The organism is Bacillus sp. 103mf (assembly GCF_900116295.1).
In the GTDB taxonomy this organism is placed as follows: Bacteria; Bacillota; Bacilli; order Bacillales; family Bacillaceae_G; genus Bacillus_A; species Bacillus_A bruguierae.
In genome coordinates this window covers 57,672-111,868 of sequence record NZ_FPAF01000012.1, presented here as the reverse complement: position 1 = coordinate 111,868, position 54,197 = coordinate 57,672, and the positions used below count along the sequence as shown (strand labels likewise).

Sequence of the window (54,197 nt, the reverse complement as noted above, 5' to 3'; positions counted from 1 at the left end):
GTAATGTCATAACCTTTTACTTCTGTTTGATATCCGTCTACTGGTTGTTCTTTCACTTCATACTTGTATGCTACTCCATTTGCGTCGTATGCTTGGAGATTTTCGAACGTGTACTTCCAATTTGTTGTCGCTGTTACTTCTTTCGTATCTACTACTTTACCGTTTTGTAGTAGGTCTACTTTAATTGTGCTTGGACGATCTTTCGCATTGTTGTCATTCCAAGTTTTTGTTCCTGTAACGGATGTAGTTTTTACTTTATTCGAAATCGGCAACTTAATTCCGTTTACATCACCTGATTTAACTTCAAAATCTACTTTTGCCTGAGGATCAAAATCAATATAGTTTGGAGCTGAAACTTCTTGCACATAATATTTTCCTGGTTGTAAATTAGTGATTTCAATCATACCTTGTCCATCTGTTGTATATACATCTCCAACTTGTTCACCCGACTCTTTATACAACTTAAACGAAACGTTTGGTATTACTTTTTCTTCATTTCCTTCAATATGTTTAACAATTCTTAGCGTTCCTTTTGGAACCTTGTTACCTTCTGCACCACCGCCAGCTGTCATATTTTCGACTTGGTAACTACCCGAATCAGAAACTGGGTCTTTGTATAGAATTTGGTAATCAATTTTATAGTCATTCTTAAAATATTCCTGCTTCTTTCCGCTTTCCGCTATAGTAGTTGTATAACCAATCGTAAATGCGGTAGCATGTGCTTTATCCTTATAAATCACAACTTTAAATGAGTTATCACTATTAAACGTAATAGTTCCATAACGTTTAGTTACAAATTCTTGAAGTGATAAGGATGAACGGCCTGTGTAATTATCAATAGTTATATAGAAACTATCTTTATTAAGTGTTTGACCTTCTTGTAAGCTATCAGTCACAACAATATCACGACTTAAATATTCTTTGTTTAAGTTTATATTCAAGAACCAACGCACTTCATTGTCCTTACCTGAGAGCATATCACCAGTTTTATAAAAAAACGGTTTCTCTCCAGGATCTGTACCACCACCACCGTTTGGACCGGTAATTATTACAGTTTGCTTATCTAAATTTGTACCAAAATTGGTTTCAACCTCTTTCTTTTGATCCTTTCCTACATTAGTAGCTTGCACTTTAAAGTTTAGATACCCTTTAATATTTTGATAGTTATTCACTTTATCATTAAATGTACATACCACAGTACCTGCAGTAACTGTACAAGTACCATAATCATCTAAATTAAACGTTGTATCTAATCCTTTTAATTCTGGAGGCAATGTTAATGTTAGTGTGTCTCCAGGTTTCAGCCTAACTCCATTTTTTTCACTGAAGTTTATAGTTACTTTAGTCACTTCTCCGCTCTGTAGATCTGTTTTACCTATCTTAAAACTATCCACAAGTCCTGCTGTATTTAACTCTTGTGCATTTGCTATTATAGGCATCAAACTCTGACCTATAGTAAATATAAAAATCATTATAATTGAGAAAATCGAAGTGATTCTTTTTAAATACATGCCCTATGCTAACCTCCTTATTAATTACAATATAGAAAAATTTTGGAATAAACAGACTGTAGCAAAGCCTCTATTATTCAATGTCATTGCGCTATTTTACTTACATATTTTCAATAGCCATTATCATCTTTTTCTCTTTCTTCACTCCTCCCATTGCTTAGAAACTTGAAATTTAACTTTTATATAAATTCATCTGATTTTTTCCAATACATCTAAACGGTGAAATTTCTGATCTGTACGATTTAACAAGGACAAATAAGCGAATGAACGAACAATAGAACAAATTCAAAGTAAGGAAAAGGAAATTTTAAAAGCCTTCATGACAATCATTCGTCTTATTATGCAAGGGTATTATGTCGTAGAGATTGCAAAACTTCTTCACATTCATCACAAAATGATTGCTAGGTACGTAAAAAAATTTAGCGTGGGCAATATGATTAGCTATTTCACAACAAATATGCATCTAGTCAACTTCCATACTTATTCCCCTGAAGATGAACAAGCACTGTAGCGTATGACACAAGCCGAAAAAAATCGTAGCTTTAAAACGTGCTAGTATACTAAAGAATGTCATTGAAGATACGTTTTCTGTGACCATGAATCGAGGTGAAATCAGTCATTTGTTAAAACGTCTTATGTTTAGATACACAACCGACCTACACACTGAAACAAACTGACAAGAAAAACAAGAAGTATTTCAACCTCAGCGTTATAATAAGTATTATTTGTCTATGTGGATGAAAGTCATATTCTCCAAATCTGAATATAGTAGAACAAATTTTGGGGTAATAAAAAAAGAGTGTAATTGCCAACCGAGTGCATACGCATCGTACAGAAATACGAAAGTCGGTCTTTTCATTTTTGGAGTATATAAATGAGTGTCGAGAAAATGTGCTTCGCCTAATTGGTTCCATGTCTATGTCGAGGAATTAAACTAAACTTATATATACGTTTCATCTACTTGATAAGAATCGTTAGTTTTTCTAAAAAGACAATAAATCCAAATGTTAAAATATTGACATATCTATATAATTGATGATAATATCGAATCTGAGAGATTTATATCCTTTCATTACTCTTATCAAATCACAAAAAATTAAATTGTACCGCATGTACTGTATAAATTCATTTTGATTTTTCAACACATAAGTCGCTGCTATGCAGAACAAAGCATGACCTGGACCCTGCGTTTTCTCGCTTTGTTTTCACCCTTGCATGTGGCAGAAAAAGGCCTTGATTGCCTCTATGCATGGCCAGATGCTCTCGCCTACCTAAAAAAGAGGGTTTTTATGTCGTTTTTTAATTTGTATTTATATATTTTAGACATGTAACCCCTAGTTTCTTGACTAGGTTGGAAGTTTTCAAGATTACTTACTAATAGTTTAGACTCTTGGTTAGATGAAGTGTTATTTTAAATATTTGGCGTAGCTGTAACAACATCATTTGCAACAATTAGACAATTTTCTAATCATATCCCCTCCCGAAAAAAGAAATCATTCCCACAACCTATTATTCTAAAACAATTACAAAAAAGCAATAATCAAGCACTATTTCCCATTTTTCCTTATCAATATAACACATTTTTGACAAATATATTTAGAATAGAAAACTGAAATCGATTTCTTAAAGATGGCTTTTTTATCGTTTTTCTGCTTAAGCTTTCCAAAGTTCTTATTTCTTTAATATCTGATCAGCCTATAGACTGATCAGATATTTTTATATCAACTTGTAATCACTTCTAAGTAAAAGGGGTATTTCCCCTTTTATCCCGCATTAACGAGCAGTAAGACCTCGATTGGGCGGGATAACCATCAGTGGGAGATAAAAAAGCTCTCCACTGATGGAAGTTTCACTTTATTCATTACATCTTCTCTGGTGCAGATACTCCAACTAATGCTAATGCATTTTGAAGTGTAATACGTACTGCACGCATTAAATCGTAACGAGCTTTACTTAATTCTAAATTATCTTGGTTTAATACTTTCTCTGCATTATAGAAGCTATGAAGTGCTGCTGCTAAATCAAATGCATAGCTTGTAATGCGGTGCGGCAGACGTTTTTGTGCTGCTTCTGCAACTGCTGCTGGGAATTCGCCTAGTTTCTTTAATAAGTCTACTTCTTTCTCAGAAGCAACAAGCTTATAATTCACATCGCCGCCTGCAGCTAAGCCGAGTTCTTCACCTTGACGAAGAATACTGCATACGCGTGCATGTGCGTATTGTGCATAATATACAGGGTTTTCATTTGATTTTGATACCGCTAAGTCCATATCAAAGTCTAAATGAGAGTCACCGCTGCGCATTGCAAAGAAGTAACGCATTGCGTCCACGCCTACCTCTTCCATAAGCTCACGAAGTGTAACAGCTTTACCTGTACGTTTACTCATTTTTACTTTTTCACCATTTTGATATAATTGTACCATTTGGATGATTTCTACTTCTAATGTATCTTTATCATATCCAAGCGCTTGAATTGCTGCTTTCATACGAGGAATGTAACCGTGGTGGTCAGCACCCCAAATGTTAATTAATTTATCAAAACCACGCCCTAATTTATCACGGTGATACGCAATATCTGGCGTTAAGTATGTGTAAGAACCATCATTTTTAATTAATACACGGTCTTTATCGTCGCCGTAAGTTGTAGAGCGGAACCATGTTGCGCCCTCTTCTTCAAACACTTCCCCGCGCTCTTTTAATACTGCAAGAGCTTCATCGATTTTACCGTTTTTGTATAATGATGTTTCAGAATACCAAACGTCAAAGTTAACGCGGAAGCTTGCTAAGTCCTTTTGAAGCTTTTCTAATTCATATTTTAAACCGTACTGACGATAGAATTCATAGCTTTCTTCTGCATCTGCATGCACGTAATGATCGCCGAATTCTTCTGCAAGTCGCTTACCAATACCAATAATATCAGCACCATGGTAACCATCTTCTGGCATTTCTTTTTCTAAACCTAACGCTTGCATGTAACGTGCTTCAACAGAAAGCGCTAAGTTATGAATTTGGTTACCCGCATCGTTAATGTAATACTCACGAGATACATCGTAACCTGCTTTTGCTAATACGTTACATAACGTATCACCAACTGCTGCGCCGCGTGCATGTCCTAAGTGAAGGTCACCTGTTGGGTTTGCAGATACGAACTCAACTTGTACTTTTTCACCTTTACCTGCGTTTGTTTCACCATAAGCTTCACCAGCTGTGATAATTGTTGGAATTAAATCTGTTAAATAGCTGTTATCCATGTAAAAGTTAATAAAACCAGGGCCAGCAATTTCGATCTTTTCAATAGAAGCTTTTGCTTTATCAAAGTTTGCAATTAATTCTTCTGCAATCATACGAGGTGCTTTTTTGGCTACACGTGCCAGTTGCATCGCCATGTTTGTCGAGAAATCACCGTGTGTTTTATCTTTTGGTGTTTCTAATACAACGTTTGTAATTTGTTCTTCTGTCGCTAATTCTGCTTTTACTACAGCAGCTTTAACTTCCTCTTTAATGAGTTCTTTTACTTGTTCTAAAGAGTTCATTATTTTGCCTCCTTAAGATTAATGGTAATTGTATATCGGCCTGCTTCTTGTTCACTTAGAAGCAATGCATACGTTAGAAAGAGTTGTCCCTTTTTCTTTTCTTCCGACCATTTAAAAAGGACGTTATCCGTTTTCGTTTGCAACGCAAACGTTCCAAGTTCACTCGTATACGTTCCTGTTGTCCACTCACCTTTTTTATGAGTTTGGCGCATCGAAACAGCACCCGAACGCATAATAAGAACTTGATCATCTTGGATTTTAATAATTGTCTTCACTTCGCCTTGTTCGTTCGGCTCTTGAAACGTTACATATGTACTTTGACCTTTTACATAGTATAGACCATTTGCATCAAAAGCAATAGTTTCCTTTCGAACTCCCTCACGAACTTCCGTTACAAATTGAACTTGTACTGGTAAGCCTGCAAGTTGCTTCTCCACGTCCTGCACACCTTTCAAAATGTTATAGATATTACATAAAACTTATAATAAATCACTTTTCCTATCATATCAAAAAAGTGCAGTTTCTGTCTGCTGAAATATTAGGAAACCTAACAAAAGCTGTATTTCAAAAAACAATTTATAACCATTATCCTTGTAAAACATTAAACCCCAAGTTCATTATAAACTTGGAGTTTTTATTATTTCTTCAGCTTTTCTAGCACTTTCACTGGTACTTCATTCTCCCGCGCTTCTGCCCAACCTTTTGCTTGGCTACCTTTTGCATAGATTTTCAAATATTCTCCACGTCGCAGTTCACGATTTATCATTTTTTTCACAACTTGCTTATTCCCTTCTCTATCATAAGCAGTAAAGGCATACAAATACTGATCCCCTTTTTTCTCACCTTGATTTATGACAGCATAACATTCCTTTACTTCCTTACTTGAAAAAAAGTTATCTACAAAGGCTTGCACACCTTCTGTTTTTGATTGTAAATAAAAGGCTCCTGCCCCGCATAAAATAACAAATACCGTTACAACTTTTAACATCATACGCATAAAGCTTTTCACCTCTTACATAATACTTCCTTATATTATCTTCAGTATAAAATGTACAAAAGATAGTCTCTATCGATTTTTCTTACACTTTCCTTACATCATTGTAAGGAAAGTTAACTATATAAATCGAAATTTTAAAAACGACATAAAACCATTCTTTTTCGGTAGGCAAGAGCATCTAGCCATGCATAGAAGCAGTCAGGTCCTTTTTCTGCCACATGCGAAGTTTAAACAAAGGGAGAAAGCAAGTGCAGGATCCTTTTTTTCTGCATAGCAGCAATCTATATGTCGAAAAATCAAAATGGATTTATATAAAAACAACACAAAAAAAGGCTATTTCGAATTCATTCGAAATAGCCTTTTTAGAAAGCTTACTTTTCATCTAATTTTAGTAACTAGAATACTCGGTAGCTTCGCTTTTATTTTTATCTAGCTGCGCCTCCTAGGCCCTCGCGTCTAAGAACCTTAGCCCCCAGGCCTAAACAGTCGGCTTCACTTTATTTTTGCACCCATCCAAGTAACATTTCGCGCACAAATTTACTTGCTGCGACCGGTGTTTGATCACTGTGATCATATACAGGAGCTACTTCTACTAAGTCTGCTCCAACTACGTTTATATTTGAATTTGCAATTGCAACAATGGAATCTAATAGTTCTTTTGATGTGATACCGCCAGCTTCTAACGTTCCTGTGCCAGGAGCATGAGCTGGGTCTAATACGTCAATGTCAATTGTGACATAGACTGGGCGTCCTGCAAGTGTTGGCAATACTTTCTTTAATGGTTCTAATACATCAAATTTGTATAAGTTCATACCAACTTCTTTTGCCCATTCGAATTCTTCTTTCATACCAGAACGAATACCGAAAGAATATACGTTTTCTGGGCCAATTAAATCACACACTTTACGAATTGGTGTAGAGTGAGATAAAGGCTCACCTTCATAAGACTCACGTAAATCTGTATGAGCATCCATGTGGATGATTGCTAAATCTGGATATTTTTTGGCCATCGCCTTAAAAATTGGCCAAGACACTAAGTGCTCACCGCCAAGACCTAGCGGAAACTTACCAGCATCTAATAGTTTTGTTACATATTCTTCGATCATGTCTAAGCTACGCTGTGCATTACCGAAAGGAAGCGGAATATCACCAGCATCAAAATATTTAACTTCCTCTAGTTCACGATCTAAATATGGACTATATTCTTCTAGTCCAATTGATACTTCACGAATACGTGCTGGGCCGAAACGAGAACCTGGACGATAACTTACTGTCCAATCCATTGGCATCCCGTAAATAACTGCCTCAGCATCTTCAAAACTTGGATGACTTTTAATAAATACTTTACCTGAATAAGCTTCATCAAAACGCATATTCTTTTCCTCCTATCTGGAACTTAAGGTATCCCAACCTTTCATTTTGTCTCAAATTTGGAGCCATTTGCTCCTCTTTATCGATTTACCACGTTCTTCTTACTGTCTAGCTTCAGTGGCTAGAATGCTCGGTGGCTTCGCGCCTTCCTCTGAGGCAAAAAACGCCTCTCTCTCAGGAGCTCCATCCCCCTCTCATTCTGAGCAAGCCACTTCCGCTTTTCTTACTTAATTAAATCGCCAACGAACTTCGGTAATGCAAATGCTGCTTTGTGAAGCTCTTTTGTATAATATTTCGTTTCGATTTCGTGGAAACGCTCTTCACTTACTTCTAATGGATCATGCTTCTTAGATCCAATTGTGAATGTCCAAAGTCCGCTTGGGTATGTTGGAATGTTTGCTGTGTATAAACGTGTAATTGGGAAAATTTCTTTTACGTCTTTAAACACGTTTGAAATTAATTCTGGTGTGAACCAAGGATTGTCCGTTTGCGCTACGAAAATACCATCTTCTTTTAACGCTTTAGAGATTCCAGCATAGAATCCTTTTGTAAATAAGTTTACAGCTGGACCTACTGGCTCTGTAGAATCAACCATAATTACGTCATACTCATTTTCACTTTCAGCAATGTGCATAAAGCCATCGCCTACTTTTACATCTACGCGCGGGTTTTCTAATTCACCAGCAATTTCTGGTAAGTACTTTTTAGAGTACTCGATTACTTTTCCATCGATTTCAACAAGTGTCGCTTTTTTCACGCTTGGGTGTTTTAATACTTCACGAATAACACCGCCATCACCGCCGCCAACAACTAGAACGTTTTCAGGGTTTGGATGTGTAAATAATGGTACGTGCGCTACCATTTCGTGATATACGAACTCATCCTTTTGTGTTGTCATAACCATGCCATCTAAAATAAGCATGTTACCGAATTCTTCCGTTTCAACCATATCAAGCTTTTGAAATTCTGTTTGCTCCGTATGTAAAGTGCGGTTAATACGCGCTGTAATTCCAAAATGCTTTGTTTGTTTTTCCGTGAACCATAGTTCCATTGTGCGATCACGCCTTTCATTGCAATTTATAATGTGGACACCATTAATGTCCCCTAACAAAAATAAAACAAAACATATAAAATGTATAGTTAAAAATTATAAAAATACCGTAAATATATTTGAAACAAGTTGTTTTTGTTCGTATATTTAGTTAATTATGTATAAAACAGTAAGAAAACCCTTTCCTAGGAAAGGGTTTTGCTTTCATTTTCACGAACTGGTATGCAAATCATCACACATCCAACTAGCGCCACAATTCCTCCTACTAAAAACGGACTTTGCGGTGAAATCACGTGACCGAGAATTCCAGATAAAATTGGTGCAATTGCTCCGCCTAACCAACGAACAAAGTTATATACACCAGATGTAATGGATCTTTCATAAGGAGAAATATCCATTACGTAACTTGTAAATAATGCATTATTAAGACCAGACGCTAATCCTGATAAAATTATCAGTGCAATTTGTAACCACATTACTTGTACGAAGAATAATAAAATTAAAAAGCCAGCAAATACAAGTAAGCTAAAACGTAGTAACATTTTTGGTTCGTATTTTCCTTCTAATTGGTGTGCAAGCACAGCAGAACCATACGCTAATGCAAGACCCCAGCCGCAAAAGACAAACCCAAGCTGAATAGCAGATAAATGTAAAATAAGCGGTGAATACGCTAAAACAACAAAGAAAGCATAGTAATATAACATCCCGGAAATGGCACCTTGTATGAAAGGTTTATATTTCACTAAGTTAAGTAATTCTTTCAATCCAGCTGATTGACGTTTCACTTTGCGCTCTGGTTCTTTTACAAAAAAGAAAACGAGAATAAATGCTAAACCAATTAAAACACTTGTCGCAAAAAACGGATAACGCCAAGAGTGTCCACCTAATAAACCACCTAACAACGGACCTCCCGCCATACCTAAACCAATCGCAGCCTCATACAATCCAACTGCTTCATGTACTTCTTTGCTCAGCGCAATTAATAATGTCATCGCTGTTGCAAAAAACATTGCATTCCCTAAACCCCAGCCAGCACGAAAAATGGATAACTGCGCAATTGTTTGTGATAACCCGCAAATACACGCAAATACTGTTACAATTGCAAGACCAATTGTCATCATACGCTTATCACCAAACCTTGCTGCAAGAAGGCCAGCAGGCAGCATCATAATAGCCATCGTTAAAATATAAGCTGTAAATAGCATTTCTACTTGCCAATGCGTTGCCCCAATCTTCTCTGCAATGATTGGCAAAATTGGATCGACTACTCCAATGCCCGAAAAGGCAAGAAACGTAGCGACTACTGTAATAAGTCTTCCAAGTCGTTGTTTACTCTCCATATGAATCATTCTCCTTTTTCTAAAAACTTCGTTGCTCTTTCCAAGCTATGTTCTAATTCTTCTTTCACACGCTTCATTTGTAACATTTTCTTATCTAGCGTCTCGATTTGATTGGCAAGCATGTTTGCGATTTCTTGAATAACTTCCCGGTCACGCGGATTATCGCTATTTTTTCTTTGCTCCATCCGTTCTTTAAGTGATAAGAAATACTGCATTTCTTGAAGCGTAATCCCTAATACTTCTTTCGCTTCTACAATTTTTTTAATTTGCTCCACATCTTCGTCCGTATATAAGCGAATATTTCCTTCGCTGCGCTCTGGTGGATGAATTAAACCAATTTCCTCATAATAACGAAGAGTCCGCTTTGTTAAACCCGTTTGTTTTGTAACTTCCTCAATTTTATACACGTCCATTCCCCCTTAATATTATTACATTTTACGTTAACGTTAACTTTTATGCAACTATTACACCTTTGTAAATTTTTCCTACAAAGGTTGTCTTTTGAATTACTCAGTTTCATAATTGAGTTAAAACAAATAAGAAGGAGAGCTCATTACATATGAAACAACCACTTATTTTTGCGCATCGCGGTGTGAGAAGTACACATCCCGAAAATACAATGATTGCTTTTCAAGAAGCAGAGCGCGTTGGTGCGCATGGCATTGAGCTTGATGTACATGTATCAAAAGATGGCGAACTTGTTGTGATTCACGATGAAACTGTGAACCGAACAACAAATGGAACAGGGCTTGTCTGTGAACAAACCGCCGAGCAATTACAAGCACTCGATGCCGGTAGGGATTCTTCCTTTCATGAGGCGAAAATTCCAACGCTCCGCGAAGTGCTTATTTGGCTTTCTACAACAACACTGCAATTAAATATTGAATTAAAAACAGATGTCATTCGTTATCCTGGCATAGAAGAGAAAGTCGTAGATCTTGTTCGTGAATTCCATCTTACTAATCGAATTGTATTTTCTTCGTTTAATCATGAATCGGTTGCTCTCCTTGCAGCTTTAGCACCAGAAATTCCCCGTGCGATTTTATACGATGAACCGCTTGCGGATCCAATTGCTGAAGCAAAGAAAAGACAGGCTAATGGCCTCCATCCAAACTTTGAATTACTTACAAAAGAGTTTGTACAAACAGCTCAAGAGCAAGGATTCATATTCCGCCCCTATACAATTAATGAATACGAAGATTTACAAAAGATAATAGATTACGGCGTCGATGTCATCATTACCGACTGGCCAACACGTGCCTTTGAGCTTCTTTCTTAATAAGAAGCTCTTTTTGATATAAATACATAATGAAAAAACGACGCAAGAGCATCCGGCCAGGCATAGGACCAATCAGGACCTTTTCCTGCCACTTACAAGGTTAAAATAAATAAAGAAAGTAGCGGACATGTTGCTTTGCATAGCAGCGGCTTATATTTTAAAAAATTAAAATGAATTTATCCTGCGATTCTGAACGAGCCGCTTCAGCTTTTCTAAAGAAGATAGGTGGAGGATGAAGAACCTCCCCACTAATAGAAGTTTCACTTTCTATAGTTTAAAAACAACCAAAAACCTCAATACTAGTAAAAGTATGCTATGAGGGGTGACAAAAGAAATGGAACTTACGGCAAATGAAAAACATGCGAAATATATGCGCTTTTTCCTTACTGCACTACTATCAGGTGTCCTTTTCTTTGTTTTCACTATTTTTATTTTGTTACTCGTTGCGAAAATTTTAGGACCACCACCTGTTGCGGTTCCACAAACAACTATCTTTTATGCAAATGACGACTCAGTTATGGGGCAAAGTCACGGGGCGCAGGAACGTTATAACGTATCACTCGATCATATTTCACCTTACGTAAGGGAGGCAACACTTTCTATTGAAGATCAGCGCTTTTATAAACATCATGGCTTTGATTTAAAGCGCATAGGCGGGGCAGTGATTGCCGACATTAAAGCGATGGGAAAAGTACAGGGCGCAAGTACAATTACGCAGCAATACGCACGTAATTTATATTTGGATCACGATAAAACATGGAAACGAAAGCTGTTAGAAGCAATGTACACCATTCGCCTAGAAGTGAATTACAATAAAAATGATATTTTACAAGGATATTTAAACACAATTTACTACGGGCACGGTGCCTACGGAATCGAGGCAGCGGCACGTCTCTATTTTAATAAAAATGCGAAAGATTTAAATTTAGCAGAAGCCAGTATGCTTGCAGGTATTCCAAAAGGACCAAGTTTGTATTCTCCCTATTTGCATAAAAGCCGGGCTCAAGAAAGACAAGCTCTTATTTTAAATGAAATGGTAGAACAAGGATATATCACCAAAAAAGAAGCTGCAGCGGCAAAACAAGAACAACTCAGCTTTGCTTCACTTGAAAAAGAAGAAGTAGCAGAAATAGCGCCTTACTTTCAAGATGCCGTGCAAGCTTCCCTCATCAATGCTGCTGGTCTTGATGAGCAAACGGTAGCACGCGGCGGCCTGCGTGTATACACAACACTAGATCCGAAACTTCAAACAATTGCTGAAAGTACAGTAAACAACACAATTCCAAGTACAACGGAGATAGAAACAGCTATTGTATCTATAAATCCTCAAACCGGCGAAGTAATGTCTCTTGTCGGCGGACGTGATTATAAAAAAAGCCAATTCAACCGGGCAACACAAGCATACCGGCAACCAGGTTCCACGTTTAAACCCTTTTTATATTACGCCGCTCTTGAACAAGGATTTACACCAGCAACTCGCTTAAAAAGTGAGTATACTGTGTTCACATTAGGCGATGGTGTTTCAAAATATAAGCCGACCAATTATAAAAACTACTACGCCGATAATTTCATTACAATGATGCAAGCAATTGCTGTTTCCGACAATGTATACGCTGTAAAAACACATCTTTTCTTAGGAGAAGAATCACTCGTAAAAACGGCGAAGCAATTTGGAATTACAAGTTCATTAAAAGATGTCCCATCACTTGCGCTCGGAACATCTCCTGTAAAGCCTCTTGAAATGGTAAACGCTTATAGCATGCTTGCTAACGGCGGCAAACAAGTGAAACCAACATTTATTCGGCGTGTTGTCGATCATGACGGCAACATTTTGTATGATTCTCATTTAGAAAATAAACAAATTCTTGATGAGAACAATGCCTTTGTAATGGAAGAAATGATGACGGGCATGTTTAATAAAAAGCTAAATAGCTACGCCTCCGTCACTGGACAAACCCTTATTCCAAAGTTATCCCGCACATACGCTGGAAAATCCGGTTCAACCGAGACAGATAGCTGGATGATTGGCTTTACACCAGATCTCGTAACAGGCGTTTGGGTCGGCTATGATAAACAAAAAACAATCTCTAACCCAGCTGAGCAAGTCTATGCAAAAAATATGTGGGCAGCGATTATGGAGCAAGGGTTAGAAGAAACTCCAAAACAAGACTTTAAAAAACCAGCCAATGTAGTCGCATTAAACATTAACCCTGAAAACGGGAAAATCGCCACGAAAGGGTGCCCTGTTTCTGTCAAAATGTATTTTGTAAAAGGGACTGAGCCAACGGAGTACTGTATGGATCATATTGATGAAAAAGATGAATTTGAGGCAGTGCTAAAAGAGAAAGAAAAAAATAAACCAAGCTGGTGGAAAAAGTATTTTCCTTGGTGATGAAAATGTATAAAGTGAAACCTTAATCGAAAAGGGAGCGTTATTTCTCACGTTCCCTTTTCTTTCTTACATGACGCTTCTATTCATCATTATCATTTACAATCGCTAATACTTGATGGTCTTCCCATCTTCCATTTATCTTTACATTTTTCCTTGCAATTCCCTCTTTATGAAACCCTGATTTCTCTAAAACTTTTATTGACCCTATATTATGCGGCATAACGCCCGCCTCAATCCGATGAAACTTTAGCTCATCGAATGCGTAAGACACGACTAGCTTAACAGCCTCTGTCATATATCCTTTCCCATTATGATGTTTATCTAAGGTATATCCAATAAAACACCTTTGCAAAGGGCCGCGTATTACTTCAAACAATGTAACAGATCCGATTAATTCTCCAGTTTCATTTAGATAAATGCCAAATGAATACTGCTCATCAAGTTCCTGCTTTTCATTCCCTTTCCTAATATGCTCCTTTTGACCCTCTAGCGTATAAAAATTATCCTCTCGTAATGCTGCATACAGTTGAAAAAAATCTCGGTTTTTCGATTCCAAATGCATCATAGCTTCTGCATCACATTCTTCTAAACTTTTTACAAAAATAGAATCTCCACTCATTCTCATATTTCCACCTCTACCGCTTAATTTTCTATTTAAATATATATTTTCTGACAAATATCAGCATTTCCTGCACTATTCAATTAAAAGGATGTTTTCAAACAAACAAAAAACCCCTTTCAATAAGAAAGGGGTGCCTATTATTCTCCTAACAATTCACTACGTAATTTCTCACTAGAAAGATTCCATAGCTCCTCATTATGCTCTTTTAAGAATGTTCCAAGCACTTTTTTAGAAGGTTCATCCATATGATCAACCATAATGTGACGCTTTAATGATTTATCCATTTTATTTACATGCTCAGGAAGTGATTTATAACCGCGGCGAATTTCACGGTCTACTGTCATCTCACATGCAGTTACACCTGCATAATACGCACCTTTTTCCGTGCGCTCAATTGTTACCCAAACGAGCCAGTACGGTTTTGCATTTGGTACTTCTTCTTTATTGATTAAAAATTTAATTCCTTTTTCAACAGCACTGCGTGCATGCATTGCTCCGATATCTACAACTGCTGTTCCTTCTGTTACATCAATAATAACAGGAGAAATATTTTCAAGACTTAATGCGCCGACTCCAAAGCCGCCGTGTCCATCTGTAGAATCATTTTTAATAATATTAAAACCGATTTGTTTCTTTTTCTCTGCCATAGAAAAGCCTCCTCTTCTAATACAATCCGAATAATGGTCCAATTATATTATGCAATATACCTAAAATGTGCGGAATGACAACTTGAAATATTGGTTGAATCGTATATCGATCTAACGGTGTAATGACAAGAATTAATAAAAGGATCGAACCGTATTTTTCATATTGCGTCATTTTCGCGCGTATGCTGGTCGGCGCTAAATCTTCCACAACACGGTAACCATCTAGCGGCGGGATTGGTAACAAGTTAAAAACAAACAGAACTATATTAATCCCAATAAAAATTTGAAAGAACTGAAATAGTGTCTCTCCTACTGCTACCGGAACCGCCTCAATAATTCCAAATTTCAGCAAGCTATACCAGGCAGTAAGTCCGAAAGCACCTAGTAATAAGTTACTAATTGGCCCCGCAATCGAAACGCAAATTCCCGCAAGACGCGGACGCTTAAAGTTATATGGATTTACCGGTACAGGGCGTGCCCACCCAAAACCGATAAACAAGAATGCAATTGCGCCAATCGGATCGATATGAGAAAGGGGCGATATTGTTAAACGCCCTTGATTTTTCGCTGTTAAATCTCCAAATTTATAAGCAACATATGCATGTGCAAACTCATGTACAGAGAGTGCTATTGCAACTGCAAGAGCTAACAACGGTAACTCATGCAATGGGTATCTAAAGAAATTATCCATACTTCATCTCCCTCTTAATTATCTAAACAAAAAATCTTTCATTTTCTGATTGTTCTTTTCAAGAATCCGTTATAATAGTACTGTAATCTACATAAAAGGAGCGATACATATGCCATACGTAACAGTGAAAATGTTAGAAGGCCGCACAGAAGAGCAAAAGAAAGCCCTTGCTGAAAAGGTAACAGCTGCAGTAAGTGAAACTACTGGTGCTCCAGAAGAAAAAATCGTTGTATTCATTGAAGAAATGTCTAAAAATCATTACGCAATTGGTGGAAAACGCTTAAGCGACCAAGAGTAATCATTGATATAAGAGAAGCAGCACAGCTGCTTCTCTTACTCCTTTCCTTCTAATAAACGAATAATTTTTTCTTTTACTTTCCCTTTTCGTCCATCTTCATACAGTAAATCATGCGGATAAAATAGCTTCTGATCTGTTCTCTTTTTACCTGTAATTGCTTCCACAATGTCCGACTCACGAGATAATTCGCGCAGTTCTCCATTTGGCATAAGCAGTAAAATCGGCAGGCGCTCTTCCTCTTCACCTGCACGGTAAAAGTCATACGGCAGGTCTGACGTAGAATCTACTACTAAATAATATTCTGGATCAAGCCCAATCTTCTTAAATAAACTATTTAATTCTAACCAATTGTTTAACCCATGCTTTTCTGTAAAATCGACGCATTTGAACAAGTTACGGTTCATAAAACGGCGGCATAAATCACTTAAAATAGCATCCTCTTCTTCTTGCCATACTTGGAAGTAATAATACATGACATTCTCGTCTAACTTTAAATAATCCTCTACCGTTACTTCTCCTTCAAATAAAGAATAGAAATGAACGGGATGATATTTAAATGTATAGTATTGTTCATGCAACGCTTTCGCACGGTGCAAAATTTTTGTTAAAATCACTTCAGCACTGCGCGTGACTGGGTGAAAATATACTTGCCAATACATTTGATAACGGCTCATAATATAATGCTCAACAGCATGCATTCCGCTATATTTAATCACAACTTGATTATTAAATGGACGCATTACCCGTAATATCCGTTCCATATCAAAGTTTCCATATTTCACACCTGTAAAGTACGCATCTCGTAATAAATAGTCCATGCGATCTGCATCAATTTGACTAGAAATCATACTAATCGCTAATTTATTAGTAGAAGTTTTCGCAATGACATCCGCTACTTTTTGTGGAAACTCATGATCAACTCGGCTTAACACCTCATGAATTTCTGTATCACCGACAATAATTGCTTGTGTAAATTTTTCATGGTTTAATTTAAAGACTTTTTCAAATGAATGAGAAAAAGGACCATGCCCTACATCGTGCAGAAGTGCTGCACATAAACACAACAAACGATCTTCAGCATTCCAATCCGGTCTTCCATCAAACACATCATCAATCATGCGGCGAATAATTTCATAGACACCTAGTGAATGAGTAAAGCGACTATGCTCCGCACCGTGAAATGTAAAAAATGTCGTCCCTAACTGCTTAATACGGCGCAGACGTTGAAACTCTTTCGTTCCGATTAAATCCCAAATCACGCGATCGCGCACATGCACATATTTATGCACCGGGTCTTTAAACACTTTCGTTTCATTTAATTTATCGCTTACATATGCCATTAAAATTCACCGCCCTCCATTATAAGTTCTTACTCCTATTATAAACGAAAGGTGAAACAGAAAGAAATGAAAGACTGTATATTACTGCATGAAAAGAAAATCACCTTCAAAAAACAAAGGTGATTTTCTCTATCATTATTATTTTCCTAAAATAAACGTAGATAGTTCGTCTAATAACATCTCTTTACCAAGTGGGAAATATCCTTTATTTAAATCTTCGTTTTTAATCATATACACATGATTGTTTTTTACAGCGTTCATATTTTTCCAAATGGTTTCTTCTTGAAATTCTTTTAGACGCTGGGCACCGTCACCTGTTGTGAATACAAATAAGAAGTCTGGATTGTAATTAAGTAATGCTTCTTTTTGTAATTGTACTAACGGCTTGTCTGTTGGTGTACCATTAACTGCTGGTAATTTTAAATCCTTAAATAAAATACTACCGTAACCGTAGTCACCGTACACACGGAATGCATTCGGATATGCAGCCATTACCATGAATTTTGCATCACCAGTCTTTGCAACGATTTTGTCATGTAAATTACTCGCTTTTTCATCGTATTTCTTTAGCCATGCAGCCGTCTCTTTTTCTTTACCGAAGATTTCTCCTACTTCTTCAAACTTCGGACGCCATTGATCTAATGGAGTACTTAACATGACTGTTGGTGCAATTTTAGATAACTGATCATAAATTTTTTCTTGGCGGTTATTGACTAAAATTAAATCCGGTTTTGCAGCGGCTACTGCTTCAATGTTAATTTTATCTCCCCAAGCAGAACCAACTGGTTGTACGCCTTTTAATTTATCTGCAATATGTGGATCAATTTTTTCTTGCGTCGTATTTGCCGTAATAACCGGCTTCATACCTAAAATTAATAACTCTTCTGTTGATCCACTTAAGTCCGCAATTTTCTTCGGATTTGCAGGTATTTTCATTTCCCCTTTTGCATGTTTTACAACACGCTCTTCACTTTTTGCGTCTGCTTTCTTTTCTTCTTTCTTATCAGAAGAACATGCAGCAAATAATATGGAAGTAATCGCTAATACGAAAACTAGTAGGGTAGGTTTGACTTTTTTCATATTTCTCTCTCCTTATCCGTTGTAGTGAAAGTGCTGCAAGAGCTCTCTCGACAAAACAACCATATATAAAAATTTATAGAATTTTAAATTTTTTCCCGTTCTAGCAGGCAGTAAACCTTAAGCTTTATCATCAGTAATTTACTGCCCGCTAGAACAACATTAAGCCCGTCTACACACTTGTCATTAAATCGTAAGTAAGACAAATTGGTTTGCCACCAACAGGACACGGAACGATTTGTGCTTCAATTTCAAACACTTCGCGAAGCGTTTCAGATGTCATGACTTCATCTGGCGCTCCTTGTTTCATTAAATTTCCATCTTTTAACGCAATCATATAATCAGAAAAACGAGAAGCGTGATTTAGATCATGAATAACCATTACAATTGTTCTTCCTTCTTCTTCATTTAACTTTTTTAATAAGTTCAGTACTTCAAGTTGATGTGCCATATCAAGATATGTTGTTGGCTCATCTAGTACAAGCAAGTCCGTTCCTTGTGCTAATGCCATTGCGATCCAAACACGTTGACGTTGACCGCCTGAAAGCGCCTCAGCTGGACGATTAGCAAATTCCTTCATACCAGTCATATCAAGCGCCCAGCGAATGTAATGATAGTCTTCTTCTGATAACGTGCCAAACCCTTTTTGATGTGGGAAACGTCCATATGAAACAAGTTCAAATACAGTAAGACCTGTTGGCACTTCTGCTGTCTGTGGCAAAATTGCCATCTTTCTCGCAATTTCCTTTGTTGGCTGTTTCTCAATTGCTTTTCCGTCCAAATAAACAGTACCTCGTTTTGCTTTTAAAATACGCGATGCTGTTTTCAAAAGCGTAGATTTCCCGCATCCGTTTGGACCAATGATGGTCGTAATTTTCCCTTCAGGTATTTCAACAGACAACCCATCAATAATTAAATTTTCACTATATCCAACAGATATCAACTCAACTGATAAAGATGGCATACAAATCGTCTCCCTTATCTTGTTTTTATCCCGCTATTCGCGGGCAGTAATACTCCCACCTCAAAATTCGGCAAAAGCAAGGGAGTTAGGTGGGAGATAAACTGCCCGTAAAAGCCCGATTGGTTCAACTAATAATCAGTGGGGGATGAAGCCCCCCCGCTGATTAAAGTTTCACTTTATAAGTAAATAAATGAAATACGGCGCGCCAATTACTGAAATGACAAGACCGACCGGTATTTCTGATGTTGTAAGTAAGCTGCGCGAAAGAAGATCAGAAAACAATAGCAATAATGTTCCGAGTAACGCAGCGGTTGGTATCATAATTTGATATTTTCCGCCTACTAAGCGGCGGGCAAGATGCGGTGCCATTAATCCAATAAAACTGATTCCCCCTGCAACTGCAACAGACGCACCAGCTAAGCAAACAGCGATAAATAATAGCTTACGGCGTTCTTTCTCCACGTTCAGACCGAGACCCGTTGCCGCCGCATCTCCTAAATTCATTACATTCAAAACATGCGCTTTCATAAAAGCAATTGGTAAGAAAATAAGCATCCATGGCAGCGCACTTAATACGAATTTCCAATCTGTCACCCATAAGCTTCCCGATAACCAAATCGTAGCAAAACGGAAGTCATTCGCTGTCATTTTCATCGAGAATACTAAGCTCACAGCACTGAACCCAGCTGCCACTGCAATCCCAACCAGAACTAAACGAACCGGCGAAACACCATCTTTCCAAGCAAGTGCATAAATAATAACCGCCGCTAATATTGCACCAACTAAAGCAAAAAACGGCAAAATGAATACAGATAAAAACGAAGTCATCGTTACTTTTCCAAAGAAGAAATAAACAAAGATTACAACTGATAATCCCGATCCAGCGTTAATACCAATAATTCCTGGATCGGCAAGTGGATTTCGTGATAATCCTTGCATAATTGCACCGGATACTGCTAAAGCTGACCCTACTAAAAGAGCAACAATCATTCGCGGCATCCGAAAATCAAATAAAATTGTTGTTTGCTCTTCTGACCCAAATCCAACGAGCGTTTTCAACACTTCAACTGGTGAAATTTTGAACGTACCTGTATATAAGCTAATTAAAAATACGATGCAAATTAACATACCAATACTAGATAGAATTGATACGTTTTTTCTCGTTAACATTCCTTTCCTCACATTTTCCCTCTCCCTTCTTTACGTGCTAAGTAGAGGAAGAATGGTACGCCGACCATCGCTGTTACAGCTCCAATTGGCGTTTCAAACGGCGGATTCATAATACGTGAGATCATATCAGCACACTCAATAAGTAACCCGCCTAGAACGGCAGAACATGGGATTATCCAGCGATAATCTGATCCCACAAGAAAACGTGTTAAATGTGGAATAACAAGACCAACAAATCCAACAGATCCAGCTATAGAAACGGCACTACCTGTTAATACAAGTACAAGAATGGTTCCAATAAACTTAATGAGCTTTGTATTTTGTCCAAGACCAATGGCAATTCCTTCACCAAAACTTAAAATCGTAATATACCTCGCTAGCATAATCGCGATAATAAGACAAACAAGACCAACTGGAAGTAACATGTTTAAACTCGTCCATTTTACGCCAGCAACGCCTCCTGCGTGCCACATACTAACCTCTTGCGCTAGATTAAAATATAAGGCAATCCCAGATGAAATTGCGCCTAGTAAGGCACTAATTGCTGCTCCAGATAATGCTAATTTAATTGGTGTTAGTCCGCCCGGAGATGCTGCACCAATTCCGTATACAATACTTGCACCAAATGCTGCCCCGATAAAAGAAGCAATTACAAACATGAAATATGGCGAGTTGGGGAAGAATGCAAACATGATTGCAATGCCAAATACCGCTCCATCTGTAATTCCCATAAGTGATGGAGATGCAAGTGGATTTCGCGTCATCCCTTGCATAATTGCGCCAGATACTGCTAGAAATGCCCCTACAGCTGCTCCCCCAATTGCCCTTGGAAGACGCAATTCTTGAATTACACTATGATATGTCGTAGATGCATCAAACTGAAATACAGCTTGCCATACTGTTTTCAAACTAATATCAGCAGCACCAAATGAAATAGAAGCTGCCATACTTAAAGCTAATAAAGCAGTTCCAACGATTAAAATTATCAAGGCAATAAGCGGACGACTTTTTATCTCTTTTATGTCTACCGATTCTTTTTCGTAAACCTTTCTCATACTCACTTCCATCTATAACATCCTAACTTTCAATATGTATAACAAGAAAATGAAATTCATTCTCATTAATAAACAAAAAAGAAAATCAAGAATATAACTCGATTTTCGATAATGATTATCAATATCATTGTCTTTTATTCTACAAATGCAAACTAAAATTTGTCAACCAATAATTTTGTTATATAAAACTTTTTTACATTTCACAAAACAAAAAAAGATACGACATCGCATCTTTTTACTTGTTTAACTTCGATTCAATTTTTTTAATTAACTCATCTTCATTTGGAGCTGCAACTGGACGATTATTTACAAATGCAAATGATTTTTTACGACCAGGACCACAATATGATTGACAGCCGATTTTAATATCTGCACATTCATCTACTTTCTTTAAACGCGGTACTAACGTTTTAATATTCGTTGCCTGACAATCATCACACACACGAAATTCGTTTCCCATTGTATATAACACTTCCTCTATTTGAAACTTTTCTCAAGTACATATAACAATAAACACTAAATGGTATTTTACCTTTCTTTTCGATGTGATGCAAGTTTTCTTCCTGCAAGAAACAAGTGGCATACAAACATATTTTCACTCAAAATCTACCATAATTTTGGCAGCTTTGTATAAAAGTAATTCATTTTGTCCATTCTAAAAATAAGATATTGATAAAAAGAAAGGGAGATGAATCTATGAAAGTAAGACAAGATGCTTGGACTGAAGAAGATGATTTACTTCTTGCTGAAACCGTTTTACGTCACGTCCGCGAAGGAAGTACACAATTAAATGCCTTTGAAGAAGTTGGTGATAAATTAAATCGCACATCAGCAGCCTGCGGATTTCGCTGGAATGCTGTCGTACGCTATAGTTACGATCAAGCATTACAACTTGCGAAAAAACATCGCAAAGATAAAATGCGTGCAAATGGGGGCGAACCAGCGAAAAAACGCCTTTTATATACACCGCCGATTCCATCTACTGTAACAGTGGATGAAAAGATTAGTATTGATACCCAGCAACCTGTTCAACCTATGCAAACTACGCCAGCAATGCCAACAAATTCTTCCATTGCAATGCATGACGTTATCCGTTTTCTACAAACTCTCGGAACTTCTAATGTAAAAGTATCCGCACTCGAAAGAGAGAATGAGAGATTGAAACAAGACATCGCTGAATATATGAGAAAAAATGCTGAGCTAGAAAAGAAAGTTGAAAAATTAGAACAGCAATCAACAACCGTTCAAGAAGATTACGAGACGCTCATGAAAATTATGAACCGTGCACGTAAACTGGCATTAATGGACGATGAAGAACGTACACAAACATCCTTTCGCATGGATCGAAACGGAAATTTAGAAAAGATTGCAGAATAAAAAGGATGCTATGATAGCATCCTTTTTATTTTGGCTTTTCAACGTATAAATTACCGCCTACTAAAACAAAAAGTGACCTCCACTCGTTTTCGCTCTTTGTTTTAATCCTGGCATGTGGCAGAAAAGGGCCCTGACTGATTCTATGCATAGCCAGTTCCTCTCGCCCTCCTAAAAGAAAAGGGCTTTTATACCCGTTTTTATAAAATCAATCTTTTTTGCTATAATAAATATTGTCATTTTATATATAAGGGGTTAGTTACATGAGCGATTCTCGTTCGATTTTATCTCAATCAGAATGGCGCATTGTTGACCAATCAAGCTTAGGTCCACAATTTCATGCGCTACAGTCTTTCGCAATGGATGATACGTTATGTACCACAGTCGGAAATGGTACATCCGCTGCAACAATGCGATCTTGGGTTCATTACAATACAATTGTCCTTGGCATTCAAGATACACGATTACCTTACTTACAGCAGGGAATTGAATTTCTGAAAAAGAAAGACTTCCATGTTATCGTCCGCAATTCAGGTGGACTTGCTGTTGTATTAGATGAAGGAGTTCTAAACGTCTCACTTCTATTCCAAGAAACAGATAAAGGTATCGATATCGACCTTGGCTATGATACAATGTGGCATTTAATTAAGGAAATGCTAAAAGATTACCATGTTACTATTGAAGCAAAAGAAATCGTTGGCTCCTATTGTCCTGGCAGCTATGACTTAAGTATTAACGATAAAAAATTTGCTGGTATTTCACAACGCCGTATTCGCGGCGGCGTAGCTGTTCAAATTTACTTATGTGCTACAGGAAGCGGCTCCGCACGCGCAGCTCTTGTTCGTGATTTTTATAACCTAGCAATTCAAGATGAAGAAACTAGATTTACGTATCCTGAAATTGTCCCAAGTACAATGGCTTCATTATCTGAACTACTTGGTGAAACAATTACTGTTCAAGATTTAATGATGCGCCTTTTACAAACATTACAGCACTTTGCACCCAAATTAACACCATCACAACTTACAGTAGATGAAGTACCGCTATATGAACATCACTTACAGCGCATGATTGATCGCAATAACAAATCACTTGGGTTAGAAAGTTAAAAATCCCCGCAAATGCGGGGATTTTTTCATAATTATAGTGCTTGTGCTGCTGTAATTAAAGCAAGCTTGTACACTTCTTCTTCGTTACAACCGCGAGATAAATCATTTACTGGCATGTTTAAGCCTTGTAAGATTGGTCCCACTGCTTCGAAGTTACCTAAACGTTGTGCAATTTTGTAGCCAATATTACCAGCTTCTAAGCTTGGGAATACAAATACGTTAGCATCACCTTTAATAACAGAACCTGGTGCTTTCTTTTCTGCTACAGATGGTACGAATGCAGCATCAAATTGGAACTCACCGTCTAATGTTAATTCAGGAGCCATTTCTTTCGCGATGCGAGTTGCTTCTACAACTTTCTCTGTTTCTGGAGATTTCGCAGAACCTTTTGTAGAGAAGCTTAACATTGCAACGCGTGGATCGATGCCGAATAACTCAGCAGTTTTTGCACTTTCAATACCAATTTCAGCTAAATCTTGGCTGTTTGGTGCAATGTTGATTGCGCAATCAGCAAAGACATACTTCTCATCACCGCGTACCATGATAAATACGCCAGAAGTCTTTGTAACGCCTGGTTTTGTTTTAATGATTTGAAGTGCTGGACGAACTGTATCAGCTGTAGAATGCGCTGCACCGCTTACTAAACCGTGTGCCTTACCCATGTATACAAGCATAGTACCGAAATAGTTTTCGTCTTTTAAGATTTCACGAGCAGCTTCTTCTGTTGCTTTTCCTTTACGGCGTTCAACGAAAGATGCTACCATTGCATCCATTTCTTCGTATGTAGCTGGGTCATAAATATCAACACCTGCTAATGTTAAGTTCATACTAGCAGCTTTCGCGCTAATTTCTTCTTGATTACCAACTAAGATTGGTTTTACTAATTCTTCTTTTGCTAAACGCTCTGCAGCGCCTAAAATTCTTTCATCAGTACCTTCAGGAAGTACGATAGAAATGCCTTTACCTTGAACTTTTTCTTTTACTGTTGTAAATAAATCGCTCACCAATAACCCTCCTACGAATTGAAATCCATATTTAAGAATACCGCTTTTTACCTCTATTTTAAACTTATTGCTTCTAAAAAATTGATAAAATAAAAATGATTATATTTTCCCAAAATTCTGCTATGAAATGTGACAATTTTGTGCGCCTGAAACTAAGATACATGCTTTTTCATCTATATATGATATAGTTAACGTGTAAAACTTGACTATTCGAGGTGAATCTAATGAGTGAAGCAGCAAAAACGTTAGATGGTTGGTATTGTTTACATGATTTCCGTTCTATGGACTGGGCAGCATGGAAAACATTATCTAGTGATGAACGTCAGCAAGCAATGTTCGAATTTTTAAACATCGTTGAAAAATGGAATAAAACAGAAGTTGCAAAACAAGGTAGCCATGCCCTATATACAATCGTTGGACAAAAGGCTGATATTATGTTCATGATTTTACGTCCAACAATGGAAGAATTAAATGAAATTGAAGCCGAATTCAATAAAACAACATTAGCGGAGTACATGCTTCCTACATACTCTTACGTATCTGTTGTGGAACTAAGTAATTATCTTCCTGCTGAAGAAGATCCATATCAAAATCCACAAATTCTTGCGCGTCTATACCCAACGTTGCCAAAAGCAAACCACGTTTGTTTCTATCCAATGGACAAACGTCGTCAAGGTGAAGACAACTGGTACATGTTACCGATGGAAGAACGCAAAAAATTAATGTATAGCCACGGAAAAATCGGTCGTCAATATGCAGGAAAAGTACGTCAAATCATTACTGGTTCTGTTGGTTTTGACGATTACGAATGGGGCGTAACATTATTTGCCGATGATGTTCTTCAATTTAAGAAACTTGTATACGAAATGCGCTTTGATGAAGTAAGTGCACGCTACGGTGAATTTGGAACATTCTTCGTTGGAAACATTTTACCAAGCGAAAAAGTCGCAAAATTTTTACACATATAATAGTAAAAAGGGCAAAAATTGCCCTTTTTTTGCTGTTTTACATAATAGGAAACTCTAAAAAAAATAGAAAAATTATCCAAATTGCTTACAAAATTGTAATCTTTCCATATTCAAACTCATGTTAGAATAGTACAGGCTATATGCTAATAACGATGCGAAGGTGATAATTTATTATGAGGAAAATGCTATCTATTTTATTAGGGCTTACACTCATGTTTTCTTTCATAGGAGCAACCCCCTCTTATGCAAAAGAAGATATACATGTCGAAGCCGCTGCTGCTATTCTGTTTGATGCAGATACAGGAAAAATACTACACGAACAAAACCCCGATGAATTACTTGCAATTGCTAGTATGTCAAAACTCATGGTTGTGTACTCCGTTTTAGAAGCCATTAAAGAAGGAAAAATCACTTGGGATACAAAAGTAAATATCTCTGATTATGCTTACGAGATTTCCCGTAACAACGAATTTTCCAATGTTCCATTTGAAAAAGGACGACAATATACAGTTAGAGAATTATATCATTCTATTCTTGTCTCCTCAGCAAACGGGTCAAGCGTTGCACTTGCCGAACTTCTCGCTGGAAGTGAAAAGAATTTCTTAAATCTCGCAAATGAACACGCAAAAAGACTAGGGTTAAAGAAATATAAATTTGTAAATGCTACAGGATTAAATAATGCTGATTTAAAAGGAAAGCATCCGGAAGGAACAGATCCGAACGGTGAAAACTCTTTATCAGCTAGAGACATGGCAATCTTATCTAGAACAATTATCACAAAATATCCAGAAATATTGGAGGATACAAAACAAAGATTCAGAAACTTCCCAGATAATCATCCGCGCCCAATTCGTATGGAAAACTGGAACTGGATGTTACCAGGCGCTGCATTTGCGTATGAAGGAACAGACGGCTTAAAAACAGGAAGTTCTGATACAGCTGGATATTGCTTTACCATTACAGCCAAACGCGGTGATTTACGCCTAATCTCCGTTATTATTAAAACAAAATCAATGGATGAGCGTTTCATAGAATCCCGTGCATTAATGGATTACGGTTTCAAAAACTTTGAAAAACAGAAATTGAAAATAGATACAAATAATACAATTCCTGTCGTAAAAGGAAAAGAAGATACTGTAGCTGTGACACCTGAAAAAGAGATAACGGTAGTCACAAAAAAAGGAAGTAAACCACCTTACAAAATTTCCTATGAAGCAAACAAATCAATCTCCGAAGACGGAAACTTAGTTGCACCTGTGAAAAAGAATGCCAAAGTAGGCTCACTTGTTTTAGAATCTACTGATCAATATGGTTTCCTTGATGGAAATAAACAAACTAAATTCGATGTAAAAACAACACAGGAAGTAGAACAAGCAAATTGGTTCGTATTAACAATGCGATCCATTGGAGATTTCTTCTCTAATATGTGGTCAAAATTATTCGGATAATAAAGAGCTAGCAGATTTGCTAGCTTTTTATTATCCAATTCCCTCTCAGAATAATCCTTACCTCTTGTGAGTAGTGATATAAATCCATTTTAATTTTTCAACATATAAGTCCCTGCTATGCAGCAAGAAAATGTCCGCTACTTGCTTTCGCCCTTTGTTTTAAACGTTGCATGTGGCAGGAAAAGGCCCTGACCGCCTCTATGCATGGCCAGATGCTCTCGCCCCCTAAAAAAAGGGGGTTTTATTTCAATTTTTCAACTAATATCTATAGAGATACATATTAAAACATGGTTTGGTTGTCATATCTGCCCCTTTTTTTTCATACCTATGAATTAGTAATTATTCTACACTTTCTTTTCTCTAGCGGAGTAATAAGAGAGGTGAAACAGATGGGTGTTATTGCATATACAGAAGAACACGTAAAACTACTCGCAAGATTAATGCGGGCAGAGGCAGAAGGAGAAGGACCTAAAGGAATGCTTCTGGTTGGAAATGTCGGCGTCAATCGCGTAAGAGGGAATTGCCTGGACTTTAAAAAAATTCGAAACCTTCGTCAAATGGTATTTCAAAGTCCTGGTGGATTTGAGGCTACGCAAAAAGGTTACTTCTATCAGCGTGCCCGTGAAAGTGATATCGCTATGGCAAGACGTACGATTCAAGGTGAACGCTTCTGGCCCGCTAATTTTTCTTTATGGTTTTTCCGACCAGTAGGTGATTGTCCACCAACTTGGTTTAATCAAGAAATTTCTGGCCGTTTTAAAAACCATTGCTTTTTCCAGCCAAGTGGTGAAGACTGTCCAGGTGTGTATTAGCGAACTGAAAAGAGGAGGGATTTCGTATGGCACAGCAACAAAACCCATACTATGGAGGAGGATTTTACCAGCCATCTGGCGGATATATGCAACCGCAGCCGGGACAACAAGGGCAGCAAATGCCGACGCAGCAAGCTACGCAAGCACAACTTGCTGCTTCTCAAGGGATGCTTCCACTTGAGCAATCATATATTGAAAATATCCTTCGTTTAAACAAAGGAAAACCAGCAACTCTATTTATGACATATGAGCGCGGCAGCACACTTGGTACACAATCCTATACAGGCATCATTGAGGCTGCAGGACGCGATCACGTCATTATAAGTGATCCTAAGTCTGGAAAGCGTTATTTACTGCTTATGATTTATCTTGATTATGTAGAATTTCCAGGAGAGATCATCTACTTCCCAACACAACAACCAGCAACTTACCCTCCAAGATGATAAGAAAAAGCTGGCAAATGCCAGCTTTTGTTTTATTTTTATCCAGCCCAAACAGCTGGTAAGAGGTTAGACAAGGAAGTAAAGTACAAACCATCTGTAAGGGCCCGATTGGTTCAACTAACCTCTTGGGAAGAAAAACGTTTCCCAAGAAGAAGTTTCACTTTATAAACCTTTTACAATCGCAGTTCCCAGTAAAATCCAGCCTACAATAAACGCTACGCCGCCAAGCGGAGTAATTGGTCCAAAAAATTTTATACCAGTTGTACTTAATGCATATAAGCTTCCGGAAAACATAATAATACCTGCTACCATACACCAGCCTGCTGCGCTTACAAGAGAAGATTGAATCTTATCCATTAATAAAGCAACAATAAATAATCCACCTGCATGAAACATTTGATATGTAACACCTGTTTTCCATACATCTAACATTTTTGCTGAGATTTTCCCTTCAAGTCCATGTGCTCCAAATGCACCAAGTACAACAGATAATGCTGCCGTAATACAACCCAATAAGAAGAAAATTTTCATTAGAATTCCCCTTTTTACTTTTATAATAAAAAATTTCCACACACAATCCAACTATTTAGCATCTAAAAATCCAAGAGAGAGTTTCCGTTTGCATCATCTTCTTTCACATATACAGGCTCTCCTGAAAATGAAGCAATTGGTTGGACAGGCATTTGCGGCGCTATAACATGTGCTTGTAATTTTGGTTCAACATATACAGAAGCTTCTGTCTGTTCTTCAAGTAATAGATCACATAATGCACGAACAACTAAAAGATGTTCTTTTGCTTTATGTGATTCACTCCCTTTCGCTTTTGCAATTTCACTTGCCATTTTATTTAAAATCTTATCGCTAGATATTTGCATATTTTCTCACCTCATGTATTGTAATTCTTTCTCAAATTGCTCCAACTTCTCTACTGGACCAAATACTATTATCATATCACGTTCTGCTAGTTTTTCCGCATTGCCTGAAATAAAGTGAAACTTCCATCAGTGGAGAGTTTTTTCATCTCTCTTCTATAATCACAAACCTGTTTTATCCAATAATCACCATAAAATACATACATATAATTGCAATAATTAATTGTTTACGTGCACTCATGATATTCTTTCATTTCTTTTCTCTATGTTCAATTTTTGCCACAACAAATCAAATACATATATACTAGAAATGGAATACAAGAAAGAGGTTGATATATGATGAAAACATTTCTTTCTGCCCTGCAATGGGCATTATTTATTTTGGCCGGCAGCCTAATCGTTCCAATTAGTGTCGCCGCTAACTACGGACTGGAAGGCGCAGAAGCAATCGCATTCGTCCAACGAACATTATTTGTTCTTGGATTTGCAGGTATTTTACAAGCTTTCTTTGGTCACCGCTTGCCAATTCAAGAAGGACCTGCAGGACTTTGGTGGGGCATCTTTTCCTTGTATGCAAGCTTAGGCGTTGTATTATTTGGTTCAAACAGTGAAACGCTTCGTGTACTGCAATATTCCTTCTTATTAAGTGGTATTATTTGCATTCTTCTTAGTACATTTGGACTTATTGATAAACTTGTCCGCTATTTTACACCCACTGTTATTGGAACCTACTTATTTTTACTCGTCGCACAGCTAAGTGGATCATTTTTAAAAGGCATGTTTGGGCTTAACGAACAGCATACAGCTGTTCAAGGGAAAGTCTTTATTCTTTCTCTTATCATTATTGTTTTATCTTTCTTTATCATGAAACTACCTATTATCGGTCAATATTCTGTACTATGCAGTATTGTAGTTGGGTGGGTTTTATTTGCATGTTTCGGTCTATCAAACCCAATTACACCTGTAACAGATATTATCCGCATACCATCTATCTTTGTATTTGGCACACCTCGCTTAGAATGGAATATGGTTATTACTATTTTCTTCGTTACGTTATTACTACTAACTAATATGTTAGCAAGTATTCGCGTTGTTCAACAAGTAGTTTCGAAATACGAAGACGTTGCACCGCAAAATCGATTTAAACAAGCTGGAATGATAACTGGTATTAATCAGCTCCTTGGCGGTCTATTTTCAGCAATTGGGCCTGTTGCTATTTCTGGATCAGCCGGCTTTATTGCGACAACGAGCATTTACAAACGATTACCGTTTATTCTTGGTTCGTCCTTTATTATTCTTATGAGCCTATTTCCAAAGGTTACTTCATTCATTGCAGCAATTCCAGTAGCAGTTGGCTATGCAGCTATTTATCCGGTATTTGCAAGTATGATTGGGTTAGCTTTTCGAGAATATGAAACTGTGAAAGATAAAGAACGCTTATTCAAAGTTGCGGGCCTCGCTCTCTTTACCGGAATTGGCGTCATGTTCATCCCATCAGGAGCCTTTTCTTCACTGCCGCCATTCCTTGCATCCTTCTTAAGCAACGGCCTTGTACTTGGCTCTGTAATGGCGATTATACTAGAAATATTATTCTCTCGTTCACCAGACAGACAAGCAGGGTAAAGTGAAAATTTCCTCAACGAACGGATTTCTCGTTGAGGATTAGTTGAACCAATCGGGTCCTTACAGACGGTTTGCTTCTCGCTCCTTTGCTTAACCTCTTACCGACTGTTTGGGCGGGATAAGGCGAAACTTTCATAAGTAGTAATTTTTTCCTATTTATGGAAGTTTAACTAATCGACACAAAACGTAAACAAAATTGGCAAACTTCAAGCGTTGCAGTCTATTTTAAGAATTGTTACGATAATAGAAACATATATATCCATTTTAATTTTTCGACATATAAATCGCTGCTACGCAGAATATAACATGACCTGTACTCGATTCCTCCTTTTGTTTTTTAAACCTAGCATGTGGCAGGAAAAGGCCATGACCATTTCTATGCGTGGCTAAATGCTCTCGTCTCCCTAAAAAGAAGGGGGGTTATGTCGTTTTTTAACTTGCTTATATGTAGAATCGATTCCATCTTCGGAGAGGTTCGATGTCTTACGATTTATTTCATATTATAAATTCATAGTAAGGAAGGATTAACCAAATGTCTTATAAAATGATTGTACTAGATTTAGATGATACATTACTTCGCGATGATCATACGATTTCACCGCGTACAAAAGAAGCCCTAATGAACGCCCAAGAGCACGGTGTAAAAGTTGTTCTAGCTTCTGGCCGTCCAACATTTGCGATGTGGCCAATTGCAAAAGAACTGAAGTTAGAAGAATACGGCAGCTTCATTTTATCGTTTAACGGCGCAAAAATCATTAATTGTAAAACAAAAGAAGAATTATTTAGCAGCACATTATCACCTGAAATTGTTCATAATTTATATAAAACAAGTCAAAACGAAGATGTTTGGATTCATACGTACATTGGCGATGATATTGTGACAGAGGAGAATAATGAATATACAGAAGTTGAAGGTCATATTACAGGTATGCCAATTATAGAGGTTAATAATTTTGTAAGTGCAGTGAAAGAACCTGTTGTAAAAGTATTAATGATGAAGGCACCTGAACGTCTTGCAGAAGTTGAAAAGAAATTGCAACAAGAATTTGAAGGACAACTAAGTGTTATGCGTTCTAAGCCATTCTTCTTAGAATTCACAGAATATGGTGTAACAAAAGGAACAAGCTTACACCAACTCATCCAAAAACTTGGTATTACACGCGAAGAAGTAATTGCGATGGGCGATAGTTATAATGACCAGGCTATGATTGAATTTGCCGGCCTTGGCGTTGCAATGGGCAATGCACCTGATGATATTAAAGCAATTGCGAATCATGTAACAGATACAAACATGAATGATGGTGTTGCAAAAGTCGTAGAACAATTTGTTTTGAACAGCGAAGTACTGGTATAGAACAATTTTTACATTGAAGAGAACAATCATTCATAAAATCGCGCCCGAGTCAAATACTTAGGCGCGATTTATTTTTTATATGTATCAGCTTGTGAAGATATTTTGAACTTTGCACTATTACCATAGTGTAAAGTTCATTTTTGATTATAATGAAATAAACTAGGCTATTTTATTTACAAAAGGAATACAAATTTATCATATACAAGCTTACATAATTAAGGAGGCCATTTTATGTTATCAACACCGATTGGACGTTTAAGAGTCATTGGATTACTTGAAGGGATTTCTTTTCTAATCCTTCTATTCATTGCAATGCCGCTGAAGTATTTTGCAGGCTTTTCAAAAGCCGTTACTGTAGCAGGTATGGCACACGGTGTCCTGTTTATACTATTCATCTTCGCTGTTATTCAAGTAACTATGATTCATAATAAGTCAAAGTCATGGGCGTTTGGTGCGCTTGTTGCATCTGTTATTCCATTTGGTACGTTCGTACTAGATGCAAAATTAAAACAAGAAGAGAATAAATAAAAAACAGACCGCTACACCTGTAGTGGTCTGTTTTTGCATACAATTCATAGATTCGGAATTTGCCAATCAATCTCCTGTTTTCCATTATTCGCTAAGAAATGATTTATTTTTGAAAATGGTTTGCTGCCAAAGAATCCTCGGCGTGCTGATAATGGACTTGGATGAACAGATTCAATAATATGATGATTAGGATTTGTAATAAGCTTCTTCTTCGCCTGTGCAGGACGCCCCCATAATACAAAGATAACTGGTTTTTCCCGTTCATTTAACAACTCAATAATACGATCCGTGAAAACTTCCCACCCTTTTCCTTTGTGAGAATTAGCCTCTCCTTGACGCACCGTTAATACAGTATTTAATAAAAGAACACCTTGCTCTGCCCATTTTACTAAATAACCGTTATTCGGAATTGGATAGCCAAGATCATCCTGCAGCTCTTTGTACATATTTTGCAATGACGGCGGCGTGCGTACACCAGGTTGCACCGAAAAACTTAAACCATGCGCTTGATTTGGTCCATGATATGGATCCTGTCCTAAAATAAGTACCTTTGTATCTTGATAGCCTGTATAACGCAAAGCATTAAAAACATCTTCCTGCTTTGGATACACAACATGTGTATGATACTCTTCTTTTAAAAATGATTGTAATTGTTGATAATATGGTTTTTCAAATTCAGGTGCTAATAGTGGTGCCCAATCATTCTTTAGTAATTGTTCCATTCTTTCACTTCCTATCGTATTAATTCACCATGTCTTGTTTTGTAAATACTGCAAAAGCAATAATGAGTGATACAGCTGCCCATATCGTGAGATTCATTAACGAAAAACTCATCGACAATCCTTGCAGCGCTGGTAACTGTCCTGATAAATAATCCGTTAACGATAAATTGACACTAAAAATATATTTTGCACCTTCCCAGGACGTTGCAAAATTATTTAAGATACCTCCAGCAATTAACGCTGCCAGCATAATTCCCATACCAGCTGGTGTATTGCGAATCAGTACTGAAACCATAAATGAGATTGTGCCAACAACAATTGCTACAAACCAAGCAAGTCCGTAAGCCATAACAATGTATTGCCACTGCGGAATAAGATGAACAAAACTTGTGTTTAACGTCTCTTTCTCCGTAATAAACCCTGTCAACACCGGCAAATTCCACCCAGCATAACCAAATACAATGCCTGATAACACATAGGAAAGAACAGAGGCAAGCAACAAAATAAATGAAATAAACAGCACCATCGTCACATATTTACTTAAAAGAATTTTCCAGCGCCGAATCGGCCGAGTAAGAAGCATTTTCATCGTGCCATCGCTCCGCTCTCCCGATACAATATCAATGGCTACAATCATGATAAGGAGCGGGATAAATAACGTAATTCCTTGTTCAATAAACATACGTACAAATGTCGGGGCTCCTGGCGCACTTGGATTAATATTGTGATCTAAATAATATTGTTGCTGCTGCACTCTTATCTTTAACCACGATTTCCATTCTTCGGGAAGACGCGAATTATTTAAACGGTTTTGTGAATCAACGATTTGCTGCTGTAAGGATACCTTCCAATCACTCGTACCAAGACGCTTTACAGTCGTCTGTACTTCTCGGTACTGTGCATAAACAAAAATCGGAATTAAAATCGCCAAAATGAGCATGACTACTACAATACGTTTCTTTCGATATATTTTCTCCGCCTCATTATAGACGAGGTTCGCAAATTCACTCATGTTGCTCCCCCTTTGTCAGTTCCATAAACAAATCTTCCAATGTAAATACAACTTGTTTTACACTATGAACGTCTACAGCGTGCTCAACTAACTGCTTATTATAAAAACTTACACGTTCTTGACTCATGCGGCATAATAGTCGTCCTTCTTCTACGACAAGTTCTGTCACTTCACCCGACTCTTCAAGCAACGCTTTCGCTTTATCAAGCGGCGTCACAACCCACTCCACGCGGTCGCTTGCTTGTTTCACTAACTCTTCAACTCTTGCTACCGTAATTACTTTTCCTTTATTAATAATCGCCACGCGGTCACAAATCATTTGTACTTCACTTAATAAATGGCTGGAAATAAATACGCTCATGTTTTCTTCCTTCACAAGTGTATGCACAAATTCACGAAGTTCTCGAATGCCAGCCGGATCAAGACCATTTGTCGGCTCATCTAATATAAGGAGTTTCGGACTGCCAAGAAGAGCTTGTGCAATCCCAAGACGTTGCTTCATCCCAAGTGAATATGTTTTCACTTTATCGTGAATGCGTTCATCAAGATGTACCATTTTGACAATTTCCATAATCCGCTCATCGGAAATTCCCCCTAACATACGGGCAAATTGCTTTAAATTTTCAAATCCCGTTAAGTATGTATACAATTCAGGGTTTTCAACAATGCTTCCAATTTGTCGCATCGCACCGCGAAAATTTTCTTTTATGTCATAACCACCAATTGAAATACTTCCCTCTGTTGCTGTAATGAGACCAACAAGCATCCGAATCGTCGTTGTCTTCCCTGCTCCATTTGGTCCTAAAAATCCAAATACTTCTCCTTGCTGTATATCAAATGATACATCTTCAACGAGCGTTTTTTTCTTAATAACCTTCTTTAAATTCCGGACAGATAGGACCATCGTCATTTTTTCTCACCTCCAGCTAGTTCTAACTGACTAACAACGTTTTGTAATAAACGATCTGCTATCAATGTATAGCCAGTTTCATTCGGGTGGAAGTGATCAGAATATAATAAATCCTTACCGCGATTTTGGAACATATCAAACGTTGGAACAACGTATACATTTGCATAACTAAGCGCAAGCTTTTCTAATGATCCGTTCCAATCGACAACAATTGGAGACGAGCCTTTTAACTCTTCTACATCTTCAAATGGATTATACAAGCCAATCCAAAAAATCGGACTGTTTGGATTTAAACTCCTTAATTGTTCCAAAATTTTCTTTGCATTAGCTTGAAATGTTGCGGTATCAGGACGATATGTCGTTAAATCTAAGTTTCCAAGTGATTCCCATCCTGGAAATAAATCATTTCCGCCAATTGTCAAAACAAGCACATCAGCTTGCTTAATTGCATACCCGGCACCGCTGCTTTCCATTTGTTTTAATAAATCTGGCATTTTCGCACCGCTCACCGCCAAGTTTGTGAGCGCTACCTTTTGTTTGTATTTTGTTTGCAGTTCATTCTTCATCCGTCCAATATATCCAATACCTTCTTTATCTCCAACACCACGTGTTAACGAATCACCTAAACTAACAACTTGCAATGTTTCCTTTTGTTGTTTCCCTTTAGCTTCTTTTTGCACGGTAGGAGTTAGCTTAGAAGTTTTCGGATTTAAAACATCACTCACACTAGTAATAAATCCGTATGCAAATAAACAAAAAGATGCTAGTGCAACGAATAAAATAACTTTCACAAATTTCGGTCTCATGCTACCCCCCCTTATAGATTGACCATATTATACCAAACGGAAATTTGAAAAGCGATTTTCATTCTCTTATGACAAAAGCACAATCATTTTAATTAAGATTGTGCTTTTCGTTTATGTTGTCAGTCTTTCCGTTAACTTCGCAAATAACTCAATTCGTTTTACTTCTGCTTCTCTATTCATAATTTGGTCGTGCAAAATTGTAAATGCACCTGCACCAACTTCCACGCTTGAATGAGCAATGGTTGTAATATCTAATATTTCTGCAACCTGCTGATCATCGCACCCAATAATTGTGAGATCCTCTGGAATGGAAAGACCGCTTTTTTGAGCAGCTGTTACAATCCCAGCTGCAATATGATTACAAGACACAAGAAGAGCTGTTAAACGCTCTTTCATACGAAGTAATGATTGAACAATCCGAGCCCCATCTTCTACTGTAAAACAGTCTACAAATTGCCACTCTTCTCGCGGCGTAACGTAAATAGATGATAAGGCATCTGCGTAAGCTCTTTTTCGATTTTGGCTATTAAAACTATCACTTCGTCCAATGCAGTAACCGATTTGTGTATGTCCCTTTTCTATTAAATACTCCATTCCTAAAGCAAACGTTTTGTAGTGATCAATATGAATACTAGAAATTGTATTGGATATCGTATCTTCACACGTCACAACCGGGCCAAATGTTGCGTACTTTTCAATCTCCTCACAAGCATTTATTTTCGAACATATAATAACCCCGTCCAATTTTTTCATCTTTAACATATTCAAAACTTCTATCTCTTTATCAGTGTTATAACCCGTTTGACAGAGCATCATATTGTAATTATGCTTTGCAGCCTCTCTTGAAATACCTTCTATAATGGCGCTGTAATACTGATTATTGACGAACGGGAGAAGCACACCAATCGCATTGGTTCTTCCACGTACTAAATGAATCGCATTTGAATTTTGCGTGTAATTTAACTTTTCAATAATGGCTAATATCTCTTTTCGTTTCTGTTCATTTACATAAGGATGATTATTTAAAACGCGAGAAACAGTAGAAATCGAAACCCCTGCCATTTCTGCGATTTTTTTTATATTTGACATCATAACACCTCCTTCTCCCATATTACCGCATACAAAAAAATTTAGAAATGCCCCTTGACCTGGTAAGCTTTCCACATTATATCCTGTGCTAGCAGACTATATATCCATTTTAAATTTTCGACATATAAGTCGCGGCTATGCAGAATATAACATGACCGCTACTTGCTTTCTCCTTTTGTTTTAAACCTTGCATGTGGCAGGAAAAGGCCTTGACCGTTTCTATGCGCAGCCAGATACTCTCGTCCACCTAAAAAGAAAGGGGTTTTTATGTCGTTTTTTAACTTGTAAATATAAATAAGAAAGGATTGATATTTTATTATGACCTTAAAATTAGAGCATATCTTTTTCATAGGTGGATTACTATTACTTTCTCTCGGAATCAATATGATGACAACCATTACTTCATTTGGCCTTAGCCCATATGATTCCCTTTTCATTGCTTTATATCAAAACTTTGGTTTAAGCATCGGCTCTTGGATGTTTATTATTAATTTGATTTTTACTCTTATCGTACTGTGTATGAATCGAAAGCGTATTACAATTGGGACAATCGTGACGATGGTGCTAATCTCTGTTTTTGTTGATATGATTGGCTCAGTTACAGTTATAATGGATGGCATTCGAGCTCTTCCAAAGTATATAACACTCATATGCGGAAATGTATCTGTCGGCGCAGGTATTGGTATCTATGTTTCATCACAGCTTGGGACTGCACCGCAAGAAGCATTTGTATTAACAATCTCGGAAAAAACAAAATGGTCCTTTCAAAAAACTGAAATTTCTCTAGCTTGTTTATTTCTAACTGCTAGTTTCATGCTAAATGGTCCTATTTATTTCGGCACCATTATTCTCTCTTTTACAACTGGCTGGCTCATTCAAACATTTATTCAAGTTGGTACAAAAGCATTACAAAGTTGTCGTACGCAAGAAGCCCATTGAAAGTTATATACTTTCAATGGGCTTTTGTTGTTCATATATAATATGAACCCCTTCGTTCACAACTTGAAGCTTTTCTACTACGCAATGGCTGAAAATCGATTGCAGCCATACCCTTACTTCTTCAGCACTTCCTTTTTTCACATAACAAAGCACAGTTGGCCCAGCGCCGCTTAAAGAAACACCATATAAATTTTCATGTTCTAATTCTTGAAGCTTTTGCAGTTCTGGTACGAGCTCTTTCCGGTATGGTTCATGAAACATATCCTGTTTCATCATTTCACCCGCAAGCACCCAGTCCTCTTTACATAAAGCCGCTACAAGTACATTGGCAACACCGCTGCCGCGAATGCCATCCATATACTGTAACGTCCTCGGAAGCACGTCCCTCGAATGAACTGTTTTTAGTTCATATGAAGGAATAACCGCTACAAGTTCTATATCATAAATAGGTTGTGACAAAAATGAAATATCTTTTCCATCATATGTTCCTATCATAAGTCCGCCATATAATGCTGCTCCAACATTATCGATATGTCCTTCGATTTCCGTTGCAATCAATAGCTTTTCTCTTCTAGATAAACGTAATTCACAAAGCTGATTCGCAAGTTCAATCCCCGCAATAATTGCCGAGGCACTACTTCCAAGTCCGCGCGCTAATGGAATATCACTGTCTAGATGAAGATGACAATAAGGAAGTTCCTTATTATAACGAACAGCTGCCTGGCGCGCTGTGTGAATGAGTAAATTCTTCTCATCTTTTGGAATCCCTTGAAGAATCGTTGTTTTTGCCGTACACTCCCAGCTAGAATGTGAACATACATCTACCGTTAAATATTTACTTACCGCAAGACCAATTGAATCAAAGCCTGGCCCAAGATTTGCTGTACTAGCTGGCACACGAATTGTAAACATAGGAGCCGCCTTCATCGAAGGACAGCTCCTTGAATATGCTCAAACACACTCTTTTCATCATTTGGCAACACAAGTGGCTGAATTTTTTTCGTATCAATTGCAATGTTAGGGTCCTTTAAACCATTTCCTGTTAAAACAGCAACAATGCTACTTCCTGTTGTTATTTCTCCTGTTTGTACTTGCTTGTAAATTCCAGCAAGCGATGCACAAGAAGCAGGCTCCGCAAAAATTCCTTCATACTTAGCAAGCCATTCATATGCCTGAAGAATTTCTGCATCTGTTACCTCATCAATTTTCCCATTTGAGTCATGTGCAGCAGCGACGGCTTTATCCCAGCTTGCCGGATTCCCAATACGTATTGCAGTAGCAACTGTCTCCGGCTTCTCAATTTTATATCCACGCACAATCGCCGCCGATCCTTCCGCTTCGAAACCTCGCATTTCTGGTAATCCTGTTCCATGCTTATCGTTATATTCTATAAAACCTTTCCAATACGCTGTAATATTCCCCGCATTTCCAACTGGAATGGCTAAAATATCAGGCGCTTTTCCAAGTGCATCACAAACTTCAAATGCTGCTGTTTTTTGTCCTTCAATGCGATATGGATTCACTGAATTCACTAGGATAATCGGCGCTGCGTCGCTAAGCTTTCGTACCATCTGTAAGGCATGATCAAAGTTCCCATCAATACTAATAATTTCAGCCCCGTACATGACTGCCTGCGCTAACTTGCCGTAAGCGATTTTTCCATTTGGAATCATAACAATGCAAGATAAACCTGCGCGCGCTGCATAAGCAGCTGCCGACGCAGATGTATTTCCTGTTGAAGCGCAAATAACCGTTTTGCTGCCAGCTTCCTTTGCTTTTGCTACAGCCATAACCATCCCGCGATCTTTAAAAGAACCCGTCGGGTTTGCACCTTCTACTTTCGCGTAAACAGAAACACCCCATTTTTCTGAAAGGTTCTCTAATAAAATCAGTGGTGTATTTCCTTCTGATAGTGAAAGCGACGGTGTTTGCTCAGTAATCGGTAAGTATTCTTTATAAGCAGCAAGTAATCCGTTCCACATTAGCGAGCATCTCCTTCAATACGGTAGTTTGCTTTCACACAATCTACTTCTTCATACGTCTCTAGTGTTTCTAGAATGTACGTATAATCTGCAAGGGATGCACGGTGTGTAACAATAACAATCTCAGCTGCTCCTTTCTTTTGTAATGGCATTTGAATAATCTTTTCAAAGCTTACGCCGCGTTCAGAGAATAGCGATGTAATTTTCGCAAACACCCCTACTTCATCCTTTACATGCAGGCGTAGAAACTTCTTCACGTAAATTTCGTCTTCTGCTTTTAATACTTTCTCATATTGCGGGGTTACTGCACTATTTCCTGTTACACCAAGGCGTACATTTTTCATAACCGCTACTAAATCAGATACAACAGCTGTTGCTGTTGGCAAACTTCCCGCACCTGGTCCGTAAAACATTGTTTCTCCTACCGCTTCACCATATACATATACTGCATTATATTCGTTTTGAACAGCTGCAAGCGGGTGTGTATTTGGTAACAATGTTGGTTCTACCGTTACCTCTAATTTTTCACCATCACGCTTAGCTACACCGATTAACTTAATTGTATAGCCTAGACTCTTACTATACGTAATGTCCTCCTCCGTAATAGATGTAATTCCTTTTACATTCACATCATGAAGTTCTACATTCGTAGAAAATCCAAGTGTCGCTAAGATTGTCATCTTTCGTGCCGCATCTAAACCTTCAACATCCGATGTTGGATCTGCTTCTGCAAATCCAAGCTGCTGCGCTTCATTTAACACGTCGTCATACGCTCTCCCTTCGTCAGACATTTTTGTCAAAATAAAATTTGTTGTTCCGTTCACAATGCCCATCATTTTCGTAATCCGATCAGAAGAAAGGCCCTCCACAATGCTTCGTAGAATTGGAATACCACCGGCTACACTTGCTTCATAAAACAAATCTGCTTGATTTTCTTTTGCTACAGTAAGAAGTTCTGCACCGTGAAGTGCCATTAAATCTTTATTTGCTGTGACAATGTGCTTACCGTTTTGCAGGGATTGTAAAATATATGCTTTTGCATCTTCTATACCGCCCATCACTTCAATCACAACATCAACATCTGGATTATTTATAATTTCATTGGGATTTTTCGTTAATAATGTAGGGGTTACTTGGACCTCTCGTTCTTTTTCTAAATTTTGTACTAATACTTTTGCCACTTTGACAGGACAACCGATTTGGTGCGCTAAACGATCTTGATGATCTTCAATAATGCGCACCACGCCGCTTCCTACAGTTCCAAGACCTAATAGGCCGACTTGAATTTCGTTCATAGTACTGTCCACCCCTCTAAAAATTGTATTTAGGTGCCATTATATAAGGTAAAATCGCAAAAAACAATGTATTTAGAACATTCTGAATAATAAAGATTGTTCTTTACAAAGAAAACGTTACCAAGTGTTATGCACATCTTCCTTTACAAAATATACGGGGTTTCCTGATACACATAGTAATTCAACCAATTTGAGAATAGTAAATTTCCATGGCTACGCCACTTTACTACTGGTTTTTCTAGAGGATCGTCATGTTTAAAATAGTTTTTGGGAATAGGAATATCCAGTCCTCTTTGCTGATCACGCTCGTATTCTTGCTTTAATGTCTCACAGCTGTATTCACTATGACCAAGAACAAAAATATGCTTTCCATCTTTATTCATAACGATATGCACACCGGCTTCTTCAGATGTCGCTAACAAATCAAGCTCCTCTACTTTTTGAATATCAGATGCACGGACTTCTGTATAACGAGAATGCGGTGCAAAAAAGCTTTCATCAAAACCGCGTAATAATTTCACATGCTCCTGCTGCACTTCATGCTCAAATACCCCAAACATCTTTTGCTCTAGCAAATATTTCGGAACGCCGTAGTGATAATACAATCCAGCTTGTGCCCCCCAGCAAATATGAAGCGTTGATGTAACATGTGTCTTCGAATAAGCCATAATTTTCTCCAGTTCTTCCCAATAATCTATCTCTTCGAAAGGAAGTGTTTCAACCGGAGCACCCGTAATGATGAGCCCGTCAAATTTTTCTCCTTCAATATCATGAAATGTCTTATAAAAGCTTGTTAAATGCTCCTGAGTTACATTTCTTGATGTATGGGACCCCATATGAAGTAAATGGACATCGAGTTGAAGCGGTGTATTTCCAATTAAACGAAGCAAATGCGTTTCTGTTTCTTGTTTTGTTGGCATTAAATTTAAAATAGCAATCTTCAAGGCACGAATATCTTGCGTTTCTGCTCGCTCTTTCGTCATCACAAAAATATTTTCATTTTGTAATACTTTACGAGTTGGTAAATCTTTATCAATGATGATCGGCATACTGTTTTCCTCCAGAAAGTGCTGCTTTTAAATCAGCAATAATATCCGCCGCATCTTCAATACCAACCGATAATCGAATTAAATCAGGCGTTACACCTGCTAAACACTGCTGCTCTTCTGTAAGCTGACGATGCGTTGTGCTTGCAGGGTGAATGACACAAGTTCTTACATCTGCAACATGCGTCACCAATGTGGCAAGCTTCACATCTTTAATAAACTGTTTAGCAGATTCAAGACCTCCTTTTACTCCAAATGTCAAAACACCACTCGCACCTTTCGGTAAATATTTTTGCGCCAATGCATAATTTTCATTATTTTGAAGTCCAGGATAATTGACCCAATCAACGCGCTCATGCTGCGATAACCACTGTGCAACAGCTAATGCATTGTGACTATGACGCTCCATACGAAGATGCAACGTTTCTAAGCCAATATTGCTCATGTACGCATTGAATGGGCTCATACAATTTCCATAGTCTCTTAATAACTGTACACGAGCTTTCACAATGTATGCTGCTTGCCCGAACTTTTTCACATAGCTCACACCATGATAGCTCGGATCTGGTTCAACAAATTCAGGAAATTTACTCCAATCGAAATTTCCTCCATCAATGACAATGCCGCCAAGTGAGCTTGCATGACCATCAATATATTTCGTTGTAGAATGAACAACAATGTTTGCACCATGTTCAAATGCATGACATAAATACGGTGTCGCTAACGTATTATCCACAATAAACGGTATTCCAAGCTCTTTTGCCGCATCAGAAAACTCTTTAAAATTCAGTACATTCATCGCAGGATTTCCAAGCGATTCCGCATACACAAGCTTTGTTTTCTCATTTGCGAGGGCAACAATTTCATCAGCAGATAAGTTTGGATTAAAGAACGTAACCTCAATCCCAAGCTTCTTAAGACTAACTGCAAATAAATTAAATGTACCACCATATACTGTTGATGAGCAGAGCAAATGATCGCCGCTGTTACAAATATTTAATACCGCTAGCATAATCGCAGCTTGCCCTGATGCGGTTGCAACCGCACCAACACCGCCCTCTAACTCTGTCAACTTCTGCTCAAATGCCGCAAGTGTCGGGTTGCCGATACGCGTATAAATATATCCTTCTGCCTCCAAATTAAAGAGAGCCGCTAAATCGTCAGAAGTGTCGTATTTATACGTCGTACTTTGATAAAGCGGCAAAACACGCGGTTCACCATTTTTCGGCGTATAGCCACCTTGCACGCAAATCGTTCCTTTTCCCCATGATTCTCCCATTTCCCAAACCCCTTTCTTTTATATAAAATAAAAAACTGCTTCTTTCCTAAATAAGAAAGAAGCAGCTTAGATAAACGCTCGCCATGTAGCCTTTCTTATCTTTCAGGAAATACCTGCAGGATTTGGCACAATTCCGATTTACGGCTGTTGCCAAGGTTTCATAGGGCCCGTTCCCTCCACCTATTCTTGATAAGACTTATGCAATTACCGATGATTTTATAGAAACTATTTCCTCATGTCAATATATTTTTCTGAATATTTCTAAAGTATTTCATTAACTATTTCATTCCCTCTACCGCTGAACTTTACCAAATAAAGAATATTCTGTAAAATTAAAAGTATGAATGATAACTCATTCATAAACCAATAGGAGGCGATAGCTACATGAAAGTCGGAGAAATTTTAACTTTTGAAAAATCATTTACGAGAGAGGATGTAGAGCTATTTAGTAAAATTTCTGGTGATGCTGGTGAACATCATGTTGTTCCAGATGAACATGGACGCGTAATGGTACAAGGATTACTCGTTGCAACATTACCTACAAAAATTGGCGGCGATTTAAATTTTATTGCAAGAGATGTGGAGCTTACTTTCTTACGCCCAGTCTTTACCGGAGATACTGTTCGATGTGAAGTCACACTTATTCATCATGAAAAACAAGCAGATCGAATAATTGCTGTTTCAAAGGCAGAATGCTTTAATCAAAATGGTAAAAAAGTGTTGGAAGGATCCTTCCAAGGGATTATTCGTCAATAATTTGAACTACCCCCACTTATCGGCCAATGCCTCTTGAAGTGGGGGATTTTTCATTCCTTACTGATTAAAAAAACCGCCCAATCAGGCCTTTGACTTCCCCGCCTATCTTCTTTAGAAAAGTAGAAGTGGCTCGTCCAGAATGTGAGGGGGATGGAGCTTCTGACGTAGAGGTGTATTTTACCTCGTAGGAAGAAGCGAAGCCACCGAATATTCTAGCCACTGGAACTGGACAATACTTTCTCTCTGAATCTTGAGGTGGAGGTCTTACTGCCCACAAATAGCGGGATAAATTTGAAAAAATACAGGAAATGTTCTATTTAAAGACCAAAAATACATTTAAAAAACCTTACTTACTATGTAAAATGAAAGAGTTATATTTAATTCATTAAGGTAACCTTGAAAATGCTATTTTTCACAACGCTACTTATACAAATGTTGCCACATCACTTATTATAAAGTGATATTTTTTCTTTATGGGGATTAAAAACCTAACTTAATAACTATGTTGCTGCACTCCTGCACATTTTTCATTTGAATTTCAAATAAAATTCATATAAATCCTTTAATATTAAACACTATAAGTAATTCTCTATCTTTTATATAAATTACTCTTCAGTAAGTCTTTTTACAAAAATGTAAAAAAGAGCTGTCATAACATATATAAGCATAATTATTCTCGTATCAGAATCTCTAAATTTTTCATAACAAGAATGTAACATAAAGGAGGCATAAAAATGACTATTAGAAGAGGCATGCATTCTTTACTTATCATGTACGGTATGTTTCTAGGTTCTATAGTTGGTGCTACAGTCTGGTTATTTTTAGTTACCACAAATGCTGGAATTCACTTTATTTGGGGATATTTACCCAAAGAATTTTCATTACCACCTTATTATACAATTTGTATAACAATGATTGGCGGTGTTCTTGTCGGACTGTCACAGAAATACTTCGGTACATACCCGCGTTTAATGCCAGAAGTAATGGGCGAATATAAAAAAACAGGTAGAATTGAGTATAATTTTGTACATAAATCTACGTTAACAGCTATTATTGTTTTAATATTTGGTGCAAGCTTAGGACCGGAAGCAGCACTTGTTGGAATTATCGGTGGACTTTGTACTTGGGTTGGAGATCGTTTTCATTTCGCTTTAAAAGGAATGAAGGGATTAACTGAAATTGGAATTGGTGCTACTTTAAGTGTTATTTTTAATGCGCCATTATTCGGTTATTTAGCTCCGAGTGAAAATGAGAATAAACCAATTGACGAAATTTCCAAAGGAAAAAAAACTATTGTATATCTCGCTACTACTTTTGCTGGTTTTTCTGTTTATTTATTACTTAGTAAGTTTGATAATCGAGGATCTTTTATTGTTGATTTTGGGAAAGGGTCTTTTTCACTTCAGGAATGGATTGCCTTTTTACCTCTGATTTGTATAGGAGCTGGCGTAGGCTATTTTTATTTCAAGATAGAATATATATTTGAAAAAATCGTTCATCCTTTTCAAGAATATAAAGTCATATTGGGAATTATAGGTGGCATTCTTTTAGGGATTGCTGGAACTTTACTACCCTATACAATGTTTTCAGGAGAACATCAATTAAAAGACTTAGTCCATGAATGGACAGCATTATCATTTTGGATGCTGCTTCTTTCAGGAGTTTTAAAATTATGTGTAACGGCAGTCTGTTTAAGTACAGGTTGGCGTGGTGGACATATTTTTCCGATTATATTTGCTGGTGCAAGTATTGGATATGCTGTGGCTACTGTCATACCGTTAGACCCAGTTGCTTCTGTAGCTATTGTGACAACAGCCATTTCAAGCTATGCAGTACGAAAACCAATCGCTATTACATTATTATTACTTATGTTCTTCCCAATTAATTTATTGTTACCAATGATTGGAGCTGCAATGATTGGTAATCTTTTTCCACTTCCTAATCATAATGAGAATAAACAAGAGGAGATGGAACAAAAATAAAGTGAAACTTCCATCAGTGGAGAGTTTTTTCATCTCCCACTGATGGAAAGCCCGCCCAATCGGGCTTTTACGGGCAGTAAGAAAATAAACAAGCAGTACTACCGCTATAAAAGCGTTGGTACTGCTTGTTTTGTTAATTAAAACATATTTAACTACTTTCTTTTTTCGCTTTGTACTTCCTCATAACATTGATATAATAATTAAAAATGTAGTTTTCATTCTATCACCCGAGGGGGCTTTCACAATGTCATTAAATAAAGCACTTACAATTGCTGGATCGGATACGAGCGGCGGCGCTGGTATGCAAGCAGACTTAAAAACATTCCAAGAGCTTGGTGTATACGGTATGACAGCTCTTACAACAATCGTAACAATGGACCCGCATAACGGTTGGGCACATAACGTGTTCCCAATTCCTGCGTCTACATTAAAACCACAATTAGAAACAACAATTGAAGGCGTTGGCGTTGATGCATTAAAAACAGGTATGCTTGGCTCTGTTGAAATTATTGAACTTGTTGCTGAAACAATTGAGAAGCATAATCTACAAAACGTAGTAGTAGACCCAGTTATGGTATGCAAGGGCGCAGATGAAGCACTTCATCCAGAAACAAATGACTGCTTACGTGACAAACTCGTTCCAAAAGCTTTAATTGTAACACCAAACTTATTTGAAGCGTATCAACTGAGTGGCGTCAAAATTAGCTCACTTGAAGATATGAAGCAAGCTGCTGAAAAAATCCATGCTTTAGGGACAAAATATGTACTTATTAAAGGCGGTAGCAAGCTAGGAACAGAAAAAGCAATTGATTTATTATACGATGGAGAAACATTTGATATTTTAGAATCTGAAAAAATTGAAACAACATATACGCATGGCGCAGGTTGTACATATGCTGCTGCAATTACAGCAGAGCTAGCTAAAGGAAAATCTGTAAAAGAAGCAGTTCAAGTAGCAAAAGAATTTATTACGGCTGCTATTCTTCATTCTTTCAAATTAAATGAATATGTAGGGCCAACACATCACGGTGCATATCGTAAATTTGGCGCTGGAAAAGAACTTGTATAAAAAATAAAGTCGCCATACGTGGTGACTTTATTTTTTATGAATGACTCTTTTAATAAAATATCGTTTAAGAGTTGACCCCCCAACAAAAATAAAGGAAAGAATAATCGTTGTATGAATAAATAGTTCGTCTCTCTATATAAGTTAAAAAAACGACCTAAAAACCCCTTTCTTTTTAGGGGAGGACGAGTTGCATAGAAGCGGTCAGGGCCTTTTCCTGCCACATGCGAAGTTTAAAACAAAAGGAGGAAGCAGGGTACAGGTTATATTGTATTCTGCATAATAACGACTTATATGTCGAAAAATTAAAATGGATTTATATGGTATAAACATATACCTGGCCTTTCTACAACTTATGTTTCACGTGAAACTTTCAAACAAAAAAAGAGCGAAATCTCGCCCTTTTTCACTATAACCTCGCTAACAACATCTCGAAACTTTACCGCCCTTTGCATTAAATCTTGCCTCTTGTGCTTCAGAAAAAAATTGTTTTCGAGATAATACTTTTTCATTTGGATGGTATTGTTTCATATGCGCAACATACTTTTCATAACTTGGTACACCAACAAGCAAACTAATAAATTGTTTTCGATATCTCCACATGTTACTGATTGTTTTAAGCATAATGCTGCGCCTCGCTTTCATCACGCGGAACATACGCTGCTTCTTTTAAAGGCGTTGCTTTATTATTCAATACTTGTATCCATATTCTAATAGACGATATTAGTACCGCGATCACAACAAGCATAAAAATTCCACAAAGTGCCGCATCAATATAATCATTAAGAATAATTTGTTTCATCTGTGCTACGTTTTTCGCTGGTGCTAACAGTTTCCCTTTATCTAGTGTACTTTGGAATACTTTTGCATGAGAGAGGAATCCAATTTTCGGATTTTCATGAAATAACTTTTGGTAGCCTGCTGTCATTGTAACAATCAGTAACCATGTTGTCGGCACGAGTGTCACCCAAACGTATGCCTTTTTCCCCATTTTAAACAAAACCGTCGTTCCTAGTAATAATGCAATCCCAGCTAACATTTGATTTGCGATTCCAAAGAGCGGCCATAACGTATTAATACCGCCAAGTGGGTCAATTACCCCTTGATATAAGAAATATCCCCATCCTAGTACACAAAGTGTTGTTGCAACAATATTAGAAAACATTGAATCTGTTTTTGCAAATGGTTTATAAACGTGCCCTAAAATATCTTGAATCATAAACCGACCAACACGCGTTCCTGCATCAATCGTTGTTAAGATAAAGAGCGCTTCAAATAAAATTGCAAAGTGATACCAAAATGCCATTAATGCTTTTCCGCCAATTACTTGAGAGAAAATCTGAGCCATCCCAATTGCGAACGATGGTGCCCCGCCTGTACGAGATAATATCGTTTGTTCTCCGACGTTTACAGCCAGTTCCTTCAACTCATTTGGCGTCACAGTAAAACCCCAAGAACTAATTACTTGTGCTGCCTGTGTTACATCCGTTCCAATGATTGCCGGTGGACTATTAATTGCAAAGTATGTACCTGGTGTTAGTACACAAGCTGCAATCATTGCCATTGCTGCGACGAATGATTCCATAAGCATAGCACCGTAACCAATCGGCTGTGCATGTCCTTCCCGCTCTATCATTTTTGGAGTTGTACCAGAAGAAACAAGCGCATGGAAACCAGATACAGCTCCGCAAGCGATTGTAATAAATAAAAATGGGAATAAATTCCCTGCAAATACCGGACCCGTTCCATCAATAAATTTTGAAACTGCCGGCATTTGTAAATTTGGCGCAACAATTATGATACCGATCGCTAAACCAACAATTGTTCCAATCTTTAAAAACGTACTTAAATAATCACGCGGTGCAAGTAATAACCAAACAGGCAATGCAGAAGCGATAAATCCATAAATGACTAGCATAATAGCAATTGTTTCACCTTTAAATGTAAACATAGTCGCAAGCGCTGGATTTCCCGCTACATATTGACCTGCTACAATCGATAAAAGAAGTAAAATAATACCGATAACTGAACCTTCTCCAACATGACCTGGGCGAATGTAACGCATATATACACCCATTAAAATAGCAATTGGAATGGTTGCTGCAATTGTAAACATTCCCCATGGACTTCCTACAAGCGCTTTTACCACAACAAGAGCTAATACTGCTAATAAAATAATCATAATGCCTAAAATCCCGATCATTGCAATAAAGCCTGTTACAGGACCAATCTCTTCCTTAATCATTTCACCAAGTGACTTTCCGTTGCGGCGCATAGATGCGAACAAAATCACAAAATCTTGGACAGCTCCAGCTAAAACAACTCCAACAATAATCCAAAGTGTTCCTGGTAAATACCCCATCTGTGCAGCCAAAATGGGACCAACTAATGGACCAGCTCCAGCAATTGCAGCAAAATGGTGTCCAAATAAAACCCATTTATTTGTTGGAACATAATCTTTCCCATCATTCAAAAGTTCTGCTGGTGTTTTTCGATTGTCGTCCAATTCAAAGACTTTCCTTGCAATAAATTTACTATAAAACCGATACGCAATAGCATATACAGAAACAGCAGCAACAAGTAGCCAAACCGCATTAATGGTTTCACCGCGAGATAAAGCTAACACAGCAAATCCCACTGCTCCTAAAGCCGTAATCACACCCCAAAGTAAAATAGACTTCCATGCTTTCAAACATAATCCCCTCCTATTGTTATGTCCTAGAGGGAATTGTACTAAATTTTCAGAATAATTAAAAATAATATTCCTTATGATGAATATTTCCTAATTTAACATGACCAAATTCTTCCACGACCTGCTACAATTCAATTTTATTTCGAAGCCGTTTTACATAATTTCGGCTGACAGGAATTGGTTGATTATCATACCTTTCCAAATATAGATTATACGTCCCGTTATAATAAGGCTTTAATTCTTTCACATAAATAACATTAATAAGATAACTTTTATGCACACGTAAAAAATCATATGCCGCTAACTTACCTTCTAATTCTTGTAATGTATATGTGGAAATATATTGATTATTATTTGTATAAATAGAAACTGTTTTATTTTCTTTATTCTTGCTTATGTATACAATATCATCTGGAAGAATATATGAAATTCCTTCATGACTCTCGATAGGAAGCTTTTGCAATCGATTCTTCACTTGTTTTATTTTTTCTTGCTCAATACTATGCAGTAAAAATTGCAAGTCTTCCTGTTCAAATGGTTGCAACAAATAATAGAAAGCATGGAAACGAAATGATGCAATCGCATCTTTTATATTATTTCCTGTGAATATAAATTTTGTGCTTAATGTTAATTGGCGCAGCAATCCTGCAACTTCAAATCCTGTTCCGTCTGGCAAATGTGTATCTAAAAAAATAAAATCTGGCGTATGCTTTTTCGCTAGTTGCAATGATTCCATTCCCGATTTCGCTTCAAAGCATTCCAAATTGTTTACATGTTCTGTGAAAAAATCTATTAATTGACCTCTGTTTTCTTCTCTTTCGTTTACAATTAAAATTTTCATGTCTGCCCAACCACCTAATCCTTTTGTCCATACGCCTTGTTGTATACATTCGCTTTTTTAGAAATAATCCCTTTTTACAAGCCATTTTTCTATCAAATATACCATATTTTTGTCAGAAAACAATGAAAAGGAAGCTATACACAGCTTCCTTTTCATTATACTAATTCTCGTTGTTTTGTTTCCTGCCCAAGCACAAGTACAGCAAGAACACCTATTACAATGGCCATACAAAAGATTGTAAAAATATAAGAGAGAGAAGCATGTGTAGCTACAAGATAACCAATTAATAATGGCCCTAAAATACCACCAATGCGCCCAAATGCTGCTGCCATCCCAGCTCCTGTACCACGAATGACGGTTGGATACTGCTCCGGTGTATATGCATACAATGCTCCCCAAGCTCCTAAATTAAAGAATGAAAGCAACATTCCTGCAATCATTAGGGTGATTACTGAATCTGCCGCTCCAAAGAAATATGCGCTACATGCCGTTCCAAGTAAGTATGTGATTAACACAAACTTACGGCCAAGACGTTCAATAAACCAAGCGGCCGTAAAATAACCTGGAAGCTGTGCAAATGTCATAATCAATACATATTGAAAGCTTTTAATTAAACTAAATCCTTTTAGCACTAATACACTTGGAAGCCAAAGAAACATTCCATAATATGAAAATACAACACAAAACCATAAAATCCAAAGCATAATAGTCGCCCGTCTGTACTCCCCTGACCAAACGGCCTTTATGTTTGCAAATACAGATTGTTTTTGTTTTACTTTTTGAAATTGCGGTGAATCAGGTAAACTCCATCGTAAATATAGTGCATAAAAAGCTGGAAGTGCACTTAAAACCATCGCTGTTTGCCAACCATATGTTGGAATAATAAAATATGAAATGAGAGCAGCAATCAACCAACCACCAGCCCAAAAGCTTTCTAACAAAACAACGATTTTCCCACGTTCATGCGCTGCAACACTTTCAGATACAAGTGTGGATGCAACAGGAAGCTCTCCTCCAAGCCCCATTCCAATACAAAAACGAAGTATAAGAAATACGGTTAATGTTGTTGATAAAGCCGTTAACCCGCTTCCAACGGAAAATAATAATAATGTAATAATAAAAACAGATTTGCGTCCGATTTTATCTGCTAATATCCCAAATACGAGCGCTCCGACTGCCATTCCGATGGAGTTAATACTACCAATCCATCCCATCTGCTGTGCACTAAGCTGCCACTCTTTTTGCAAAGCAGCAATAATAAATGAAAGAATCCCAACATCCATTGCATCAAATAGCCAACCTAGCCCAGCAATTCCGAGAAGCTTTCGATTCGAGATTTCTTTAAATTTTCCCACTATAGGCCCTCCTCAATACAGGTGTCTTTACATCACATTTTACATATGTATACCGTATAAGTAAAACAATTTATACGTAAGAATAATCATTACTCATATGACTCTTATCATTTCCACAAAAAAACACCTCATACATAGGCGTTCTTCAATGAATAGACGAATTCTCCCTGTAAAAAGGTGACTCTACAAATAGCTGTTTAAAAAAGAAAAAAGCAGCGATATTTCGCTACTTTTTCGACCGAACAACATCTTTTAAAAATTCAACTAATACAAGTTGACGACGCCAACGCGTTGGATTACTGCACAAACGGTAAAACCACTCTAAATGAATAGCTTGAATCCATTTTGGAGCACGCTTTACTTCTCCGGCCCAAACATCAAAGCTACCACCAACGCCAACAGCTACTTTTGCATGTAAACGCTGTTTATTATTTTGAATAAAGTTTTCCTGTCTCGGAAACCCAAGTGCAACCAGTAAAATGTCCGGCTTCACTTCTTGAATACGTGTAATAATTTCTTCTTCTTTCTCTTGTTTAAAATATCCGTCCTGTGTTCCAACAATAGATACCGCTGAATATCTTTCTGTTAAAGTTCGAGCTGCTCTTTCGATAACGTGCGGCTTTGCTCCAAGTAAAAAGACAGATACAGCTTTCTTTTCTTGCGATAATGTTTCAAACAAATTACACATTAAATCAAAACCTGCCACACGTTCTTTTAACGGTGTTCCTAGCATACCGCTTGCCTTTACAACACCAATCCCGTCTGGTGTAATAAGGTCTACCTGAAGAAGTGTTTGGTGAAACGCAGTATCCTTTTTGGCACACATCACAATTTCAGGATTGGCCGTTACAACTTGAAACGTATTCTCTTGCTTCCTTTCCAGCTGCTGCATTACATACCGAACTGTTTCTGCCATTGTCATCGTTGAGAAAGGCACGCCTAAAATATCAACTGTTTGCACTGCCATATTTACAATCCTCTCTATTTCAAATATCTTTTTCCACTACTGATTATTCTAACCTCTTATTTTTGCATACTCATTACTGCCAGACAAAACCTTCTCATAAGCTTCATACGTATTTTCATATAAATTCCGTAACGAAAAATGAGAAGACGCATGGGTATACAAACGCTCACCCATCTCTACTAATTCACCATTTTTCCACTTTTCATATGCCTCTTCTAATGCACGAGTAAGCGCCGCAGCATCACCAATTGGAATAATCCAGCCATATGCGTCATCAACAATAAGTTGTGACATATCGCCAACATCTGTAGCAATAGAGGTTAAACGTTGATTCGCCCCTTCTAATAAAACAAGGGGGAAACTTTCACTATACGATGTTAATAAATTTATATGCACTGCGGCATATAAATTCTTTGCATCTTCACGATGTCCTAAAAATAGAACTTTATCTTCTAACCCTTTTTGTTTCACTGTTTCTTTTAACTCATTCTCAATTGGTCCATCACCAAGTAACAGCACTTTAATTTTAGGAATTTTTGTATTTTGCAACGCTTCAAATAATATTTCATGTCCTTTAACAGGATGT

52 protein-coding genes, 1 pseudogene and 1 riboswitch (1 of these 54 only partly in view) are annotated in these 54,197 nt (G+C 37.5%); of the genes and pseudogenes, 16 read left to right on the top strand and 37 right to left on the bottom strand.

Annotation, left to right across the window (positions count from 1 at the left end; genetic code table 11):
• The 8 genes from BM350_RS20540 to BM350_RS20495 all read right to left on the bottom strand — a co-directional run.
• On the bottom strand, window positions 1-1,511 hold a 1,511-nt coding region (locus tag BM350_RS20540), incomplete at its 3' end, for a Cna B-type domain-containing protein (RefSeq protein WP_139207675.1).
• Between the two features lie 1,861 nt (window positions 1,512-3,372).
• The gene (argS, locus tag BM350_RS20530; protein WP_090916146.1) at window positions 3,373-5,043 is read right to left on the bottom strand and encodes an arginine--tRNA ligase; all 1,671 of its coding nucleotides are present in this window, start codon (window positions 5,041-5,043) and stop codon (window positions 3,373-3,375) included.
• Window positions 5,043-5,480, bottom strand: a complete 438-nt coding sequence (locus tag BM350_RS20525; RefSeq protein WP_090916147.1) for a YwiB family protein — start codon at window positions 5,478-5,480, stop codon at window positions 5,043-5,045. Before BM350_RS20525 ends, argS begins: the two co-directional genes overlap by 1 nt.
• Window positions 5,481-5,680: 200 nt before the next feature.
• Entirely contained in the window at window positions 5,681-6,040 is a 360-nt protein-coding gene (locus tag BM350_RS20520) for a YxeA family protein (RefSeq protein ID WP_090916148.1), read from the bottom strand.
• Between the two features lie 497 nt (window positions 6,041-6,537).
• Complete coding sequence (gene speB / locus BM350_RS20515) at window positions 6,538-7,413, bottom strand: agmatinase (RefSeq protein WP_090916150.1); 876 nt, start codon at window positions 7,411-7,413, stop codon at window positions 6,538-6,540.
• A 221-nt stretch (window positions 7,414-7,634) separates the two neighbouring features.
• Window positions 7,635-8,462, bottom strand: coding sequence for a polyamine aminopropyltransferase (gene speE, locus BM350_RS20505; RefSeq protein ID WP_035434078.1), 828 nt, complete (start codon window positions 8,460-8,462; stop codon window positions 7,635-7,637).
• A 185-nt stretch (window positions 8,463-8,647) separates the two neighbouring features.
• Window positions 8,648-9,802: an MFS transporter gene (locus BM350_RS20500; protein ID WP_090916151.1), complete on the bottom strand. Its 1,155-nt coding sequence runs from the start codon at window positions 9,800-9,802 to the stop codon at window positions 8,648-8,650.
• A 5-nt stretch (window positions 9,803-9,807) separates the two neighbouring features.
• Window positions 9,808-10,209 carry a MerR family transcriptional regulator gene (locus BM350_RS20495; RefSeq protein WP_090916153.1) on the bottom strand — a complete coding sequence of 134 codons (402 nt, stop codon included), beginning with the start codon at window positions 10,207-10,209 and terminating at the stop codon, window positions 9,808-9,810.
• Window positions 10,210-10,361: 152 nt separating this feature from the next.
• On the opposite strand from BM350_RS20495, the gene BM350_RS20490 reads away from it, so the two are divergent.
• Window positions 10,362-11,081, top strand: coding sequence for a glycerophosphodiester phosphodiesterase (locus tag BM350_RS20490; RefSeq protein WP_090916155.1), 720 nt, complete (start codon window positions 10,362-10,364; stop codon window positions 11,079-11,081).
• Between the two features lie 334 nt (window positions 11,082-11,415).
• The gene (locus tag BM350_RS20485) at window positions 11,416-13,473 is read left to right on the top strand and encodes a transglycosylase domain-containing protein (protein ID WP_090916156.1); all 2,058 of its coding nucleotides are present in this window, start codon (window positions 11,416-11,418) and stop codon (window positions 13,471-13,473) included.
• A gap of 79 nt (window positions 13,474-13,552) precedes the next feature.
• On the opposite strand, the gene BM350_RS20480 is transcribed toward BM350_RS20485, so the two are convergent.
• The 3 genes from BM350_RS20480 to BM350_RS20470 all read right to left on the bottom strand — a co-directional run bounded on the left by BM350_RS20480 (window position 13,553) and on the right by BM350_RS20470 (window position 15,433).
• On the bottom strand, window positions 13,553-14,098 hold the full coding sequence (locus tag BM350_RS20480; protein WP_244548054.1) for a GNAT family N-acetyltransferase: 546 nt from the start codon (window positions 14,096-14,098) through the stop codon (window positions 13,553-13,555).
• Between the two features lie 134 nt (window positions 14,099-14,232).
• On the bottom strand, window positions 14,233-14,742 hold the full coding sequence (locus tag BM350_RS20475) for a YwhD family protein (protein WP_090916160.1): 510 nt from the start codon (window positions 14,740-14,742) through the stop codon (window positions 14,233-14,235).
• Window positions 14,743-14,758: 16 nt separating this feature from the next.
• Window positions 14,759-15,433, bottom strand: coding sequence for a site-2 protease family protein (locus tag BM350_RS20470; RefSeq protein WP_090916162.1), 675 nt, complete (start codon window positions 15,431-15,433; stop codon window positions 14,759-14,761).
• Between the two features lie 109 nt (window positions 15,434-15,542).
• Here BM350_RS20470 and BM350_RS20465 point away from each other — a divergent pair, with 109 nt between their 5' ends.
• The gene (locus BM350_RS20465) at window positions 15,543-15,731 is read left to right on the top strand and encodes a 2-hydroxymuconate tautomerase (protein ID WP_035434058.1); all 189 of its coding nucleotides are present in this window, start codon (window positions 15,543-15,545) and stop codon (window positions 15,729-15,731) included.
• A gap of 35 nt (window positions 15,732-15,766) precedes the next feature.
• On the opposite strand, the gene BM350_RS20460 is transcribed toward BM350_RS20465, so the two are convergent.
• From BM350_RS20460 to BM350_RS20430, 6 genes are all read right to left on the bottom strand, one after another.
• Window positions 15,767-17,071 (bottom strand): HD domain-containing protein, encoded by a 1,305-nt coding sequence (locus BM350_RS20460; RefSeq protein ID WP_090916164.1) that lies wholly within the window; start codon window positions 17,069-17,071, stop codon window positions 15,767-15,769.
• 138 nt (window positions 17,072-17,209) lie between these two features.
• A complete protein-coding gene (locus BM350_RS20455) occupies window positions 17,210-18,151 on the bottom strand; it encodes an ABC transporter substrate-binding protein (protein WP_090916166.1) in 942 nt (313 codons plus the stop codon).
• Window positions 18,152-18,320: 169 nt separating this feature from the next.
• Window positions 18,321-19,112: an ABC transporter ATP-binding protein gene (locus tag BM350_RS20450; RefSeq protein ID WP_090916168.1), complete on the bottom strand. Its 792-nt coding sequence runs from the start codon at window positions 19,110-19,112 to the stop codon at window positions 18,321-18,323.
• A 171-nt stretch (window positions 19,113-19,283) separates the two neighbouring features.
• A complete protein-coding gene (locus tag BM350_RS20440) occupies window positions 19,284-20,294 on the bottom strand; it encodes a FecCD family ABC transporter permease (RefSeq protein WP_090916170.1) in 1,011 nt (336 codons plus the stop codon).
• Window positions 20,291-21,349: a FecCD family ABC transporter permease gene (locus BM350_RS20435; RefSeq protein ID WP_090916172.1), complete on the bottom strand. Its 1,059-nt coding sequence runs from the start codon at window positions 21,347-21,349 to the stop codon at window positions 20,291-20,293. The genes BM350_RS20440 and BM350_RS20435 overlap by 4 nt, the downstream gene beginning before the upstream one ends.
• Before the next feature lie 223 nt (window positions 21,350-21,572).
• Window positions 21,573-21,797, bottom strand: coding sequence for a YuzB family protein (locus tag BM350_RS20430; RefSeq protein WP_090916174.1), 225 nt, complete (start codon window positions 21,795-21,797; stop codon window positions 21,573-21,575).
• Window positions 21,798-22,033: 236 nt separating this feature from the next.
• Here BM350_RS20430 and BM350_RS20425 point away from each other — a divergent pair, with 236 nt between their 5' ends.
• Window positions 22,034-22,714 (top strand): RsfA family transcriptional regulator, encoded by a 681-nt coding sequence (locus tag BM350_RS20425; RefSeq protein WP_090916176.1) that lies wholly within the window; start codon window positions 22,034-22,036, stop codon window positions 22,712-22,714.
• Window positions 22,715-22,974: 260 nt separating this feature from the next.
• Complete coding sequence (locus tag BM350_RS20420) at window positions 22,975-23,820, top strand: octanoyl-[GcvH]:protein N-octanoyltransferase (protein WP_090916178.1); 846 nt, start codon at window positions 22,975-22,977, stop codon at window positions 23,818-23,820.
• 32 nt (window positions 23,821-23,852) lie between these two features.
• Here BM350_RS20420 and pta read toward each other — a convergent pair whose 3' ends face one another.
• Complete coding sequence (gene pta / locus BM350_RS20415; protein ID WP_090916180.1) at window positions 23,853-24,824, bottom strand: phosphate acetyltransferase; 972 nt, start codon at window positions 24,822-24,824, stop codon at window positions 23,853-23,855.
• 224 nt (window positions 24,825-25,048) lie between these two features.
• On the opposite strand from pta, the gene hemQ reads away from it, so the two are divergent.
• The 4 genes from hemQ to gerQ all read left to right on the top strand — a co-directional run bounded on the left by hemQ (window position 25,049) and on the right by gerQ (window position 28,495).
• On the top strand, window positions 25,049-25,792 hold the full coding sequence (gene hemQ, locus BM350_RS20410; protein ID WP_090916182.1) for a hydrogen peroxide-dependent heme synthase: 744 nt from the start codon (window positions 25,049-25,051) through the stop codon (window positions 25,790-25,792).
• A 173-nt stretch (window positions 25,793-25,965) separates the two neighbouring features.
• The gene (locus tag BM350_RS20405) at window positions 25,966-27,240 is read left to right on the top strand and encodes a serine hydrolase (protein WP_090916184.1); all 1,275 of its coding nucleotides are present in this window, start codon (window positions 25,966-25,968) and stop codon (window positions 27,238-27,240) included.
• A gap of 389 nt (window positions 27,241-27,629) precedes the next feature.
• On the top strand, window positions 27,630-28,052 hold the full coding sequence (locus tag BM350_RS20400) for a cell wall hydrolase (RefSeq protein ID WP_090916186.1): 423 nt from the start codon (window positions 27,630-27,632) through the stop codon (window positions 28,050-28,052).
• A 26-nt stretch (window positions 28,053-28,078) separates the two neighbouring features.
• Window positions 28,079-28,495, top strand: a complete 417-nt coding sequence (gerQ, locus tag BM350_RS20395) for a spore coat protein GerQ (RefSeq protein WP_090916188.1) — start codon at window positions 28,079-28,081, stop codon at window positions 28,493-28,495.
• A 162-nt stretch (window positions 28,496-28,657) separates the two neighbouring features.
• Here gerQ and BM350_RS20390 read toward each other — a convergent pair whose 3' ends face one another.
• The 3 genes and pseudogenes from BM350_RS20390 to BM350_RS26470 all read right to left on the bottom strand — a co-directional run.
• Complete coding sequence (locus BM350_RS20390; RefSeq protein WP_090916190.1) at window positions 28,658-29,026, bottom strand: DUF423 domain-containing protein; 369 nt, start codon at window positions 29,024-29,026, stop codon at window positions 28,658-28,660.
• Between the two features lie 62 nt (window positions 29,027-29,088).
• Window positions 29,089-29,370, bottom strand: coding sequence for a YwdI family protein (locus tag BM350_RS20385; RefSeq protein WP_090916192.1), 282 nt, complete (start codon window positions 29,368-29,370; stop codon window positions 29,089-29,091).
• A 6-nt stretch (window positions 29,371-29,376) separates the two neighbouring features.
• Window positions 29,377-29,466 (bottom strand): annotated as a pseudogene (locus tag BM350_RS26470) (TrkA family potassium uptake protein); the annotation flags it as partial.
• A 240-nt stretch (window positions 29,467-29,706) separates the two neighbouring features.
• Here BM350_RS26470 and BM350_RS20380 point away from each other — a divergent pair.
• From BM350_RS20380 to BM350_RS20370, 3 genes are all read left to right on the top strand, one after another.
• Entirely contained in the window at window positions 29,707-30,990 is a 1,284-nt protein-coding gene (locus tag BM350_RS20380) for a purine/pyrimidine permease (RefSeq protein ID WP_090916332.1), read from the top strand.
• Between the two features lie 532 nt (window positions 30,991-31,522).
• Entirely contained in the window at window positions 31,523-32,344 is an 822-nt protein-coding gene (locus tag BM350_RS20375; protein WP_090916194.1) for a Cof-type HAD-IIB family hydrolase, read from the top strand.
• Between the two features lie 231 nt (window positions 32,345-32,575).
• Entirely contained in the window at window positions 32,576-32,872 is a 297-nt protein-coding gene (locus BM350_RS20370) for a DUF3817 domain-containing protein (protein ID WP_090916196.1), read from the top strand.
• A 44-nt stretch (window positions 32,873-32,916) separates the two neighbouring features.
• On the opposite strand, the gene BM350_RS20365 is transcribed toward BM350_RS20370, so the two are convergent.
• From BM350_RS20365 to BM350_RS20345, 5 genes are all read right to left on the bottom strand, one after another.
• Complete coding sequence (locus BM350_RS20365; protein ID WP_090916198.1) at window positions 32,917-33,594, bottom strand: uracil-DNA glycosylase; 678 nt, start codon at window positions 33,592-33,594, stop codon at window positions 32,917-32,919.
• Window positions 33,595-33,613: 19 nt separating this feature from the next.
• Window positions 33,614-34,606 (bottom strand): ABC transporter permease, encoded by a 993-nt coding sequence (locus BM350_RS20360; protein WP_090916199.1) that lies wholly within the window; start codon window positions 34,604-34,606, stop codon window positions 33,614-33,616.
• Window positions 34,599-35,516, bottom strand: coding sequence for an ABC transporter ATP-binding protein (locus BM350_RS20355; RefSeq protein ID WP_090916201.1), 918 nt, complete (start codon window positions 35,514-35,516; stop codon window positions 34,599-34,601). The genes BM350_RS20360 and BM350_RS20355 overlap by 8 nt, the downstream gene beginning before the upstream one ends.
• A complete protein-coding gene (locus tag BM350_RS20350; protein ID WP_090916203.1) occupies window positions 35,513-36,322 on the bottom strand; it encodes an SGNH/GDSL hydrolase family protein in 810 nt (269 codons plus the stop codon). Before BM350_RS20350 ends, BM350_RS20355 begins: the two co-directional genes overlap by 4 nt.
• Before the next feature lie 111 nt (window positions 36,323-36,433).
• The gene (locus BM350_RS20345; RefSeq protein ID WP_090916205.1) at window positions 36,434-37,411 is read right to left on the bottom strand and encodes a LacI family DNA-binding transcriptional regulator; all 978 of its coding nucleotides are present in this window, start codon (window positions 37,409-37,411) and stop codon (window positions 36,434-36,436) included.
• A gap of 315 nt (window positions 37,412-37,726) precedes the next feature.
• Here BM350_RS20345 and BM350_RS20335 point away from each other — a divergent pair, with 315 nt between their 5' ends.
• The gene (locus tag BM350_RS20335; RefSeq protein WP_090916209.1) at window positions 37,727-38,350 is read left to right on the top strand and encodes a YczE/YyaS/YitT family protein; all 624 of its coding nucleotides are present in this window, start codon (window positions 37,727-37,729) and stop codon (window positions 38,348-38,350) included.
• A 3-nt stretch (window positions 38,351-38,353) separates the two neighbouring features.
• On the opposite strand, the gene thrB is transcribed toward BM350_RS20335, so the two are convergent.
• The 5 genes from thrB to BM350_RS20310 form a co-directional block, all read right to left on the bottom strand.
• A complete protein-coding gene (gene thrB, locus BM350_RS20330) occupies window positions 38,354-39,277 on the bottom strand; it encodes a homoserine kinase (protein WP_090916211.1) in 924 nt (307 codons plus the stop codon).
• Window positions 39,274-40,332 (bottom strand): threonine synthase, encoded by a 1,059-nt coding sequence (thrC, locus tag BM350_RS20325; protein WP_090916213.1) that lies wholly within the window; start codon window positions 40,330-40,332, stop codon window positions 39,274-39,276. Before thrC ends, thrB begins: the two co-directional genes overlap by 4 nt.
• On the bottom strand, window positions 40,332-41,627 hold the full coding sequence (locus tag BM350_RS20320; RefSeq protein WP_090916215.1) for a homoserine dehydrogenase: 1,296 nt from the start codon (window positions 41,625-41,627) through the stop codon (window positions 40,332-40,334). The genes thrC and BM350_RS20320 overlap by 1 nt, the downstream gene beginning before the upstream one ends.
• 143 nt (window positions 41,628-41,770) lie before the next feature.
• On the bottom strand, window positions 41,771-42,676 hold the full coding sequence (gene metA / locus BM350_RS20315; protein WP_090916217.1) for a homoserine O-acetyltransferase MetA: 906 nt from the start codon (window positions 42,674-42,676) through the stop codon (window positions 41,771-41,773).
• Entirely contained in the window at window positions 42,660-43,952 is a 1,293-nt protein-coding gene (locus BM350_RS20310) for a bifunctional O-acetylhomoserine aminocarboxypropyltransferase/cysteine synthase (protein WP_090916219.1), read from the bottom strand. Before BM350_RS20310 ends, metA begins: the two co-directional genes overlap by 17 nt.
• 92 nt (window positions 43,953-44,044) lie before the next feature.
• A riboswitch (SAM riboswitch) is annotated at window positions 44,045-44,148 on the bottom strand.
• A 188-nt stretch (window positions 44,149-44,336) separates the two neighbouring features.
• On the opposite strand from BM350_RS20310, the gene BM350_RS20305 reads away from it, so the two are divergent.
• From BM350_RS20305 to pdxK, 3 genes are all read left to right on the top strand, one after another.
• Window positions 44,337-44,708, top strand: coding sequence for a hotdog family protein (locus tag BM350_RS20305; RefSeq protein ID WP_090916221.1), 372 nt, complete (start codon window positions 44,337-44,339; stop codon window positions 44,706-44,708).
• 734 nt (window positions 44,709-45,442) lie between these two features.
• Window positions 45,443-46,690, top strand: coding sequence for a chloride channel protein (locus BM350_RS20295; protein WP_090916225.1), 1,248 nt, complete (start codon window positions 45,443-45,445; stop codon window positions 46,688-46,690).
• Between the two features lie 244 nt (window positions 46,691-46,934).
• Window positions 46,935-47,759, top strand: a complete 825-nt coding sequence (gene pdxK, locus BM350_RS20290) for a pyridoxine/pyridoxal/pyridoxamine kinase (RefSeq protein ID WP_090916226.1) — start codon at window positions 46,935-46,937, stop codon at window positions 47,757-47,759.
• A 417-nt stretch (window positions 47,760-48,176) separates the two neighbouring features.
• Here pdxK and BM350_RS20285 read toward each other — a convergent pair whose 3' ends face one another.
• From BM350_RS20285 to BM350_RS20260, 6 genes are all read right to left on the bottom strand, one after another.
• The gene (locus BM350_RS20285) at window positions 48,177-48,380 is read right to left on the bottom strand and encodes a YbdD/YjiX family protein (protein WP_090916228.1); all 204 of its coding nucleotides are present in this window, start codon (window positions 48,378-48,380) and stop codon (window positions 48,177-48,179) included.
• Complete coding sequence (locus BM350_RS20280; RefSeq protein ID WP_090916229.1) at window positions 48,373-50,448, bottom strand: carbon starvation CstA family protein; 2,076 nt, start codon at window positions 50,446-50,448, stop codon at window positions 48,373-48,375. The genes BM350_RS20285 and BM350_RS20280 overlap by 8 nt, the downstream gene beginning before the upstream one ends.
• 124 nt (window positions 50,449-50,572) lie before the next feature.
• Window positions 50,573-51,289: a LytR/AlgR family response regulator transcription factor gene (locus BM350_RS20275; RefSeq protein ID WP_090916231.1), complete on the bottom strand. Its 717-nt coding sequence runs from the start codon at window positions 51,287-51,289 to the stop codon at window positions 50,573-50,575.
• A 155-nt stretch (window positions 51,290-51,444) separates the two neighbouring features.
• Window positions 51,445-52,644: an MFS transporter gene (locus BM350_RS20270; protein ID WP_090916233.1), complete on the bottom strand. Its 1,200-nt coding sequence runs from the start codon at window positions 52,642-52,644 to the stop codon at window positions 51,445-51,447.
• Window positions 52,645-52,870: 226 nt separating this feature from the next.
• Window positions 52,871-53,611, bottom strand: a complete 741-nt coding sequence (locus BM350_RS20265; RefSeq protein ID WP_090916235.1) for a WecB/TagA/CpsF family glycosyltransferase — start codon at window positions 53,609-53,611, stop codon at window positions 52,871-52,873.
• 48 nt (window positions 53,612-53,659) lie between these two features.
• A protein-coding gene (locus BM350_RS20260; RefSeq protein WP_090916236.1) for a glycosyltransferase family 4 protein crosses the window boundary here: on the bottom strand, window positions 53,660-54,197 show its final stretch. Its footprint extends 593 nt past the window's final position; the window shows 538 of its 1,131 coding nt (coding positions 594-1,131); the start codon falls outside the window, past its right edge; it ends in the stop codon at window positions 53,660-53,662.

What these genes read in the sequence shown, in the direction of transcription:
- hemQ (WP_090916182.1), top strand. Translation starts at nt 25,049, where the DNA reads ATGAGTGAAGCAGCAAAAACGTTAGATGGTTGGTATTGTTTACATGAT.
- BM350_RS20350 (WP_090916203.1), bottom strand. Translation starts at nt 36,322, where the DNA reads ATGAGACCGAAATTTGTGAAAGTTATTTTATTCGTTGCACTAGCATCT.
- BM350_RS20295 (WP_090916225.1), top strand. Translation starts at nt 45,443, where the DNA reads ATGACTATTAGAAGAGGCATGCATTCTTTACTTATCATGTACGGTATG.
- BM350_RS20375 (WP_090916194.1), top strand. Translation starts at nt 31,523, where the DNA reads ATGTCTTATAAAATGATTGTACTAGATTTAGATGATACATTACTTCGC.
- BM350_RS20275 (WP_090916231.1), bottom strand. Translation starts at nt 51,289, where the DNA reads ATGAAAATTTTAATTGTAAACGAAAGAGAAGAAAACAGAGGTCAATTA.
- BM350_RS20360 (WP_090916199.1), bottom strand. Translation starts at nt 34,606, where the DNA reads ATGAGTGAATTTGCGAACCTCGTCTATAATGAGGCGGAGAAAATATAT.
- BM350_RS20450 (WP_090916168.1), bottom strand. Translation starts at nt 19,112, where the DNA reads ATGCCATCTTTATCAGTTGAGTTGATATCTGTTGGATATAGTGAAAAT.
- BM350_RS20285 (WP_090916228.1), bottom strand. Translation starts at nt 48,380, where the DNA reads ATGCTTAAAACAATCAGTAACATGTGGAGATATCGAAAACAATTTATT.
- speE (WP_035434078.1), bottom strand. Translation starts at nt 8,462, where the DNA reads ATGGAACTATGGTTCACGGAAAAACAAACAAAGCATTTTGGAATTACA.
- BM350_RS20390 (WP_090916190.1), bottom strand. Translation starts at nt 29,026, where the DNA reads ATGAAAATTTTCTTCTTATTGGGTTGTATTACGGCAGCATTATCTGTT.
- BM350_RS20500 (WP_090916151.1), bottom strand. Translation starts at nt 9,802, where the DNA reads ATGGAGAGTAAACAACGACTTGGAAGACTTATTACAGTAGTCGCTACG.
- gerQ (WP_090916188.1), top strand. Translation starts at nt 28,079, where the DNA reads ATGGCACAGCAACAAAACCCATACTATGGAGGAGGATTTTACCAGCCA.
- BM350_RS20370 (WP_090916196.1), top strand. Translation starts at nt 32,576, where the DNA reads ATGTTATCAACACCGATTGGACGTTTAAGAGTCATTGGATTACTTGAA.
- argS (WP_090916146.1), bottom strand. Translation starts at nt 5,043, where the DNA reads ATGAACTCTTTAGAACAAGTAAAAGAACTCATTAAAGAGGAAGTTAAA.
- BM350_RS20385 (WP_090916192.1), bottom strand. Translation starts at nt 29,370, where the DNA reads ATGCAAATATCTAGCGATAAGATTTTAAATAAAATGGCAAGTGAAATT.
- speB (WP_090916150.1), bottom strand. Translation starts at nt 7,413, where the DNA reads ATGCGTTTTGATGAAGCTTATTCAGGTAAAGTATTTATTAAAAGTCAT.
- BM350_RS20265 (WP_090916235.1), bottom strand. Translation starts at nt 53,611, where the DNA reads ATGGCAGTGCAAACAGTTGATATTTTAGGCGTGCCTTTCTCAACGATG.
- BM350_RS20430 (WP_090916174.1), bottom strand. Translation starts at nt 21,797, where the DNA reads ATGGGAAACGAATTTCGTGTGTGTGATGATTGTCAGGCAACGAATATT.
- BM350_RS20400 (WP_090916186.1), top strand. Translation starts at nt 27,630, where the DNA reads ATGGGTGTTATTGCATATACAGAAGAACACGTAAAACTACTCGCAAGA.
- BM350_RS20475 (WP_090916160.1), bottom strand. Translation starts at nt 14,742, where the DNA reads ATGGCAGAGAAAAAGAAACAAATCGGTTTTAATATTATTAAAAATGAT.
- BM350_RS20310 (WP_090916219.1), bottom strand. Translation starts at nt 43,952, where the DNA reads ATGGGAGAATCATGGGGAAAAGGAACGATTTGCGTGCAAGGTGGCTAT.
- BM350_RS20320 (WP_090916215.1), bottom strand. Translation starts at nt 41,627, where the DNA reads ATGAACGAAATTCAAGTCGGCCTATTAGGTCTTGGAACTGTAGGAAGC.
- BM350_RS20490 (WP_090916155.1), top strand. Translation starts at nt 10,362, where the DNA reads ATGAAACAACCACTTATTTTTGCGCATCGCGGTGTGAGAAGTACACAT.
- BM350_RS20480 (WP_244548054.1), bottom strand. Translation starts at nt 14,098, where the DNA reads ATGAGAATGAGTGGAGATTCTATTTTTGTAAAAAGTTTAGAAGAATGT.
- BM350_RS20425 (WP_090916176.1), top strand. Translation starts at nt 22,034, where the DNA reads ATGAAAGTAAGACAAGATGCTTGGACTGAAGAAGATGATTTACTTCTT.
- BM350_RS20455 (WP_090916166.1), bottom strand. Translation starts at nt 18,151, where the DNA reads ATGAAAAAAGTCAAACCTACCCTACTAGTTTTCGTATTAGCGATTACT.
- BM350_RS20465 (WP_035434058.1), top strand. Translation starts at nt 15,543, where the DNA reads ATGCCATACGTAACAGTGAAAATGTTAGAAGGCCGCACAGAAGAGCAA.
- BM350_RS20365 (WP_090916198.1), bottom strand. Translation starts at nt 33,594, where the DNA reads ATGGAACAATTACTAAAGAATGATTGGGCACCACTATTAGCACCTGAA.
- pdxK (WP_090916226.1), top strand. Translation starts at nt 46,935, where the DNA reads ATGTCATTAAATAAAGCACTTACAATTGCTGGATCGGATACGAGCGGC.
- BM350_RS20305 (WP_090916221.1), top strand. Translation starts at nt 44,337, where the DNA reads ATGAAAGTCGGAGAAATTTTAACTTTTGAAAAATCATTTACGAGAGAG.
- BM350_RS20405 (WP_090916184.1), top strand. Translation starts at nt 25,966, where the DNA reads ATGAGGAAAATGCTATCTATTTTATTAGGGCTTACACTCATGTTTTCT.
- BM350_RS20345 (WP_090916205.1), bottom strand. Translation starts at nt 37,411, where the DNA reads ATGTCAAATATAAAAAAAATCGCAGAAATGGCAGGGGTTTCGATTTCT.
- BM350_RS20460 (WP_090916164.1), bottom strand. Translation starts at nt 17,071, where the DNA reads ATGGCATATGTAAGCGATAAATTAAATGAAACGAAAGTGTTTAAAGAC.
- metA (WP_090916217.1), bottom strand. Translation starts at nt 42,676, where the DNA reads ATGCCGATCATCATTGATAAAGATTTACCAACTCGTAAAGTATTACAA.
- thrC (WP_090916213.1), bottom strand. Translation starts at nt 40,332, where the DNA reads ATGTGGAACGGATTACTTGCTGCTTATAAAGAATACTTACCGATTACT.
- BM350_RS20470 (WP_090916162.1), bottom strand. Translation starts at nt 15,433, where the DNA reads ATGGATAATTTCTTTAGATACCCATTGCATGAGTTACCGTTGTTAGCT.
- thrB (WP_090916211.1), bottom strand. Translation starts at nt 39,277, where the DNA reads ATGAAGGCGGCTCCTATGTTTACAATTCGTGTGCCAGCTAGTACAGCA.
- BM350_RS20520 (WP_090916148.1), bottom strand. Translation starts at nt 6,040, where the DNA reads ATGCGTATGATGTTAAAAGTTGTAACGGTATTTGTTATTTTATGCGGG.
- BM350_RS20380 (WP_090916332.1), top strand. Translation starts at nt 29,707, where the DNA reads ATGAAAACATTTCTTTCTGCCCTGCAATGGGCATTATTTATTTTGGCC.
- BM350_RS20355 (WP_090916201.1), bottom strand. Translation starts at nt 35,516, where the DNA reads ATGACGATGGTCCTATCTGTCCGGAATTTAAAGAAGGTTATTAAGAAA.
- BM350_RS20420 (WP_090916178.1), top strand. Translation starts at nt 22,975, where the DNA reads ATGAGCGATTCTCGTTCGATTTTATCTCAATCAGAATGGCGCATTGTT.
- BM350_RS20485 (WP_090916156.1), top strand. Translation starts at nt 11,416, where the DNA reads ATGGAACTTACGGCAAATGAAAAACATGCGAAATATATGCGCTTTTTC.
- BM350_RS20435 (WP_090916172.1), bottom strand. Translation starts at nt 21,349, where the DNA reads ATGGAAGTGAGTATGAGAAAGGTTTACGAAAAAGAATCGGTAGACATA.